Consider the following 57,671-nt stretch of genomic DNA (forward strand, 5'->3'; position numbering starts at 1 on the left):
GGAGCCGCGCTTCGGCCACTTCCCGAGAGAGCGGCTCAATCCAAACGGCGGCAGTGTCGCTCTTGGACATCCGTTCGGCGCGACGGGCGCCCGCATCCTCAGCCAGGCAGTGAAGGAGCTGGCGGCGCTGCCGTCCGGCAGTCGTGCGATTGTCAGCATCTGCGCCGACGGCGGGCAGGGGAGCGTGGCGTTGCTCGAGGCGGCGTGAGACTCTCGCGGGGTGAGCTGCGAGCGGCGAGCAACGAGCCAGAACAATGGAAACGCTCATTCATATCATCCAGGTCTACGGCCTGTGGGTCGTGTTCATCAGCGTGCTGCTCGACCAGGGCGGGCTGCCGACGCCATCGTATGCGCCGATGATCGTCACGGCCGCACTGGCTGCCGATGCGCAGCAACCGCTCTGGCCGATTCTATTGGTGGCGACGATTGCTGCATTGGTTGCCGACATCGCATGGTTCGCGGGAGGGCGGCGGTTCGGGGCGCAGCTACTGCGGTTGATGTGCCGCATTTCGCTGTCGCCGGATTCGTGCGTAGGCACAACGAGGCGCATCTATGAAAAGTGGGGAGCGCCGTCGCTGATTCTCGCCAAATACATTCCAGGTTTCGCCGCTGTTTCGACCACGCTCGCGGGTCAGGCGGGTACGAGCTGGCGGCGCTTCCTGATCTATGACGGTATTGGCGCTGCGTTATGGGCCAGCGGTGCCGTCGTGCTCGGCGCCATCTTCCATGAAGCTGTCGAAGCGCTGCTCCAGACGCTCGAGGATCTCGGTCACGTTGCATTGCTGATGCTGCTCGTCGCGATCGTGCTCTTCGTCGCATACAAATGGTGGCAGCGCCATCGGTTTCTCATGGAGATCCGCATGGCGCGGATTACGACAGGGGAATTGCGTTCGTTGTTGCAATCGATGCCGAGCACAGTCTTGCTCGATGCCCGCACCGAGGAGAGCCGCGAGAGCAGCGGCTGGATTCCGGGCAGCGTCCATGTCCGCGATCTCTCGGAGTTGCGCGCCGATCCCCAGGATGAGATCGTCGTCTATTGCGACTGTCCCAACGATGCTTCCGCGGCGACGGTCGCGAAGGCATTGCAGGCGCGAGGCTTCAAGCGCGTGCGCCCGCTTGCAGGTGGACTCGAAGCGTGGCGGGCGCAGGGATTTCCGGTGCAGCAGGTGCCGTTCGTCATTCCCGCGAAAGCGGGAATCCAGGCCGCATCGGAAGATGGATTCCCGCTTTCGCGGGAATGACAGAGTCCTGCTACTTCTCCACCGGCACCCACAACTCCACCCCGCCATTCCCCGACCGCGGATCGAACGCTTCGCCATAGAGCTCGAAGAACGGTGCATCTGCGACGGTGTGGTTCGACTGCGGCAGCCAGTCGTTCCAGACGGCATTCCACGTACCGCGGATCGCGGAGACGTGATCCTTGTGCAGGAACACGGCATACCGTCGCTCCGGAATTCGCAGATGCGAGAACTGCGGCGGCAACCCGGAGAACTCCTTCACCTCGACACCGCACAGGTAGTCCATGTTGCCGGCGTCGTCCGTGTTGTAGCAGACGCCGTACGCGATCTTCCCGATCCGGCCGGGAATGCTGTCGATGTACGCGCTGAACTTCTGCCACTGGCCTGGAATGCCGGCGCCGGATCGCTCGCAGTCGTAGTGTTCGGCGAGGCCGGCGATCAGGAGCGCCTTGCTGTCGATGAAACGCGGTGGGCTCGGTTTTGCGGTCGGAACGCTGCTCATGGGAATCTGCTCCTGCAGTGAAAGGTGATCGACACTGCGCAGTCGTCGCACCGATTCGGGGGTGACGCCGAAGTGATCGCGAAACGCGCGAGTGAACGCTTCGTGCGATCCGTAGCCGGCATCGAGTGCAACGGGAAGGATGTCGTCAGCACTCGCAATGAGGCGCCGCGCCGCTTCCGCCAGGCGTCGCGCCCGCACGTAACGCATGATCGATTGCCCCGTCGCTGCACCAAAGGCGCGCAACAGATGAAAGCGCGAGACGCCGGCACAGTCGGCGATGTCATCGAGGGCGATGTCCTGACCGTAGTGACTCTCGATGTACCAGAGGGCTTTGGCGACGGGATTCAATGATGCGTACCGGTCAACGGCCGAAATCGGCCGGTCAATGGATCGTACCCCTCTTATATAGACCTGCTGCCCAAGGCTATGTTTGATCGTGATTGCTGCCGGCTCCCAATGCGCAATTTTTCTTCGCGAATCTGTCAATAAACGACCTCGTCGTTCGTCTAGGAAATAGACGGACCTCGAGGATCGACTCGGTAATCACATGACTGCGGGCCTGACAACTCTGGACCAGAACGAGCGGATCGTCGCGGACGTCAACCGCGAACGTCCCCGGCTGCGCCAGTTCATCCGGCGCTATGTCATGAACGAGCGAGATGCGGAGGACATCCTGCAGGACGTTTTCTCCGAGCTCATCGAAGCCTATCGGATGATGACGCCGATCGAACAGGTCGGTGCGTGGCTGTACCGCGTTGCGAGGAATCGCATTACGGACCGGTTTCGCAAGCGCGGCCGTGAAGTGGACTTGCCGGTGCCCGACGCATTCGCAAAGGACGAAGAGCCGACACTCGAGCGACTGTTGCCGGATGCAGACGCAGGTCCCGAGGCTGCATTCGCGCGACAGATACTGATTGACGAGATATTCGTCGCCCTGGACGAGCTGCCCGAGGCACAGCGCGACGTGTTCATCGCACACGAGATCGAAGGCCGGAGCTTCAAGCAGATGGCGCTGGAGAGCGGCGTGCCGATCAACACGCTGCTCGCGCGAAAACACGCGGCAGTTTTACATCTGCGCAACAGATTGCGCGACATTTTCAACGAGTATGCGAACGGCGGAGCACAGTGACATGAACATGAGCAGCTGGTGGAAGAAAGGCATCGGCATCGTGGGGATCATCACCCTCGCAGGCGCCGTGATCGGTGGGGCGGTCATGCTGCTGTGGAACTGGCTCGCGCCGCCGGTGCTCGGCCTCGAAACCATTACCTTCTGGCAGGCGCTCGGCCTGTTCGTGCTCGGCCGCATCCTTTTCGGCGGCCTGCGCGGTTTCGGCCACCGCCATCACCATCGTCGTCATCGCCTTCATGACCGCTGGCGTCATATGACGCCGCAGGAGCGAGAGACGTTCAGCCGTGGGCTGCGCAACAACTGCCGCTGGGGCAGGCATGCGAGCCATCGCGGCAACCCGGATTCGTCCCAAACGAACAGCGCTTGAACCTTGCGCTGAAACTTTAGGCGCCGAACCCGGGTCCTATCGACAAACGATCGAAGACGCTGGAACCCGTCAATGAATACTCATCCTTCCCGTATCGTCTGTTTGAGTCCTGAGACTTCTGAAACACTCTGCCTCCTGGGCGAGGCACAGCGAATCGTCGGCTTCTCCGGTTCGCCCGCAAGACTTCCCGCGGAGATTCACGCGAAGCCGCGCGTCTCCGTGCAGACCACCACCTGCGTCGATCGCATCTGCGCGCTCGAGCCCGATCTCGTACTGGGATTTGGTGAGAGTCACGGCGATGTGCTCGGCGGTCTCGCGCAGCGCGGCGTATCGGTGCACCTGTTCAACCAAAGGTCGGTGCGCGGCATTCTCGACATGATCCGGATCGTCGGCAGTGTCGTCGGCCGCGATGCCGAAGCTGCGCATTTCGCCGCGACGCTCGAATGGCGGATCGAAGCAATCCGCGCACGCTCCGTTCACGAGCGTCGGCCGCGCATCTACTTCGAAGAGTGGGATGAGCCTTCGATCACCGCGACGAGCTGGGTTTCGGAGCTCATCACCATCGCGGGTGGCGACAATTGCTTCCCGGAGCTGGCCCATCAGCGACGACCGGAGGGGCGTGTCGTTCACGACAGCGACGAAGTCGTGCGCCGTGCGCCCGACATCATCGTGGCCGCGTGGAACGGCAAGGCCTTCGACCGTGAGAGCGTCCTGCATCGCGACGGCTGGGCCGATGTGCCCGCGGTCTGGAATGGCGAGATCCACGCGATCCCGTCGTCTCTCATTCTGCAACCCGGTCCGGCGGCGCTGACCGACGGCCTCGATGCACTGCACGCAATCGTCGAAGGCTGGCGCGAGCACCGCACCCGTATGTTCCAGACTGCCTTCGCGAGCGGTGACGCAGCGCAGGAGGCGGGGCGGGAACGGGTCGCCTGAGCCGGTAACTCCGTCATTCCCGCGCAGGCGGGAATCCATCTTTGAATCGTCCGGATGGATCCCCACGTGCGCGGGGATGACGGAGTAGGCGGCTTCCAGTGGTCGCCCGAGGTTTGCCATACTTGCGCCCATGCAGCGGCATCGGACCTCGAGAGGTTGGATCTGGCTGGCGCTGATCGCCTTCATGGTGACGCGCCTGGTCGATGCGCACCTGCATCTTTGTTTCGACGGCCAGGAGCCTCCCGCCGCGGTCCACATGACGGACGGCGCCGGTCACGACGATTCTCATCATGTCGATTCGCAGCATCAGGACCGCGATGTCCAGATGCTGGACACGGCGCTGGTCAAGAAAGTCGGCGAGTCCGCTGACATTCTCATTCCTGCTTTCCTTGCGGCAGTCTTCCTGCTGCTCCTGTTCGATGTGCGCGGCCGGCTCTGGCTGCGTTCGAACGATGCGCCCCCGATCCTGCGGGCGTTGCACTCGCTGAAACCGCCGCTGCGCGGCCCGCCTCTCTAAGCCTCCACACCTCGATTCGTTTTTTCGGTGTTGTCACGCACGTGCGTCTCTGCGCGCGCGTGCCGGAGGTCATGATGAAGATTTCATTCAGGCGCGCACCGCTCGTGTGCGTCATCGCCTGCTGGTCGGCGTCGAGCGCTGCTGCCGGGCCAGGTTCGATCACATTACGTGAGGCGCTCGATCTGGCCGCGGCACGCAATCCAGCGTTGGTTGCTTTCGAGTCGCAGACGTCAGCCGCCCGCGAAGAGGCCGCCCTTCAAGCGCTGGCTCCCAGCCCGGTCGTCGAGCTGCAGTTCGAGAATTTCGCCGGCACGGGTGATCTGTCGGGTGCGAAGGCGCTCGAGTCGACATTGCAGCTATCGAAGGTGGTGGAGCTCGGCGGTAAAGCTGATGCGCGGCGAATGCTCGGTGATTCGCAGCTCGAGAAGCTGGCGTCGGAGCAGGGTGCGCAGCGGGTCGACGCTGCGGCCGAGGTTGCGCGCCGATTCGTTGAGGTGCTTGCCGATCAGGAGCGACTGGCCGCCTTCGAACGCTCCGTTTCACTCGCTGAGGAAACGACACGAGCTGTGCGGACGCGGGTGCAGGCCGGGGCCGCATCCCCTGTGCAATCGAGTCGCGCGGAGATTGCGCTCGCGCGTGCGCGTATCGAAGCCGAACATGCCGAGCACGAACTGCGCAGTTCGCGAGTGGCGCTCTCGGTGCAATGGGGTGAGACCGATCCGCGGTTCACGGAGGTTCGCGGTTCTCTCTTCGGTCTCGATGAGCCAGAGCAGTTCGATCGCTACGCGCAGCGGATCGAGAACAATCCGGCGCTGAACACGTTTGCTTCGGGTCAACGCGTTCTCGAAGCAAGGACCCGCCTGGCGCAATCGCTGCGCCGTCCGAGCCTTACGTTCAACGTGGGTGTCCGCCGCCTCGAAGCTGTCGACGACGCTGCGCTCGTTGCCGGCGTAGCAATGCCGTTCGGCGGTTCGCGCCGAGCTGACGGTGAACTGCGCGCGGTGGCAGCGGAACGGACGACGCTGACATTGACTCAGCAAGCCCATCGCCTCGATGTGCATTCGACGCTGTTCAGCGTGTACCAGGAACTGACCCACGCGCGAGCCGAGGCGCTGGCTTTGCGGGAGCGCATTCGTCCGCAGGCCCAGCAGATGCTCGAGACCACTGAGGCCGGCTATCGCGCTGGCCGATTCTCATTTCTCGAACTGGCCGACGCACAGCGTCAGCTCCTGGACATCGATCTCGATGCGATCCAGGCGGCCGCCCAGTTCCATCTGCAACTCATCGAAGTCGAGCGGCTCACCGGGCAGTCGATGCTCACGCTCGCGAAAGGGAACACCCCATGAAGACATTCCTGACACTGGCCGCGGCGCTGCTGCTCGCAGCTTGCGGCGGATCGCATGAAGAACACGCGCACGAAGAGTCCGCTCACGATCACGCGGAAGAAGCGGAACGAGGTCAGCACGGAGGTCGCGTACTGCGCGACGGCGACTTTGCACTCGAGCTCGCGATCCACGAAGCCGGCGTGCCCCCCGAATACCGGGTGTGGCTGTACGAAGACGGTCAGCCAGCGCCCCCATCGGCGGCGGCGGTGACTGTCGTTCTCACGCGGCTGGACGGATCGGTCGATCGCTTTGCCTTTGCGCCGCAGGACGATTTCCTGCGGGGAAATGGCGTGGTCGAGGAGCCGCATTCGTTTGATGTGGAGGTGACCGCCGTTTCCTCCGGAGGTGGACAGCATGTCTGGAAGTTCAGCTCCTACGAAGGCCGAACGCAGATCGCAGCCGCGACCGCGGCCACGATGGGCGTCGTGACGGAAGAGGCAGGACCCGCTGTGCTGAAGGACGAAGTAGTTCTTTCCGGCACCGTGCATGCCGATCCGACGCGGATCTCGCGTGTCCGGGCGCGCTATCCCGGTGTCGTCCGGGAGATCGGCGTGCAGCCGTTCAGCACCGTGTCGCGAGGGGCCGTGCTGGCTCAGATCCAGAGCAACGAGAGCCTGCAGAACTATCCGTTGATCGCGCCCATCGCGGGAACGATCGTCGAACAGCAGGCTCAGATCGGTGAAGCAACAGGCGATGTGCCGCTGTTCACGATCGTCGACATCACGCGGGTGTGGGTGGAGCTCGACGTCTTTCAGCGCGAGCTGTCGCGTGTCGACGAGGGACAGCCCGTCGAGCTGTTCGATCTCGACGGCAACGCGCTCGGTCTCGGCCGGATCGCCAGGATCGCACCGCTCGCGACGCACGGGAGCCAGAGCGTTCGTGCCCGCGTCGTCATCGAGAACACAGCCGGGCAATTGCGTCCCGGTCAGTTCGTGACCGGGCGTGTCACCGTCTCGCAGGTGCCGGTGCCGCTGGCAGTGAAACGCGATGCTCTGCAGAAGTTCAGGGATCTCGAGGTCGTGTTCGCCAGCATCGGCGAGACCTACGAGGTGCGCATGCTCGAGCTGGGTCGGGCTGACGGCAGGTACGTGGAGGTGACCGGCGGCCTGAAACCGGGAACGCGGTACGTGATCGGGAACAGCTACCTGATCAAGGCTGACATCGAGAAGTCTGGCGCGAGTCACGATCACTAAGGACTCCCGCCATGCTCAACCGAATCGTCGAATTCTCACTCCGCCAGCGCTGGGCCATCCTCGCTGCCGTCCTGCTGGTCGCGCTTCTGGGCGCGGTCAATTTTCAGCGCCTGCCGATCGATGCTGTCCCGGACATCACGAACGTGCAGGTGCAGATCAACACCGAGGCACCCGGCTACTCGCCGCTGGAGTCCGAACAGCGCGTCACGTTTGCGGTCGAGACCGCGTTGGCGGGTCTTCCGGCACTCGAGTACACGCGATCGTTGTCGCGCTACGGGCTGTCGCAAGTCACAGCCGTCTTCCGCGACGGCACCGACATCTACTTCGCACGGCAACTCGTGACAGAGCGGCTGAATGAAGTGCGTGCGGGCCTGCCGGAAGGAATCGAACCGACGCTCGGTCCGATCGCGACGGGTCTGGGCGAGATCCTCATGTACACGGTGACGGCGGAACCGGGCAGCGGCTACACGCCGACCGATCTGCGCACCGTGCAGGACTGGATCATTCGTCCGCAGTTGCGACAGACGCCGGGCGTCGTCGAGGTCAATACGATCGGCGGTTACGAAAAGGCGTATGTGATTGCGCCCGATCCGCAGCGGCTGATGGCATACGACCTGACTTTCAGCGACATCGTGAGCGCCGTCGCCGGCAACAACGAAAATATCGGCGCCGGCTACATCGAACGCAGCGGCTCGCAGTATCTGATCCGCTCGCCCGGCCAGGTCACCGACATCGATGAGCTGCGCAACATCGTGCTCGCGCATCGACAGGGCGTGGCGATCCGGCTCTCGCAAGTTGCGCAGGTGCAGGTCGGTCACGAGCTGCGCGCCGGTGCCGCGACTCAGGACGGCGAGGAGATCGTGCTCGGCACGGTGTTCATGCTGGTCGGCGAGAACAGTCGGACGGTCGCCGATGCGGCGGCATCGCGGCTGAAGGAGATCGCGGCGTCCTTGCCGGAAGGTGTGCAGGCTACGCCGATCTACAACCGCTCATCGCTCGTCGACGCGACGATACGCACGGTGACGACGAACCTGGCGGAAGGCGCGTTGCTGGTGATCGCCGTGCTGTTCGCGCTGCTGGGCAATATTCGCGCTGCGCTCGTGACGGCGGCAGTCATCCCGATCGCCATGCTGGCGACGATCAGCGGCATGGTCGGCTCGCGGGTGTCCGGCAATCTGATGAGCCTGGGTGCGCTCGACTTCGGCCTCATCGTCGATGGCGCGGTGATCATCGTCGAGAACTGCCTCAGGCATCTCGGGCAGTCGCAGGCGACGCTTGGTCGACTGCTTTCGTTGCAGGAGCGGCTGGTCGTCGTGAAGGACGCAACGCGCGAGGTGATTCGCCCCAGCGTCTTCGGCGTGACGATCATCCTGGTCGTCTACCTGCCGATCTTTTCGCTGACCGGCATCGAGGGAAAGATGTTCCATCCGATGGCCTTCACGGTCGTCATCGCTCTGGTGGCGGCGCTGGTGCTGTCGCTGACCTTCGTGCCTGCCGCGGTCGCGCTCTTCGTGAAGGGTGAGGTGGCCCATGCGGAAAATCGCATCATGCGATCGATCCGTACGACTTATGAGCCGGTGCTGGCGAAAGCGGTGGAGCGGCGCGGCGTCACGGTCGCGGTTGCGGCCATACTCGTAGTCGTGGCGGGGTTCGCCGCAACGAGAATGGGACGAGAGTTCATCCCCAATCTCGACGAAGGCGACATTGCGTTGCATGCGCTGCGCATCCCGGGCACGAGTCTCACGCAGGCGGTTGAGATGCAGTCGGTGCTGGAGGCGAGGCTCACGAAGATACCAGAGGTGTCGCACATCTTCGGCAAGCTGGGGACAGCCGAGGTTGCCAACGATCCGATGCCGCCGTCGGTTTCCGATACGTTCGTGATCATGAAACCGCGCGCGGAGTGGCCCGATCCGGACAAGCCGAAGGCGCAGCTGGTGCGCGAACTCGAAGCGGCGGCCGCCGAAATTCCGGGCAGCAACTACGAGTTCACGCAGCCGATCCAGATGCGCTTCAACGAGCTGATCTCCGGCGTCCGGTCCGATCTGGCCGTGAAGGTGTATGGCGATGATCTCGACCGGCTCATGGAAATCGGCCAGCAGATCGAAGCCGTGGTCGCGGGAATCGAAGGGGCTGCCGACGCGAAGACGGAGCAGGCGACCGGATTGCCGTTGCTGTCGATCGATCCGGATCGTGAGCGGCTTGCGCGTTATGGCCTGTCCGTGACGGACGTGCAGGATGTCGTGCGTGCGGCCCTGGGAGGACATCGCGCTGGCGTGTTGTTCGAAGGCGATCGCCGTTTCGGCATCATCGTGCGTCTCGAAGACTCGGCGCGAGCTGATCCCGCTGTGCTCGCCAGGCTGCCGGTTCGGTTGCCTGTGACATCCGCTGATGCAGGCGACGGCGATCGCTTTGCCGACGCGGTGTCGTCGCCGGAGTTCGTGCCGCTCGGTGAGCTGGCAAAGATCGACGTGACGATCGGGCCGAACCAGATCAGTCGCGAGAACGGCAAGCGTCGCGTCGTCGTCACGGCGAACATCCGCGAGCGTGACCTCGGCTCGTTCGTCGATGCCGCGCGCACACGGATCGAAGCGTCCGTGAAGCTGCCGACGGGTTACTGGATCGACTATGGCGGTACGTTCGAGCAGATGGAATCCGCGACTCAGCGATTGTCGATTGTTGTGCCGCTCACGCTGCTCCTGGTCTTCGGCCTGCTCTACGCGGTGTTCGGCTCGGGACGAGAAACGCTGATCGTGTTTACAGGCGTTCCGCTCGCGCTGACCGGCGGTGTCTTTGCGCTGCTCGTGCGCGGAATGCCGCTATCGATATCCGCGGGGGTCGGCTTCATCGCATTGTCTGGGATTGCTGTGCTCAACGGCGTCGTGATGCTGTCGTTCATCCGCGATCTTCGGGAGCGCGGTTCAGAGCTCGACGAGGCGATTCGAGTCGGCGCGCTGACGCGCCTGAGGCCAGTGCTCATGACAGCATTGGTCGCGAGCCTCGGCTTCGTGCCGATGGCGCTGAATGTGGGAACGGGCTCCGAAGTGCAGCGACCGCTCGCGACGGTCGTCATCGGCGGCATCCTGTCCTCGACCCTGCTGACCCTTTTGGTATTGCCCGCACTGTACCGCCTGCTGTATAGCTCGGTGTCGCTGCGGGCGCGGTGGGCAACGCCCGTTCAACTTTAGCTGAAGAACCAACGGAGACGATGATGGAATCGAAACTGCGTTCGAATGTATCGCGCCGCACAGTCATCAAAGGCGCGCTTGTCGCGGGCATCGGTGCTGCGTTGAGTGACGTGGCATTCGCGGCCGACAGTCCTCTCATTACCAAAGCCATTCCGAAGAGTGGTGAGAAGCTGCCGGCCATCGGCCTCGGCACCAATGCCTACAGCGTGACGTCTCCGGAAGACTTGGCGGCGCGTCGAGAGGTGCTCGAGCACTTTCCGAAGCTCGGAGCGAAAGTCGTCGACACGGCGCGTGGCTACGGCGAGTCGGAAGTCGTCATCGGCAAACTGGTCGCGGAGCTTGGGAATCGTGATCAGCTCTTCATCGCGACGAAGACACCGATCCGCGGCGACCTCAGGCCCGGCGACGGCGAGCTGGAAGACGCGTTCGCGCGACTGCAGGTGAAGAAGCTCGATCTGCTGCAGATCCACAACTTCCATGGCATCGACGTGCTGTTCCCGAAGCTGCAGGAGTGGAAGCAGGCAGGCAAGGTGCGCTACATCGGTGTCACGACGTCCACCGACGATCAGTATCCGCAGATCATCAATGCGCTGAAGACGCTGCCGCTCGACTTCATCCAGGTCGACTATTCGATCGACAACCGGGGTGCGGGCGATGAGATCCTGCCGCTCGCGCAGGACAAGGGCGTTGCGGTGCTCGTGAACATGCCGCTCGGCGGTCGTCGCGACGGCAATCTGCTGCGGAAGCTGGCGGACAAGAAGCTCCCGGATTTCGCGGCGGAGTTCGAGGCCACGAGCTGGGCGCAATTGCTGCTCAAGTACGACATCTCCCATCCGGCGGTGACTGCAGTGATTCCGGGGACGACGAAGCTCACGCATCTTCGGGACAACCAGCTTGCGGGTCGGGGCCATCTGCCGACGGCGGCGCAGAGGAAGAAGCTCGAGGAGTACTGGGCAACGGTCTGAGACTCATGCCCGGTTGTGGGTCCGGCTTCAGCCGGACGTCATCGCCGGAGGCGATCCGCGCATCGCGATGCGGTTCGTCATGCCCGCGGACGCGGGAATCCATCTGATTGCCGGACTCGGATGGACTCCCGCGTTCGCGGGAGTGACGGAAGGGGATGCTTCGCATGACGTCCGACTGAAGTCGGACCCACAGCAAGACTGTCGTCGCGATCGCAGGTGATTGTTCGGCTGTCGCCACTGTCGTCGGTGATCGTTCTCGTGTCCGGTTGTGGGTCCGGCTTCAGCCGGACGTCATCGTCAGTGGCGATCCGCGCATCGCGATGCGCTTCGTCATTCCCGCGGACGCGGGAATCCATCTGATTGCCGGACTCGGATGGACTCCCGCGTTCGCGGGAGTGACGGAACGGATGCTTCGCATGACGTCCGACTGAAGTCGGACCCACAGCAAGACTGTCGTCGCGATCGCAGGTGATTGTTCGGCTGTCGCCACTGTCGTCGGTGATCGTTCTCGTGTCCGGTTGTGGGTCCGGCTTCAGCCGGACGTCATCGCCAGTGGCGATCCGCGCATCGCGATGCGCTTCGTCATGCCCGCGGACGCGGGAATCCATCTGATTGCCGGACTCGGATGGACTCCCGCGTTCGCGGGAGTGACGGAAGGGGATGCTTCGCATGACGTCCGACTGAAGTCGGACCCACAGCAAGAGCGTTTCGCAGCGGCGTTCTGCGCAAATTCTTCCTTGTGACCAAAATGGCACCGGCTTCGCGCGCAGACGTGGCGTAGGCGTCAGTTATGCCGCGGTCACAATCTCCGCCGCGCAGGTCTGCAGCTGCGCGTTTGTGGTCTTGCCGCAGTGACAATCCGATCACATTCACTTCCCGCGCGAGGCAGATAACGACACGGCATTTGTTGCCGTAGTCGCGCGTCCCTAGATTCCCTCGCCATCGCACGACGGATGCATGTTCGTCGTCTGGCAAATCAAGCTGCGGAGCGTCGCGATCGCGCTTACAGCAGCGGCTTCGAACGGGAATCATCATGCGCTCTTACTCGACTGCATTGGCCGCGCTGCTTGGCGCCGCGGCTCCTACCATCTACGCACAGGATGTGAACACCGCTGTGGCGGGTGCTGCCGGCGAAGGAGTGCTCGATACCGTCGTGGTACTTGGCACTGCGCGTCAGGACACGACGGCGCTGACCAGCACGGCGCCGGTCGACGTGATCACGCCGGAACAGCTTCGCGAGACCGGTGCGGTAACGATCAACCAGGCGCTCTCCAAACTGCATCCGTCGTTCAACTTCCCTCAGGGGCAGAACGCGGTGAAGGGGCAGGGCGTGCGTGCAGCATCGCTTCGCGGCGTTGGTCCCGCATACACATTGATCCTCGTGAACGGCAAGCGTCGCAACGTTTCCGCACAGCTCTCCGGCACGGATCCCTGGCCGGCGGCTCAGGTGGTTGATCTGAATGTGCTGCCCGTCAGCGCCGTGCAGCGTGTCGAAGTGCTGCGCGATGGCGCTGCGGCTCAGTACGGCTCCGATGCGATCGCCGGTGTCGTGAACATCGTGCTCAAGGACAACAGTAGCGGTGGTGACGTGACCGCAAACGTGGGTGAGTACACCGACGGCGGCGGATTCACGCGCTCGGTGAACGGCTGGACGGGCCTGTCGATCGGCGACAACGGGTTCGTGACGCTCAGTGCGGACTTCCTGAAGAACGACAACGTCGATCGCAGCGAGGAAGACTGGCGCCAGCTCTTCCCGAATGGCGATCCGCGCAACGAGACGTTCGACAAGAAGTACGGCCAGTGGGGCCAGCAGGCGCGCGAACATTTCAGCGCACTCGTCAATGCCGGCTATGAGTTCTCCGACAGCGTCAGCGCGTACGGCTGGGCGAACTACGCCCACAAGGAAGGCCTGAACTACGTGAACCCGGAGCGCATCGTGAAGGCGGTCACGAGCAACCCGACGGGCACCGATGGAACACGAATCTCCGAAACGGCTGTGCTCGGGGTCTATCCGGACATCTACCAGCCCTACATGACATACACGGCGGAGGACATCGCCGCCGTCGCTGGTCTGCGCTTCAGCAACGAATCGTTCGGCGAACTCGATACCGCCGTGTCGTTCGGCCAGAACGAAACAGGCCGCCACACGTACAGCACGATCAATCCGAGCCTGGGTCCGGACAGCCCGACCGATTTCTATCTCGGTTCGTGGCAGAGCCGCACGACTTCAGTGACCAGCGACTACCGCAAGGAGCTCCCGGTCGGCTGGGTCGAGTCGCTTGTCGCGTCCGCGGGTGCACTGTTTCGCCATGAGTATTGGGGCACCGAAGATCTCGGCGATCCGCGCGGCTACAACGGCGGACCGCTCGCCGGTCTCACCGTCGCCCAGCTTTATGGTCCAGGTGGAATCTATAACCAGTACGTTTCGCAATTCCCTGGCGTGAACTTCGCAGACACCTCGCGCATCCCAGCGACCGGCTCGTCGACGGCGGGCATTCGCGCCGAGGACGCCGGCTCCATCACGCGCAACGTGAAGGGTGGCTACGTCGGCTTCGATGCAGCTGTGACGGACAAGTTCGACGTGGGTCTGACGGCCAGATACGAGGACTATTCCGACTTCGGCGATACCAGCAACTATCGATTGACCGCGCGCTACGAGTTCATTCCCGCGCTGGCGCTGCGCGGCACGGTCAGCACTGGATTCCATGCACCGAGTCTCGCACAGCTCGGCAATCAGTCGAGCGGCTACACCAGCAACTGGAGCAACAGCGGCACAGGTGTGTTTGCCCCGGGTCGAACGCGCGTTTTCCGCACGGCCGATCCGACGGCTGCTGCGTTCGGTGCGAAGCCTCTCGAGCCCGAGGAGTCGACGACGTACTCAGTCGGCTTCGTCATTCGTCCCGACAGCAGCAGCTCCATCACCATCGATGCCTATCGGCTGCAGATCGACGATGTGATCCAGGTGACGGAGACCCTGCAAGGGCCTACCGTGACGGCGGCATTCAACGCAGCCGGTCTCAATGGCTATACGCAGGCTTCGTACTACTGGAACGCATGGGATGCGAAGACCGACGGCGTCGACCTTGTGGCACGCAAGCAGTTCGATTTCGCGAACAGCACGCTCGATCTGACGGCCGCCGCGAGCTGGCTCGACACCGAGGTCAGCGATGTCAACCGCGAAGTGACCATCGGCGGGGCACCACTCATCGCGATCCGAAACGCGAAGATCCGCGATGCGGAGACGGGAACACCCAGCAACAAGGTGATCCTGAACGGTCGCTACACGATCGGTGCGTGGGCAGCGGATGCGACGGTCACGCGCTACGACGAGTACCGCTACAACGTGGGAGATGTCGCGGGCGTGGCCGCCGCCAACGGCAACGTCGACCAGATCTTCTCTCCGGAGACGTATCTCGATCTCGGCGTCTCGTATCAGAGCCAGGGTGCCTGGCGTGTCGATGTGCTCGTCCAGAACGTGCTCAATGACTATCCGGACAAATATGTGAACGGCAATCGTGCGAGCGGCATCAACCCGTACTCGTTCATCGCGCCGAACGGTGCGTCGGGTCGCTTCGTGCAGGGAAGCTTCACCTACAGCTTCTGATGCGATCATGACGACACGACGACAATTCATCAGCAGTGCACTCGCCGCCTCGGCGGCGATCCCGGCGCTGCTGCGTTCTCCTCTAGCGAGCGGCGACGCGGATGTGGCGGCTCCGCGCGTACTGGTCGACTGGCACAGTCACTATGTCTCGCGGACGGAGCTGAACTTCCTCGCGGCGCGCAAGCAGCCACCGCAGCTGCTCAAGGCTGCCGACGGAACGACGAAGCTCCAGAACGTGACGACTGTGTCCGCCGCGGCCGGGGAGCCAAGTGAATTCGCGGTCTCCGATATCGGCACGCGAATCGCGAATCTGGATCGGTACGGCATCCGGCGGCAGCTGCTGACGCACACTGTCGCACTGGGATTCGATGCGAGCTTGACGGTGGAGGAACTGCGGCCGCTCTATCGTGCGTTCAACGATGAACTGGCCGGCGTCGTGCAGCAGCATCCGGATCGATTCCTTGCGGTGGCTGCTTTGCCGTCCGCTGATCCGAAGTGGGCAGCGGAAGAGCTCACGCGTGCGCATCGCGAACTGGGTTTCATCGGCGGTTCACTACCGCTGAACGCGTTCGCAACGCTCGAGGGCGCTCGGACACTTGCACCACTCTTCGCGACCGCTCAGAAGCATGGCAGTCATTTCTTCGTGCATCGCGGGCCGGCCAGTGATCGTGTGCCGGGACAGCCGCCGCTGATCGTGCCCCCGGACACCGGCTACGCGCGCTGGAATCTCATCAACAATAGTCACCTGGCAGCAGGCGGCATCACGCTCGGTCTGACTGACTTTCTCGATCCCTACCCGGATGTGAGCGTCGAAATCATCATGCTCGCGGGCTTCCTGCCGCAGCTGTTCGACACGATCATCCCGGCGGCCAGGGCCAACGGCGTCAAAGATCCGCTCGCACGATTGCGACGCGTCTACCTGGATACGGGTCCCTATTCGGTTCGAAACGCCGAGTGGGTCTCGATCGCCGTTCGCAAGCTCGGCGCCGACCGCATCCTCTTCGGTACCGACTACGGCGTGGGCGGGGGCCAGCGCGGCGATGTCGGCCCCGCGGTCGAAACTCTCGAACGGGTTCTGAGCGAAGCCGAACGTCGGTTGATCTTCATCGAGAACAGTCGCGCGTTGCTTGCAGCGAAGGGGCGAGGGTGATGAATCCGATTCATTCTTCTGAAGCGACAGGTATTGCCATGTCCGAACCGAGATCGTATTCGCGCGCGCTGTGGGCGTTGCTGACGGCTGCGACATTTCTTGCAGCACCCTCTACCCAGGCGCACCACGCCTTCGCCGCGGAGTTCGACGCCGATCAGCCGCTCGATCTCAAGGGCACGGTCACGAAGATCAAGTGGGTGAATCCGCACAGCTGGCTCTACTTCGATGTGCAGGGCACGGACGGCAAGACGACCAACTGGGGTGTCGAGTTCGGCGCGCCCAATCAGCTCGCTCGCATCGGGCTCACCAAGGCGGACGTGGTTCCAGGTACGCAAGTGCACATCAAGGGGTATCGGGCGAAGAACGGCGGGCCCTATGGCTATTCAGTCGTCGTGACGCTCGCTGATGGTCGTTCGTTCCAGACGGGCGGTGCGCAGGACGCGCCCGTCGCACGTTCGGCGCGAGTGGACTGATTCATGAGAGCGATTCAATTTCTGGCGGCACTCGCTGTGTCGCTGCCCATGGCGTTCGCACAAGCCGCGGGTCCGAAGATTCCGCGACTCGCGAACGGCAAGCCTGATTTCTCTGGCATCTGGCAAACGACGAGTGCTGCCGAGTACGACCTCGAGCCGCATTCCGGCCGCGCGGATGCGCCGCCGGGCGCCGGCGTCGTAGCGGGAAACGTCATCCCCTATCTGCCCGAGGCACTCGAGCAACGAAAGAAGAACTTCGCGGCACGAGGCGAGCTCGATCCACGCCTGAAGTGCTGGACGCTGGGAACGCCTCGCGGCATCTATTACCCGGAGCCGTTCCAGATTTTCCAGCGCGATCGCGATCTGACTGTCGTGTTCCAGTTCGGCCAGTCCGTTCGCACGATCCACACGAACGGCACGCTCCATCCGCAGGTGACGGACAACGAGTTCTGGCTCGGCGACTCGCGCGGGCACTGGGAAGGCGACACGCTAGTCGTCGATGTGCGGGATTTCACCGAGGAAACCTGGCTCGACCGCTCGGGCAATTTCCACAGCACGCAGCTGCATGTCGTGGAGCGCTGGAAATTCCTGGACGAGAACACGATCGACTACCAGGCGACGATCGAAGATCCGAAGGTGTTCAGCCGCCCCTGGACGCTGGGCGTGATCCTGCATCGTCATCGTGAAAAGAACTTCCAGCTCATCGAGAACTACTGCTTCACGCTCGGGTACGACAAGTACTACCCGGTGCCGAAGGGAGAGTAGTCATGACCACCATGCTCAGATCATTCGCGCTCCTGGCGCTCATCTCGACGCCTCTCGCTTACGCGCAGCAATCCGCACCCGCTGTGGGCGGCGCCGGTATTCAACGAGAGACGAAGATCGTCCCGATTGCATCCGGTCGCTGGACCGGACCCAGGCTACCCGACGGACAGCCCGACGTGCAGGGGCACTGGTCCAACACCATTGCCAATCACAACAACTGGACCGACCCCCAGGGCGGCATTCCAGGTGATCCCTCGCCGCGGGCTCGTCCGCTGGGACCACGCGACCAGCGTGCACCGAGTCGCGTCAGCGATCCGCCCGATGGCGAGCTGCCGTTCCAGCCGTGGGCTCGCACGCAGCAGCAGGAGTTCCTCGAGTATTTCCACAATCCGGTAAAGGAGCAGTACATCGAGCCGCTGGCGCGATGCGCACCCGCCGGTGTGCCGAAGTCGTTCACATGGCATGGCTACGAGATCCGGCAGTACCCGAATTACGTGCTGATCCTGTTCAACTCCGGCACGCGCATCATTCACCTCGATGGCAAGCCGCACCTGCCGGACGGCATCAAGCTCTGGAATGCAGATTCGCGCGGACGATGGGAGGGCAACACGCTCATCGTCGATGTGACCAACAACAACGCGAAGGCGAGACTCGCGCGCACCGGCGAGTTCTTCAGCGAGAACGCACGCATCGAAGAACGCTACGTCTTCGACAACAACGGTCAGCGCTACAACTACGTCGCGACGATCACGGATCCGGCGGTCTTCACGCGCCCGTGGACGACCACGATTCCCGCGCGGCGTTACAGCGAGAAGGACACGCCGGATGGCTGGCACTTTGAGACTGCGCTGGCGAACACGACAGATGGGAGGCCGCTTACCGAGCGTTACGAGCGGATCTGCGTGGAGAACAATGGGCCGTTTGGGAACGTAGCGGTGTTGAGCAAATAGGATCCTGGAATTCAAATGTCAGCACTACTTTCCATAGCCGAGCAGATCGAGTCTTCGGCGCTCGGCGTCGTGATCGCCGAATCCCGCTTCGCCTATCCGATCATCGAAGGCATTCACCTCATCGGTCTTTCGGTGTCGGTCGGACTCATCTTCCTGACGGATCTGCGGCTGATGGGGCTGATCCTCACGCGGGTTCCCGTCGAGAATATCCTGAAGCACCTGCGTCCCTACGTGCTTGGCGGGTTCGCGGCGATCTTCATCTCGGGCGGATTGCTGTTCTGGTCATCGGCCGCGCGAATGCTGGAGAGCCCGGCGTTCGCGTTCAAGCTGCTGTTCATCGCGCTTGCCGGCCTCAACGCTCTGTATTTCGAGTTGGTGATCGCGCGACGCGAACAGGGTCCTCAGGACCACACCAAGCTGCCGCGAGCGTTTGGGTATGCGGGCGCGGCGTCGTTCACGCTCTGGACGCTCACCATCGTTTGCGGCCGGCTCATTCCGTATCTCCCGACGTGGTCCTGAGGAAGCATCATGGCCGTGCATGACATTCTGACCGCGATCCAGGATAGTCCGATCGCGCATGCGATCAGCAAGACGGACCACATGGTGGGTGCCGGGCTGCAGATCGTTCATGTGATGGGGCTGGTGCTGTTTCTGGCGTCGCTCGTGCTGATCAGCCTGCGATTGCTCCGCTGGGCGCTGGCGGATCAGCCGATCGAGGATGTGATCCGGCAGACGGCGCGACTGATGTGGTGGGGACTGGGTTTCACCGCGTTCAGCGGCACGTTGATGTTCATCGCGACACCGAAGCTCTACTACTACAACTGGGCATTCGGCCTGAAGATGCTGATGCTCGTCATCGCACTGGCCGTGCAGTTCTTCCTGTTCCAGAAGGTTGCACGCAGTCCGACCGCGAGCCTCACTTTCGCCCGGGTCAGCGTCGCCGCGTCCGTGTTCTGCTGGACGACGGTTGCGTTGACCGGGCGGATGATCGGATTCGTGTGAGAGCCGGCTAGCTAGCACTAGCCAGACGGGCCCCGCGTACGCGGGAATGGCGCGTCTGCTGTACCATGCCCGGCATCCCTCTCAAGGTGGATGCCCATGAATCTAACAAGAACGCTGGCGGCCACTGCAATGGTGGCAATGCTGCTCTCGGGCTGCTCGAAGTCGCCACCCCCTGAGCCGACCGTCAAGGCACCGTCCCTCGTGCTCTTGAACGCGCGCATTTGGACGGGTGATTCGTCGCGGCCGTGGGCAGAGGCCCTTGCAATCGACGGGTCGACGATTTCCCTCGTAGGGTCGAACGACGAAGTCAAAGCGGTCGCGGGCACTGCGCCTGTAATTGATGCCGCCGGCCAGCTGGTCGTGCCGGGGTTCATCGATACGCATGTTCACTTTCTCGACGGCGGCTTCCGGCTGGCATCGGTGCAGCTTCGGGATGCGAAGACACGCGAAGAGTTCGTCGGGCGGATCAAGCAGTTCGCGGCCACCGTTCCCGAGGGTACCTGGATCACGGGCGGCGATTGGGACCACACACTGTGGGGCGGAGAGCTGCCCGGGAAAGACTGGATCGATGCCGTGACGCCGAAGCATCCAGTGTGGGTGAATCGCCTCGACGGCCACATGGCGCTCGCGAACACCGCGGCAATGACGGCAGCCGGAATCACGGCCAAGACCTCTGAAGTGCCCGGCGGCGAAATAGTTCGTACCAAGCGGGGCGAGCCCGCAGGCGTCTTCAAAGACAATGCCATGGGTCTCATCGACAAGGTCGTGCCAGCGCCGTCCGCTGAAATGCAGGACCGCGCACTACAAGCAGCGATGAAGTACGTGAACGAGCGCGGCGTGACGACCGTTCACAATATGGGATCGTGGTCGGATCTCGATACTTTCGCTCGCGGCGCAAAGGCGAATTCGCTGACGACGAGAATTTATGCCGCTGTCCCGCTTGCGGACTGGGAAAGGCTGCGCGACGCGGTCGCTGCGAAGACTCATGGCGGCACTGACGGGCGGGGCGACGACTGGTTGCATATCGGTTTGCTCAAGGGCTTCGTCGACGGATCGCTCGGGTCGCACACGGCAGCGTTCCACAAGCCTTTCAACGATGCTCCCAAAGACAGCGGGCTGCTCGTGAATACGCCCGAGAATCTCTACGCCTGGGTTTCCGGCGCGGACAAAGCCGGGCTGCACGTCACGGTGCACGCGATCGGTGACCGGGCAAATGGTCTTCTGCTGGATATATATGAGAGAGTCCAGAAGGAGAACGGTGCTCGCGATCGCCGCTTCCGCGTCGAGCATGCGCAGCATCTTGCGGAGCAGGATATTCCGCGCTTCGCGCAGCTCGGCGTGATTCCGAGCATGCAGCCATATCACGCGATCGACGACGGACGCTGGGCGGAGAAGTACATCGGCGAGCGCATCGCCACGACTTACGCGTTCCGCAGCCTGCTCGATGCACGTGCGCAACTCGCATTCGGCAGCGACTGGTTCGTAGCTCCGCCTGCGCCGCTCGAGGGCATCTATGCCGCAGTGACTCGTCGCACGATCGACGATCGCAATCCCGATGGTTGGGTTCCGCAGCAGAAGCTCACAGTCGAAGAAGCTTTGCGTGCCTACACGGCGACCGCGGCGTATGCGTCGTTCGATGAGTCGACCAAAGGCGTGATCGCGACCGGCAAGCTCGCGGACCTGGCGATGATCGATCGCGATATCTTCACGATCCCACCAGAGCAGATTCGCGATGCGAAAGTGAAGCTGACGGTGGCAGGCGGCAAGCAGGTTTACGCCGCTCAGTAAGGATCGTGCCGTGACAGCAGCCGTTGACGTCGGGCGTCGCAGCCCATTCTTTCTCTACATGGCGCTGGCGTTTCTGGCCATCGCCCTCGTGGGATTCTCGACGACCTTCTTTCTTCCGCTGGCGCGCGGAACGTTCGAGGCGCCGGCAGTTGTTCACGTGCACGGCGCTCTGCTCTTCGGCTGGCTCATTCTCCTCATCACTCAGGTCTCGCTGATCCGATCGCGCAATCCGCGAACGCACCGTCGCATGGGCTGGATCGGGGCGGCGCTGTGTGCCGCCATCGTCGTTTCTGGTGTCCTCGTCGGCCTCTTCGCGACGCGCCGCGATCTCGCCGCCGGGGGTGGCGACGTGGTCATCGGCGGCTTCGTGAACATTCTCATCGAGATGATCGTATTCGGCACGCTCGTCGGCGCCGCCATCGTGTTTCGCCGCGATCCCGAGAGCCACAAGCGATTGTTGATCCTCGCCACCATCTCTGCGCTTGCGCCCGCGTGGTTGAGATTCCGGCATTTCATGCCGTTCGTGCCGAATCCTTTCGTGACGTTTTCATTGGTCGCGGATTCCGTGCTGCTGATTGCCGTGGCGCACGACTGGATGGCATACCGACGAGTACATCCGATCTATCTCTGGGCGGGCGGGGCGATGGTCGGCGTTCATGCCGTCGAACTGCTCGCCATCGAGAGCCAACCTTGGGTACGCTTGGGACGCTGGCTGCTGGGTGAGCAAGCCGTTTAGGGGAGCAAGCCGAAAGGCCAGCGCTGCCAGATTGAGCGATTCAGCGTGCCAAGGAGGTTCGTATGAAGAACGCTACGACAGGTCTGGCGATTGCCGCTTGCGGCGTCGCCATTACTATCGCGGGTGTAAGCGGGTGGCTGGATCGAGGCTCCCTATACGGGGTCAGCATTGGATTGCTGATGTCCCTAGTCGGCGTCGCTGTCCTGCTTTCCGGCGTCCGCGCAAGCGAGCTGACTACGCCGGATCGATATGTCAGTGGAGTGGTTGGTTTGGGGGCCGTGCTGCACCTCTACGAAAACCTCGCGAAAGGATCAGGACCGTCGTTCGCATGGTTCGCATGGACAATGTTTCCGTACGCGCTGGCACTGGCGATCTCGTGCATAAAACCGACGAGACGTGCGGCAACGGCAGGCGCGGCGGCCGCGTTGCTCGTGGACCTGTGGGTCTATCACGGCGTATTCGTTGTGCCGCGAGGCTCGACAGAACCTCTCGCATTCCTCTTCGCGCCGTTGTGGAACAGCTTGATCGTCGTACCGGTGGGAACGTGGGCCGCCTGGTTGATTCAACGCAAAGCACCGGGTCCGATCGCAGCTCACTGACTCTGGATCGCTCACTGCGACGCGCAACATCGACGTGATCTCCGAGGTAATGGCCTCGACGGCGCAGGGGCCGATTCGAGCGGGAAACAGCGTCGACTGTTAACATTCCGGCCCTGCGTCATCCTCGCGAGGCTCGGAATGAACCCGGAACTGGAAACGTCTTCGGAAGCCCACAAGACCGGGCACAGGTGGGTCGATCTGTCGGTCGCCGGATGCGCGCTGCTCGTGTCGTTCTGTTCGCTCGGGCTCGCGGTTCATCATGGCAAGACCATGGAACGGCTGGTCACCGCGAACTCCATGCCCTTCCTGCAGATCACCAGCTCGAGCGGTGAGTACGCAAGCGACGGCAGCGTTCGCCAGGTCGTGAGCTTCGACCTGCGCAACTCTGGTGTCGGACCGGCTCGCGTCGAATGGCTCACTCGCAAGCTCGACGACAAACCGATCGAGGATTGGGACGCAATGATGAAAACGCTGCACGATGAAGCGATCTCATCGGGCAGTGTCGATGGCGCGATTGCGATCGGCCGCAAGTCGACATCCGATGTGCCCACCTTCCTCGGCGGCGGCGGTTCGCTGCAGTCGATGCGCTGGCAGCGCACGGACGAGAACGCGCCGTTCTGGGACTTCGTGAACAAGGTGCGTTCCGGAGACCGGCTGCGACTGCAGGCGTGCTACTGCTCGATCTTCGACGAGTGCTGGATCGCGGACTCGCAGGTCTTCAAGCCGAAACGCGTCGATCGTTGCTGACGGGAGTGCGATGAACTGGCTCGCGCATACATTCCTGTCCGAGCCGAATGTGCAGTTCCAGCTCGGCAATCTGCTGGCCGATCTCGTGCGCGGTCCCGAGCGCGAGCCGATGAGCGTGGACTTTCGTCGCGGCGCCGACTGCCACAAGATCATCGACGCTTTCACCGACTCGCATCCGCTGGTTCGCCGCAGTCGCGGCCAGGTGCCGCCGGAATATCGGCGGTTCAGCGGAGTACTGATCGATGTCTTCTACGACTACCTGCTCGCGAAGCACTGGAGCAGCTTCGCGTCGGAGTCGCTGCCCGAGTTCACGCAGCGCTTTTACGCGCAAGTGCAGGGGAAGGAGGAAGGCAACCTGCCGGAGCCGGCGAAGGCGACGTTGGGACGAATCGTACGTCACGATCTGCTGGGCTCGTACCGACAGATCGATGGGGTCGAGCATGCACTGCGGCGTATCTCTATCTATCTCGCCAGCCGCTGGAAGAAGCCGTTCGCCCTGGACCGCAGCGTGCCGGCCCTGCTGCGGGTCGAGTCAGCGCTCGATACCGACTTCCTCGAGTTTTTCCCGCAGCTGCAGAACCGCGTAGCGGATTGGTCGCGGAACCCGCACTAGCAGGCAGGTGACCGTCGACCTTTCCGGCGCTTCAGGGTTTCAGGGATCGGCAGCGCGCCCGCCGCCCGCTATCCTACGCCGATCATCCTGACAGCCTGGCGGAAGCAACATGCCCTCGAGAATGTTCAAGCTGTGTCCCCTGATGATCGTCAGTCTGGGTCTTGCCTCGACTGTAGGCACGGCGCAGCCGGTATCGAATTCCACGGTTCTCGTGCATGCGGGGCAGTTGCTGGATCGGCCAGGCCAGCCCGCGCGCGGCGCATCGACAGTGCTCATTCGCAACGGCAAAGTGGAGTCGGTTCGTGACGGCTTCGCGAACGCGGCGGAGTTTCCGGGCGCGACCGTGATTGATCTGCGCGACAAGTTCGTACTCCCTGGACTCATCGATTCGCACGTTCACCTCGACAGCGACAAGGCGGGACAGGAAGGCTTGCTCGAAGCGCTGACGAACAGCACTGCGTACTACGCGTACGAAGCGGCAGTGAATGCCCGCAAGACATTGGATGCGGGATTCACCACAGTGCGCAACCTCGGCAATGCAGACGGCGTCACGCTCGCGCTGCGCGATGCGATCGCCGCGGGCAAGATGCCCGGTCCGCGCATCATCGATTCCGGCAGCGGTATCTCCGCAACTTCAGGCCACGGCGACATGACGCTGGGTCTCAATCCAGAAATTGCGGAGCACGTGCACCAAGAGAATCTCTGCGATGGCGCGGATGCATGCCGTCGCGCGGTGCGCATGCAGATCCGACGCGGTGTCGATGTGATCAAGATCATGACGACTGGCGGCGTGAACAGCCGCATCGGCGCGGGCCTCGGCAAACAGATGTTCGACGACGAAGCGAAAGCGCTCGTCGAGACGGCCCATCTCTACGGCAAGAAAGTCGCCGTCCATGCCCACGGCGCTGATGGCATCAACATCGCGTTGCGCGCTGGCGCCGATTCGATCGAGCACGGCACGCTGCTGGACGAGGAAAGCATCAAGCTGTTCCTGAAGTCGGGTGCGTACTACGTGCCGACGCTCTCGACCGTGAACGGATATCTCGAGCGCATCGCGAAGGACGAGGATGCCTATCCTCCGGAAGTGCGCGAGAAGATCGACTGGCGCATCTCGATCACTGGCAAGGCACTCGAGAAGGCGTATCCGCGCGGCGTGAAGATCGCATTCGGTACGGATGCCGGTGTGTCGAAGCACGGCCGCAATGCCGATGAGTTCGAATTGCTCGTGAAGCACGGCATGCCCGCCGCGGAAGCGATCAAAGCAGCGACGGTGAACGCAGCGGATCTGCTGGGCTTGTCGAAAGAAGTCGGTTCTCTCGAACCGGGCAAGCGTGCCGATCTCATCGCGGTGGCGGGGGATCCGCTCAAGGATGTCACGATTCTGAAGAACGTCGGCTTTGTGATGAAGGACGGGCAGGTGTTCAAGGAGTGAGAGGGAGGAAGCCGGCTAGCCAGCTAGCAGGTAGCCAGAGTGGGAGGAAACGGCTCTTCCCATTGTGGGTCCGACTTCAGTCGGACGTAATCGCCGCGGGCGATGCTTCCCGTCATTCCCGCGAAAGCGGGAATCCATCCGGATTGCCGGACTGATGGACTCCCGCTTTCGCGGGAGTGACGGGAGGGGATGCTTCGCATGACGTCCGACTGAAGTCGGACCCACAGCAATCGCCGCAGGCGATGTCTGTCATTCCCGCGAAAGCGGGAATCCAACCGGAACAAGGCATGGATACCCGCCTTCGCGGGTATGACGAGGGGATCGCCTGCGGCGATTACGTCCCACTAAAGTGGGACCCACAAAAAGGGGGACCCACAAAAAGGGGAGCGCTTCCGTCCCTCTGGCTAGCTGGCCAGCAGGCTCGATAGCTAGTCTGGCTCTCTCCAGATTAGTGCTTCCGGCCACTGCCCATTCCCCAGGCAATCCCTTAGCTTTCCGCACTTCCTGATCCGCACGGCAAAGGAATGCCGGGAGTGCCGCGCATGAATACTGCCGAATTCGACACCAGGTTGCGTCATCAACCGAAGACGTCGCGGGCAGAGCCGCCTCCCGCTCCTTCAGCCAGCCCGGGAATTCCGATCACAGTCCTGTCGACTGACGTCGAATTGTGCGAAGCAATACGCGCTGCTGCTGGGGCGCAGCATGAAGTCTTCACAGCCGCCACGATGGAAGAGGCCTCGCAGCTCGGTGCGCAGGGGCAGTGCGGCATCCTGGTCACCGACCAGGCATTGAGCCAGCAAAGCCTCGTACGCATGAGCAAGCAGATGCGTGCGCATGATCCTGCAACGATCACGATCGCTGTCGGCAGCCGCGGTGACGACAACGCGCTGATCGGATTGCTCTCGTCGGCGGTCGTCGAGCGTTTCATGTTGAAACCGGTCACGCCCGCGCTGGCTCGCCTCGTTCTCAGGTCTGCGTCGAGCGAATACCAGTCGCTGCGGTCGCGACATCGGCGGCGGGCGTCTTCGGCAACAGCCTCGCCTGTTGCTGCGCCAGCGCCGGTGGAATCACCTTCGGTCAGCGATCCGGTAAGAGTCGCGGCGAACGTGATTCCGATGCCGCGCGTAGAGCAGCCGGCGTCGGAGCAATCTATTGCTGAGCAGCCCACACAGTACGCATTGCAGCCTGTTCTGTTCGAACCGCCGCTCGCACCTTCCGTCGTGCTGGCGGAGCCCGCAGTCACGCAGTCGCCACCGAAGTCGTACACGACATGGATTACTTCGGCGGTCGCGGCGATCGTCGTTGGTGTCGCGGTGTGGTGGACGATGCAGCAGCGCATGCCCGACATCGATCCCCGGCAAGTGATCGCGACGAACCTCGCGGAAGCAGCAAAGGCGTTCGCGGCAGGTCACTACGCCGAGCCTGCGGAATCCAGCGCGCTTCACCACTACGGTACGGTACTCGCGCTCGATCCGTCGAACGCGACAGCGCGCCAGGGCATCAGCCAGATCGCTGAGCAGATGATCGTTGGTGTCGAGACGGGCATTGCCGAAGGCAGACTCGCGGAAGCGGGTATCGCGCTCGAGCGTGTTCGCCGCATCGATCCCACGAACAAGCAGTTGTCGGTACTCGAAGAGCAGCTTCGCAAGGAGCAGGCGAATCAGCTGTCGATGCTGCAAGCACGCGCAACGCCGGCTCCAGAAGCGAAAGTCGCCCTGCCGCCGGTCGAGAAGGCAGCACGCGCGAGCGAACCGGCGAAGCGCAGTGTGAAGGCTGGTGACGCGAAAGCCGGTGCGACGGCAAGCGTTGCGCCGAATACGAAGGCACCCACGGCACGCACAATGGATCCCAGCGATCCTCTCGCACTCGGCCCGCCGGCACCCGCGTCGTCAGTCGCGAAGAGTGCCGAAGTTGCGGGCGCCGAGATTGCCGCTGCAGGGACGGCGCTGGCGGCCACAGCTGCCGCTGTCCAGGAGCCGGTTGCGAAGAGTGGCGAAGGCCCGGCGCCTGCTCCCGCGCCCCTCGCTGAACCGCGAGTGACGAAGATGGTTCAGCCGGAGTATCCGAGCGAAGCGCGCATGCGCGGTATCGAGGGATGGGTCGACCTCACGCTCTCAGTGACTCCGGCCGGTGACGTTGCCAGCGCAAAGATCGAAGACGGCAAGAACGGCCGCTGGTTCGATCGCGCCGCGCTCGCAGCGGTACGCAAGTGGCGTTATGAGTCGCGGCATCTCCCGGAGGGAACGCCAGCGCAGCCGGTGCGGGTGCGCTTGTACTTCAAGCTCGAGGAGTGATCGATCTCAGAGGTGCTTGAGTTTCCAGCGACCGCGCCGGAAGAGCACGAGACTCCAGAGTGCCAGCACCGAGAACGCGGTCGGCACCGCGATGAAGACACCCATCGGCCCGAAGCCCAGCACTTCGGCGAGTACCCACGCCAGGGGAATCTGGCCCAGCCAGAAGCAGAAGAAGTTCAACCGCGTCGGCGTCCAAGTGTCGCCGGCGCCGTTGAACGCAGCCTGGAAACACATGCCGGCTGCGTACAGCGGGAACGCGAGGCTCACGATCCACAGCGCACGCGTTCCGTGTTCTATCACTTCAGCATCCGTCGTGAACAATCGGACCAGCGGCCCTGAGAACGCCACGAACAGGACACCAACGAACGCCAGGAACATCACGTTGTAGCGCATGGAGATGGCGACAGCAGCTTCGGCACGCTCGGGCTTGCGTGCGCCGAGATTCTGCCCGACGAGCGTTGCGCCGGCATTCGCCAGACCCCATGCGGGCATGAGCGCGAAGATCACGATTCGCATCGCAATGGTGTAGCCGGCGAGAGCGGCACTGCCGAACGTCGCGAGAATCTTGAAGAGCCCGACCCAACTCGTCGTGCTGATGAGGAGCTGCGCGATACCGCTGCCGGCTGTCGTCAGAATTCCCTTGAGTACATCGAACTGCGGGCGCAGATGAGGAAGCCGGACGCGCACGCGACTTTGATGTCCCGCGAGATGCCATAGCTGATACAGCACGCCGACGCCGCGGCCGATGTTGGTTGCGACTGCGGCACCCGTCACGCCCAGTTCGGGGAACGGTCCCCAGCCGAAAATGAAGAAAGGCCCGAGCACGATGTTCAGCGCATTCGCGAGCCACAGCGTGCGCATCGCAAGCACCGCATCGCCGGCTCCGCGAAACACCGCGTTGATCAGGAAGATCAGGAAGACCGTCGCGTTGCAGCCAAGCATGATCCGCGCGAAGTCGGTGCCCATGGTGACGATGTTTTCGCTCGCGCCCATCAGTCGCAGGATGTCGGGCGCGAAGTAGCCGAGCACGATGCCGAGGCCCGAGGCGACGGCAACACCGAGGAGTACGATCTGCCCTGCGGCTTGCGCGGCACGTTCCGGATCTTTTTCGCCGATGCGACGCGCGACGATCGCCGTTGCCGCGATCGAGATGCCGATACCAACGGCATAGATCAGCGTCATGACGGACTCCGTGAGTCCAACGACCGCAACGGCATCGCGACCGAGCCGCGAAACCCAGAACACATCCACGATCGCGAACAGCGACTCCATGATCATTTCGAGGACCATGGGCACGGCCAGCAACAGCACCGCCCGGTTCAAGGACTCGGACGTGTAGTCGTACTGCTGGCCTTTCAGCGCCTGCGCGACGATGCGCCAGAAGCCGGGATGGGCGTCGGCAGATGTAGAGGGGGAGGGCGCTGACATGAAGCGCGCGAGTGTACAGGAGAACGCTTGCTGGCCGGCTGGCGATTGGCGGGTAGCCAGAGAGACGAGAGCGGCTTTGTTTGTGGGTCCGACTTCAGTCGGACGTCATCGCCGCAGGCGACGTCTCCGTCATTCCCGCGAAAGCGGGAATCCATCTGAGAAGCCAGCTAGCCGGCTAGCGGCTAGCCAGAAGCGGATGGAGCGATTCTCTTGCTGTGGGTCCGACTTCAGTCGGACGTCATCGCCGAAAGGCGACGCTCCCGTCATTCCCGCGAAAGCGGGAATCCATCTGAGAAGCCAGCTAGCCGGCTAGCGACTAGCGGGTAGCCAGAAGCGGATGGAGCGATTCTTTTGCTGTGGGTCCGACTTCAGTCGGACGTCATCGCCGAAAGGCGATGCTCCCGTCATTCCCGCGAAAGCGGGAATCCATGCCTTGTTCCGGATGGATTCCCGCCTGCGCGGGAATGACGAGGGGATCGCCTTTCGGCGATGACGTCCGGCTAAAGCCGGACCCACAGCATGACGACCTCTCTGGCTGGCCGTCTCGCTGGCCCTTCGGATGGATCCCCGCTTTCGACGTGCGTCTACTTCTTCACCAGCTCCACCCGCCGATTCTTCGCCCGCCCTTCTTCAGTCCGGTTGTCGGCCACCGGCCTTTCCTGTCCAAATCCGGCAGCGCTCAGTCGGCTCGCATCGACTCCAGACGCAACGATCGCGGCCGTTACGCTCTTCGCGCGCGCTTCCGAAAGCTTCTTGTTGGCAGCTGCGTCGCCGACGTTGTCCGTGTGGCCTTCGACGGCGAGCTTGAGGCCTGGGTTCGACTTCATCATGGCGGCGATCTCCTTCACCGTCGCGGTGCCGTCCTGCTTGAGGTCCGACTTGCCGGTATCGAAGTTGATGTAGAGCGCGATGAAGCCGTTCTTGTTCAGCTCCTGCAGCAACTCGTTCGCCGTCACCACCTGCGCCATAGCGGCGACTTCGGTGATGATGAGCTGGTAGCTCGTCGTGGGGGCGCCGAAGATATCGGGAGTCACTTTGATCCAGACGTCCTTGCCGCCGGTCGTGACCTTCATCGTGGTTTCGCCGCCGTCGTTCTCGCCGGGCAGTCGTTCGTAGACGACCGTGCCGCCGATCTGCTTGACCGCATTCTGATAGTTGCGGATCAGCTGCAGGGCGCTCGGTTGCTTCTCGACACTTTCGTAGAAGTAACGCAGCGTCGTCGTGTCGCCTTCGATCGTCTGCGTCTTCGGCGAAGCTTTCGGACCGACTTTGAATTCCGTCGCGTCGTAGTTCTTCGTGTACTCGGTGATGTACGAATCCGGATACCGCGTCAGCAGCGGATGATCCTTCGCGCCGCCGAGATCCTCTCCTGCCAGCGCGCTGGCGGTGACGAACAGGCCGAGCCACACGATGCGAATGATCCAGTCCATGAGAACCCCTTGCTTTCACGGGACCCGCGATCGCTTCTGCTTGTGCGCGGGAGCCGCATTTGTTGATCGGGCGGGGCAAGACTTACATGGCGGACGGGACGGTGCAATCGTCCTTTGAGGTCGCGAAGTTCAGGAAGGAATGAAATCGGGCCCGAGCCGGAGGGGGCCATGCCATGGTCCGGCCCGAGCCCTTCACTGGACTATTACATGTCAGCGTTGTGGTGACGGTCGACCGGTCGCAGGAAGCGATCGAACGTCCAGTCGGCCACTGCCCGACCCTGAGTGCGGCCGAGCGTATCCGAGAAGCGGAAGTGCACGCCCTGGTACACGCGGACTTCGACCATGTCGCGCGTCGCATCCGAGAACCGGTGATACGTGCGGGTCTTCTGCTGGGCATTCACGTTGAGGGTCGTGACGTCGAACGTCATGCGATCGGTGCCGAAGAACAGCTCCATCGTCCGGGTCATGGCGGCTGCGAGGTTGTTCGCACCCGATGCGTACTCCGGATAGTTCGGGGTGTTCAGGAACGGACGCCAGTTGAGGTCGGCTTCGGTCTTCGGATTGCCGTCGGACGCCGCCTCATGAATCGCCGTGACCGGACGCCAGGTCGGATACGTGAGCTTGTTGTCCCACGCCGTGATGAGCGCATCCGCGGTCGCCATGTTTGCGAGCGCCAGCAGGCGGGCACTGTCGCCGACGTTGGTGATGTAGCAATTGGCGACTCCACGCAGCACGCGGTTCCACTGAGTGAAGAAGTTGTCGTTGTAGAAGTGCGCGAGATCCGTCTGCGCCGCCGTACGGGTCGTGCTCGTCAGCGAACCGATCGCCTTGATCTCGTCGAAGTCACGACGATAGCGCTCGCTCGTCATCGCGGGAGGAGGAGCAGCGCGGAAGCGTGACGGGCCGGTCAGCGTGAACGGGTCCGTCTTGCCGAGCCACGGAGCGACCATCGGCGAGAACGGCGCAGGTGCGGCCGGCGTGTTGTACGAATCGGTCGGACGCCACATGCCAGGCGTGTTGCTGCCGACGAACGGAGCCGGCACCGGGTCCGGGGTGCCACGGCGCAGCGGAAGAATCCGCGCTGCGACTGTTTCGCCCACTGCGAGGCCCGGGTCCTGCGTGAGACCCTTCTCGGCGAGATAGTTGAAGTAGGTCGCATCGAGTGCAGCGACCTTCGCGGGATCGGGATAGATGCCTGCGAGCACGCCGTGCGCTGCCGCGGCAACAGCTGCCGACAGCGATCCGTTCGCGCCCTTCAGCTCGACGTGGTAGGGCTCGTAGCGCTTCTCGATCGCCTGCACGGCATCGTGCACGGCGACCTGAACCAGCGCGACATCGAGCATGCCCGTCGGGCCGGGGCGCGATGCCGTCACTGCATTCATCGTGATTTCGTTCCAGTCCGTCACGGCATCGGCAAACGCCGTTCCCGTGCAGGCGAGCAGTCCGCTCAGGAGCACGCTTGCGTGCATCTTCATCGTCTTCATGATCATTGCCTCGTTACAAAGTGGGTTGGATTACATGCGCGTCGTGTGACTTTCGTCGGCGATGGCGAACGGCATATCGCGGTACGCCGAGCCGCCTTTCTCTTCGTAGTAGCGCGTGAGCACTGGCGAATTCACCTGTGCGATGGCACGAGCCGTCGCGTTCTCGGCGCACTGACGGATGCGAGAGACGTTGATGATCTGCAGCAGGCCAGGCGTTGCGCACACTGAGCGCGCGGCGGAACGAATGCGCAGATACAGGCGCTCGGCGCCGGCTTCTTTCGTCAGGTCGAGGTCGGCGTAGTTCACTTCCGCGGCGCGAGTTTCAGCTTGCACGGCAGCGTTGGTTGAGGGGCTCAGCGCGCTGCTGAGGACGGTGACAAGAACGATCGGCAGGGTCTTCATTGCAATAACTCCGGTAGTGTCGATGGGTTGGGTAGCCGCACCTGTCGATGCGGTGATTTTTGTAGATCGAATCGTGCGAATCAGAGCGCTTCCATGAACGCGACGAGATCAGCGCGTTCCTGGGGCGTGAACTTGAATCCGAGCGCCGTCTCGTAGTGGATCACCACGTCGTGCAGCGTCGGTGCGATGCCGTTGTGGAAGTACGGCGGGCGAGCGGCGACGCCGCGCAGCGACGGCGTCTTGAACTTGTCGACGTCGGCCCAGCGTCCCGTGCGTACCGCACGGCCAGGGTCGGTCGTCTGGCGGACATCGTTCGTGACCTTGTTGCGCAGCGTGTAAAGCGGCATGCCGTTCATGCGGAACTCCGCACGCGATGCGCCTGCGTCGAACAGCGTGCCGTTCACGTTGCTGCCGTTATTCTGCGCGTTGTGACAGCCGCGGCAGGTCTTGCCGTTGGCGTCGGTGCGATTGAAGATTTCCTGTCCGCGCGCGATTTGTGCACGCTTGCGATCCGCGCTCACTGTGGTGCACGAGCCGGGCGTGAGACCGATCCATGCGTCATAGAGGTTGAAGCGGCCATTCGCAGCCGGCTGCAGCGAAAGATTCTCCGGGCCGCCCTGCGCACCGCAGCTTGCCAGCGAGCCGAGGCCGAAGATGGATTGCTGTGCGAAGCGCAGCGTCTCTTCGTACACGGCGATCGCATCGGCGACGCCAGGGGCCGGCGGCGGACCGCCGAGTGCGCCTGACAGCGCGCCGGTTGCCTGGGTGACGAGCCCGGTATGCACATCGCCGGAACCGTTCGTGTTCTGATCGTGCCAGCCGACATTCTTCGCGATGTGGAAGTTCGCCGTGGCGAGCGGGCGACGGAAGAATTCGAAGCGCGTCGCGCTGGCGCCGGCCTGCAGCGGATCGTCGAAGCCGACGATCTCGAACTCCGCATCGATGGGGAGGTTGCCGCCGCGGCGGAAGAGACCCTTGCGCAGCATGCTGTACGCAGCGAGCCGATCCTTCAGTGTGACGGGATTCGCCGTCGGGCTGTTCGCATCGAGCACGTTGAACAGCGGATCTTTGCCGCCGGTGAAGAGGAACGCGAGCTCGACATCGAGGGGGCGAACGCTCCAGCCCGCCTGCGGCAGGTGACACGATTCGCACGTGCGACCATTCGCACCCTGCAGCGCATGGAACGCGTTCTCCAGATCGACGGAGCCGTTCGTGCTGTACGTGGCTGCGGTGCCCGCCGAGTTCAGGAACGGAAAGTTGTTGGGGATTTCATCCGCCAACACGCCGCTCGAAGCAGCGCAGAACAGGGCGGTCGCGATGCTCGCACGCCGAACGAAGCCGAGGTTCATGATCTCTCCCGAAGACAAGAAAATTGGTGCTCGGGAGGGGAAACGGAAACGGCTTGGACAAGCCGCCAGGAAGGGGTATGCCCTGAAGGGCATAGAAGAGTCAGCCAGCCAGCCAGCAGGTAGCCAGGGAAGGACGGGGTCTTGGTGTGGGTCCGACTTCAGTCGGACGTCATCGCCGCAGGCGACGTCTCCGTCATTCCCGCGAAAGCGGGAATCCATCGGAGCAAGGCATGGATTCCCGCTTTCGCGGGAATGACGAGGGGATCGCCTGTGGCGATGACGTCCCACTGAAGTGGGACCCACAGGAGGAGCGGTTCCGGCTACCCGCTAGTGGTGGCTAGGCGGCTAGCAAGCTTCTCACTCGAATCCTTCCGCCCCCCGCGTAAGCGAGTGTTGCGGCCCCATCCCACCTCCAAACGCCACTGCCGCTCTCTCCGCAGTCGCTCTCGCGGTTTCGTGATCGCCGCTGGCTCGCTGCACTTGTGCCAACGTCATGAGCGCTGAACCAACGTGCGCGCTCTCGTCCGGCTTCGGCGCATTGTCGCGTGCAATCGAAACAGCATCGCGGGCAGTGGCAAGCGCGGCGTCGTTGCGGCCGAGTGCCAGTTCGACGCGTGCCTTCACGGTCAGCATCGATGCCAGCTGGCTGGCGACGCGGACTTTCGGATAGCCGATCTCCGCGAGAATGGCATCGACTTGCGCGAGGGAACCGCGAAAATCGCCCTGGGCTTCGAGCAACTCAGCGTGGATGAGCCGCATGGAGCGAAGCGGCGCGGCATTCTCGCCGGGATTCTGTTTCGCGAGCTTTTCCGCCGCTGCGAGATCGGCCAGGACACGCTCGTGACGACGCAACACCAGCGATGCCCTGGCCCGACTCAGGAGTGCGCCGATCTGCGAACGGACCTCGCTGTTGGCCGCGGCCGAGTCGACGGCACGATCCAGCCACGAGAAGCCCGCGTCCGATTCTTCGACGAGCACCTGGTAGAGACCGAGCTTGTGCGCATAGGCTGCAGTGAGCGTGTCGAGGCCCTGCTGCTCGACGATGCGCTCTACCAGCTTGCGCTGGACATCGAAGGCGGCGCGAACTTCGCCTGCGTCGAAGAGGTGCCCCGCCTGGTTGTGATGCGCGGTACTCATCGAGATGGTCGTGTCGCCTTCGAGGCGCTCGAGCGTTTCGATCAGCTTGCGGTTCCACTCACGCGCCTCCTTGCGACGTCCTTCCAGGCTCAGCATGACGTCGAGCATTGAAGAGAGCGTCTGGTACAGCAGGTCGTCGGTTTCGTTGCGCTGTTCCAGCATCAAGGCGATGCTGCTCGCTGCGTCGATCGCTCCCGGCAAATCGCCTTCGGCCCAGAGCAAGCGAGCCTGCGCGGCGCCGCACTCGGTCTGGCGTTGGTACGGCGGATTGGGAAGCTTGGCGAGTTGCGCGAGTCCATCCTGCATGCGCGCGCGTGCCTCATCGGGTCGGCCGGCAGCGAGCTCCGTTTCGACCGTATTGCATTGAACGAACGCGATGCGTTCCGGATCGTCGAGCTCGCGCGCGAGCTTCTCCGCTTTCACCAGAACTGCGTGTTCATTGTCGGTGTCGCCGAGATCCATGTAACGGCCGGAGATGTTGACCAGCATGCCGATGACGAAGCGAGGATCGTCGCGATAGCTCTTCTCGAGCACCTCGACGCCCTTTTCCATGAGCTGCCGGATCGTGACCGGCTGACCGTCGCCGCCGACTTCCGACATGATGTGATAGGCGAAGCGCGCCTGGAATTCTGCTCGCTGCGACTGGTACACGGCAGCATCGCGCTGCTTGCGCGCTTCCAGCATCTGCAATGTCGTGATGATCGTAGCGCCTGCGAGCACGATCGCCATCATTGCGCCCGCCAGGACGCCGCCGCGATGACGACGCGTGAACTTTCCAGCGCGATAGAAGAACGAGTCGGGGCGGGCCGACACCGGCTGACACGTTAGGAACCGTCGCAAGTCCTCGGCGAGCGCTTCGGCGGTCTGATAGCGGTCGGAAGGATCTCGCTTCAATGCCTTGGCCACGATGTTGTCGAGGTCGCCGCGCAGCGAGCGTTCGAGCGCAGGATGGGAAGCGCGTTGCGAAGGCCGCGGGATCTCACCGTCGAGCGTGGCACGTGCGACTTCGGTGAAGTCCTTGCCGCGAAGGTTCAACGGATGCTCGCCCGCCAGCAGCACGAAAAGGACGAGGCCGAGCGCGTAGACATCAGTCGCCGTCGTCACGGGCAGCTTCAGCAGTTGTTCCGGGGCGGCGTATTCCGGCGTGAGCGCAGCGTCGAATTCGCGCGTCAGCTCGGCATCTTCCGGCCCGAGGAGCGTCGCAATGCCGAAATCGAGCAGCTTCACGACGCCGTCGCGCGTCACCATGATGTTGGAAGGCTTGATGTCCCGATGAACGATCAGGTGCGAGTGCGCATGCGCGACCGCGGCGAGCACGTCGAGGAACAGCCTTACGCGCGCGTCGACGTCGAGATCGCGTTGCTGAACGTAGCGATCGATGCGATCGCCTTCGATGTATTCCAGGATCAGGTAGGGCTGGCCGCTCGGTGCCACGCCGGCGTCGATCAGCTGCGCGATGTTGATGTGATGCAGCTTGGCGAGCACCGAGCCTTCGCGGGCGAAGCGCAGTTCGGCAGGTTTGCCGAGCAGCGCGGCGTTGAGGAGTTTGACCGCTGCTCGTCCTTCGTAGCGACCGTCGTTCCGGTGCGCCAGCCATACGGTGCCCATGCCGCCGGCCCCGATGACGGAGTCGAGCGCATAGGCTCCAAGATGCTGGCCGACGAGTCCCTGTCGTGGCATCGCCGCCGAGCGTCCGTCATTCAGAAGCGGCTGTTCGCCGAGCCGGTCCCGGTCGGCGAGCAGGTTGCGGACCTCGGAGGCGATCGTCGGCTCGCGCCGGTCGAGATCCTCCAGCCATCCGGCGCGCTCGCTTTCCGGCAGATCGAGCGCCTCGTCGAGGTAGCGGCTGATTTCACGCCATCGTTGTTGTGGGTTGCGTGTCATTTATCGGAGAAACGTAAACCGCCCCGGAAAGCCGCCAGCCCCGGCAGAAATTTTCTGTTTGTGCCCCGGAAGCGGTCAGGAGGACAGGAGGTCCCGACCTTCCAGCGCCCGTTTGAGCAGGACCCGGGCCTTGTCCCAGTCGCGCTGGGCGGTCCGTTCGGAGACCCCGCGCATGGCGGCGATTTCGATGAGGGAGTAGCCGCAGAAGAACTTCAGGTCCACGAGTTGGGCGAGGTCAGCGTCCAGCTCCCCCAGCAGGTCGATCGCTCCGGCGAGTCGCTCCAGCTCCGCAGCCTCGGTGATCTGTTCCGGCAGTTCGGTCGGCAGGGAGGTGATCTCGAATTCGCCGCCGCGCTTGTGGGCCTGGCGATTGCGGGCGTAGTCGATGATCAGCGTGCGCATGGCCCGCGCTGCATAGGCGAGGAAGCGGTTCTGATCGGGAAAATCAGCGCTTTCGCGCTGACGGATGCGGAAATAGGTTTCGTGAAGGAGGGTCGTGGCGCTCAGGGTGAGCCCGCCGCCCCGACGAAGCTCGCGGTGCGCTATGCCGCGCAGTTCGTCATAGAGAGAAGCGAACAGGGCCCCATGGTCCGCACGTTCGAGACCCCCGAGCTGCGGCGTTGCCATCGTCAGGTCGGACACGCAGGACTCCCTGGCAACCGTCTAGGGTTGCCTTGTTTGTTCATCGCCCAGGCCAACCGCGCCATGCAGCGTCTTGCCAGTTTGTCGGCTTTGGGGGACTGACGCTAAGGATGCCGCAGAGGCGGGGAGGAAGCCATTGGCGGAAGGTACTGAGCTCCCCTGACTTTAGTTAGGGGGGCAGTCGGCTAGGCAGCTAGCCAGAATGGGGAGAGGTGGCTCTCTCGCTGTGGGTCCGGCTTCAGCCGGACGTAATCGCCGAAGGCGATGCTCGTGTGATCCCCGCGAAAGCGGGGATCCATCGGGAAGTAAGGCATGGATTCCCGCTTTCGCGGGAATGACGAAGGGCGCTTCGCGCTGACGTCCGGCTGAAGCCGGACCCACAGAGGGAGATGGATTCCCGCTTTCGCGGGAATGACGAAGAGCGCTTCGCGCTGACGTCCGGCTGAAGCCGGACCCACAGAGGGAGATGGATTCCCGCTTTCGCGGGAATGACTGAAGAGCGCTTTGCGCTGACGTCCGGCTGAAGCCGGACCCACAGGGGGGGATGGATTCCCGCTTTCGCGGGCATGACGGGGTGTGGCCCGGTCCGGCTCTGGCTAGCCGGCTAGCTGGCTCGTTTGGCTAGCCAGCTCCTTCTCAGTGCGCACTCGCCAGCTTCGTCGCCCCCGTGCCCGCTTCCATCCAGCGGCGCACCCGGATCGCGTCCGCGGTCCGCGTGTATTTCCCGAAGGAATTCATCAGCACCATGATCACGGGGCGGTCTTCGATGAACGTCTTCATGACGAGGCAGCGGCCGGCGGCCTGGGTGTAGCCGGTCTTCTGGACGACGATGTCCCACTCGGGCTTGCGCACGAGGTTGTTGGTGTTGCGGTACTGGAGGGGCTGGCGGCCGACCATCAGCGTTTCGTCCGGATCGGTCGAGTATTCGGCGATGAGCGGGTTCGCGGCGGTCGCGGCGACGAGCTTCACCAGGTCGGCGGGGCTCGCGATGTTGCCCTTCGACAGGCCGGTCGTATCGGTGAAATGGCTGCGCTTCATGCCGAGCGCCTTGGCTTTGGCATTCATCGCGTGCAGGACGGCGTCGAAGCCGCCTTCATAGGTCCGGCCGAGCGCGTGAGCTGCCTGATTCTCCGAGGACATCAGCGCGAGGTGGATCAGTTCACCGCGCGTGAGCTTGGCGCCGGCGGCGAGGCGCGAATGCGAGCCCTGGTCGATGGCCCGGTCGGCCTTGGTGATCGTGATGACTTCATCGAGCGCCTGTCCGGACTCGATGACGACGAGCGCGGTCATGAGCTTCGTGATGGAGGCGATCGGAACGGCGACGTCGGCATTCTTCGAGAGCAGGACCGACGAGTCGGTTTCGTCGATCACGAGCACGGCGCTCGAGCGGATTTCCGGACCGCGGGGCCCCGACCTGGCGGGAGCAGCGGCCGGCTTCTTCTTCGGTGGCGAAGCGGGCTTCTTCGCCGTTGCAGTGGCGGCCGGCTTCTTCGCAATGGAAGCAGGTTCGGCGACGGTGGCGAGGGAGGAAGTGGCGAGCGCGGCCAGGACCAGGCCCAGCAGCAGCTTCGCAACCGGCCGCTTTGCCGGCTGTCCCTCGACGAATGATCGCATGATGTTCCCGTGCAGGTTCCGCGCGTAAGTACTTGGCGGGAGTATGCCTGTATCGATCAACGAAGTGATCAGGTTTTCCCTAAAAGGGATGTTGCGCGTCCCCTTGATCGCGGTCGGAACGGACTCATGTCACGTTGCTCGCCGATGAACTGTGACGTGAGTCCACGTGCGTTGACCGCGATGGTCGCGGCCGAGCACACTCGATCGGCGCGAGATTCACCACGAAATCGTCAGGGAGAAACCCGTGTCCGGCTATCAGCTCGCCCAGCTCAACATCGCCACTCTGAAGGCACCGCTCGACTCGCCGCTGCTCAAGGATTTCGTCGACAACCTCGACCGCATCAACGAGCTGGCCGAAGGGTCGCCCGGGTTCGTCTGGCGCCTGAAGGGCGAGGGCAACGACGCGACTTCGCTGCGGCCGCTCGATGAGAACGTGATCGTCAACATGTCGGTGTGGAAGGACGTCGAGTCGCTCAATCACTATGTCTACCGCACCGTGCATGTCGAGATCCTGCGCCGTCGTCGCGAATGGTTCGAGCGCGGCGTCGAAGCGCATATGGTGCTCTGGTGGGTGAAGGCAGGGCACACGCCAACCGTTGCCGAAGCACTGAGTCGTCTCGACCATCTGCGCGAGCACGGGCCCAGCGATCACGCATTCAACTTCCGCACACCGTTTCTGCCGCCCGACGCACAGCCGGAGGAAACCCCGTTTCTCTCGGGTGATGAGTGTCCCGCGACATGATCGGCGCGGCGCGGTGGCTCTGGGGCTTTGCTGTTTTCGGGGCGACGTTGGCGCAAGCCGCGCCGCAGACGATGCGGCTCGACTACGTTCACTCCGGCAATGCGCTGGATGAGAGCTACGCACTCGACCGGATCGTGATCGAGCCGCTGCCGTGGCCCGGAAACGCGGCGCGACCGATCGATACGACGAACCGCGGTTCGAACCTGTTCGAGGTCGTCGATCCGAAGACGGGCGACGTTCTGTATTCGCGCGGCTTCAGCACGATCTTCGGCGAATGGCGCACCACTGAAGAGGCGCAGAAGCTCAATCGTGCGTTTCAGGAGTCCGTCCGCTTCCCCGCGCCGGATAAGCCGGTGCGCGTGCGGATCTTGAAGCGCGATGAGCGCAATGCGTTCTCGGTGGTGTGGAGTCTCGACGTCGATCCTTCGGCGCGGGACATCGAGCGCAAGACGGGCTCGACGCCGGCGCCTCTCCTCAAGGTTCGCGACAACGGGCCTCCCGAGCGCAAAGTCGACCTGCTGATCCTGGGCGACGGCTACACCGCTGCCGAAGCCGCGAAGTTCGAAGCCGACGCGCGCCGATTGACTGACCGGCTGTTCGCGACGTCTCCGTTTCGCGAGCGCGCAAAGGACTTCAACGTCTGGGGGTTGATGGTGCCCACGCCGCAAAGCGGCGTCTCGCGGCCTTCGACCGGTGCTTATCGCTGGTCCGCGCTCGGCACGCGCTACGACATCTTCGGCAGCGAGCGTTATGCGTTGACGCTCGACAACCGCGCGTTCCGTGAGATCGCGCAGTTCGCGCCGTACGAGTTCGTGGAGATCCTGTTCAACAACGAGACCTACGGCGGTGGCGGCATCTTCGGTTTGTTCAGCACCGCTGCGGCCGGCAGCGACTGGGCCGAGTATCTGTTCATCCACGAATTCGGCCATCACTTCGCCGCGCTCGCCGATGAGTACTACACCTCACCGGTCGCTTATCAGTCGGGCGAAGAACGTCCCGAGCCCTGGGAGCCGAATGTCACGGCCCTGCACGATGCGAAGCAACTCAAGTGGCGTGACAAGGTGAAGGCGGGAACGCCGTTGCCGACTCCCTGGCCCAAGGAGGAGTTCGAGAAATACCAGCGTGCCTATCAGAAGGAGCGCAGCGAGCTGCGTGCCGCCAATCGTCCCGAGTCGGAGATGAATGCGTTGTTCCGGCGTGAGCGCGCATTCACGGACGAGTTGCTGAGCAAGGCCGCGAACAGCACTGCAGTTGGCGCCTTCGAAGGCGCCAACTACCAGGCTTCGGGCTACTACCGTTCACAGATGCAATGCATCATGTTCAGTCGCACCGATCACTTCTGCGACGTATGTGCCGGTGCGATTGCGGAGATCATCGATCTGTATGCGAGGTAGCGGGGGCTGTGGGCTATGAGCTGTGAGCTGTGAGCTATGAGCTGTGAGCCAGAGAGATTGACAAGAGGGGGTTCCTGCCGTCATCTCGCTCATCGCTCATCGGCCTCACGCCACCTTGCGCAGCTTCACCGCCGGGAAGTCCACCGGCACGTTCAGCGCCACGTTCACGTAGTTCGTGAACAGATTCAGTGCCACGTGCGCGATGATCTCGACGATCTCTTCGTCATCGAATCCCGCGGTGCGTACCGCTGCGACATCCGCATCGGTTACCTGGCCACGTTCTTCGACGAGCTTCAGTGCGAATGTCAGTGCGGCTGCAGTGCGGGGGTCCTTGCTGCGGCCATCCTGAGCTTCGGAGATCTCATCGGCAGTTGCACCTGCTTTGCGGCCGAGCGCCGTGTGCGCGGCGAGGCAGTACTCGCAGGCATTGCGATTGGCGATTGCGACTGCCAGCTGTTCGCCGAGCTTCGCGGGCAGCTTGCCCTGGCCGAGCGCGCCGAACGAACCGAACATGCTCTTGAGAGCGGCGGGTGAGTTCGCGACCGCGCGGAACATCGCAGGCGTGGCGCCGAACGTGCGCTGGATCTGGTCGAGCACGACTTTGCGTTCGCCTTCGGCATTGGCCGGATTCACGAGGGATACACGGGACATGGGGTTCTCCTTTGGTTCTTCGTCCATGCCGGCGGAATCGCCGGCCACGGAAGCCAATATAGGGAGCCGGCCCGTACGCAAAGTCACCCGAAGTGCGGCAAAGTTGATCTATAGTCCGGTTCTCGTCCGGAGAACCCAATGAGCGCCCGATGAACGTGGATCGCCTCGATGCCCTGCTGCAGCGCTTTTCGGTGAGCGCGCGCATCTTCCATTCGGGTCCATTGTGCGGCGTCACGGATCACGTGCCCGAGGCGGATTTCGGGCAGTTGCACCTGATCCGTCGCGGCCCGGTCGACGTTCACCACAGCGCGAAACGACGCCAGCGCGTCGAAGAGCCGAGCCTGATTTTCTATCCGCGGCCGCTGCCCCATCGCTTCGTCACCGACAAGGTCGTCGGTGCTGACATGGCTTGTGCCAACGTCTCGTTCAACGCGGGTTCGACGAATCCGATCGCGCAGGCGTTGCCCGACGTCATAGTGATGCCGCTCGTCGACGTGGAGAATGCCGGTCCCGTGCTCGATGTGCTCTTCCGCGAAGCGTTCGCTCAGGCGTGCGGACGGCGGCACATCGTGAATCGATTGTTCGAGGTCGTGCTGATCCTGATCCTGCGCACTTTGCTCAATCGCGCGGAAGTCGATCACGGATTGCTCGCGGGACTCGCCCATCTGAAACTCGCGAAGGCGTTGACGGCCATTCACGCATCGCCCGGCAAGGCCTGGCCGCTCGAGGATCTAGCGGAGATCGCGGGCATGTCTCGCAGTCACTTCGCATCGACGTTTCACGAAGTCGTCGGCTCGACGCCGGGTGACTATCTCACGCGATATCGCATCTCACTGGCACAGGACATGTTGCGGCGGGGAGAGCCGGTGAAGATGATCGCGGTTCACGTGGGATATGGCAGCACGGCGGCGCTGTCGCGGGCCTTCAGCGCCGTGAGTGGCAAATCGCCACGCGAATGGAAGGCCGGGCTCGACGCCGCAAGCGTGTGAGCAGGCAGGGTTCACTGTAATTGGACGACGGATATGACCGAAGAGATCAGCATCACTACCGACAAATCGCGCTTCGACGTCGACGCGATCCACGCCTTCCTGGCCAGTACTTACTGGTCGCCGGGACTTCCTCGCGTCGTGCTGGAGAAGGCGATTGCGAACTCGCTGTGCTTCGGCCTGTTCAGCGGCTCGAAGCAGATCGGCTTTGCACGCGTCACCACGGACAAGGCGACGTTCGCGTATCTCGCGGACGTCTACGTGCTGGATGAGTATCGCGGCCAGGGACTGTCGAAGCGCCTCATGACGACGATCCTGGCGCATCCCGATCTGCAGGGCCTGCGACGCTTCATGCTCGCAACGCGCGATGCCCATGGTCTTTACCGCCAGTTCGGTTTCAAACCGCCCGCCAATCCGGACGCGCTGATGGAAATTCACCGGCCCGATGTCTATCGCAGCGCGGGGCAGGCGACATGATCGCGGGCGGTTGCGCATGTGGACGCGTTCGCTACGAATCGACGGGCGAAGCGGAGTTCAGCGTCATCTGTCACTGCCGGGATTGCCAGAGAGCGTCAGGTACAGCCGGCGTGCCGGTAATGGGCGTGCCGCGATCCGGGTTTCGGGTGACGGGCGATCCCGCGAAGTACGTCAGCCGGGGCGGCAGCGGCCAGGATGCAATCCGTCATTTCTGTCCCCACTGCGGCAGCCTGCTTTTCGGGGCACCCCAGGTGATCCCTGACACCATCACGATTTACGTCGGCAGTCTCGACGACCCTTCCGTCTTCAAGCCTGACCTCGCGATGTTCACGCGGGACCGGCCGCAATGGGGTCGGCTGTCGGGCGAGCTCGTGGAGGTCGAGACCGCCCCGGAATAGCATCGGTCATTCCCGCGCACGCGGGAACCCATTCCGGATGTATTCCCGCCTGCGCGGGAATGACGATGCCGGTTAGAATCCTCCACCCATTCCGCCCCCCGGACCCTCCCTTGAGCGCCGAACACATCGAAAAGACCTTCATTTCCGCGGAATCGCTGCTGCGGGACTCCATGGAGCTCGGGCTGCGGGTGGTGCGCAGCGGCTTCAATCCGTCGTTCCTCGTGGGGATCTGGCGTGGCGGTGCGCCGATCGGCATCAGCGTTCAGGAAGTGCTCGAGTACAACGGGATCGAGTGCGATCACATTTCGATCCGCACGTCCTCGTACACCGGCATCGACAAGCAGTCGAAAACCGTTCGCGTGCACGCCGTCGACTATCTCGTGTCGCAGCTGACGTTCGAAGATCGGCTGCTGCTGATCGATGACGTCTTCGACTCGGGCCGCAGTCTCGAGGCGATCATCGCGGAACTCACCAAGCGCTGTCGTCGCAACCTGCCCGAACAGATCCGCATCGCGACGGTGTACTACAAGCCGTCACGCAACCGCAGCGCGCTCACCCCGGACTTCTACGTTCGCGCCACTGATCAGTGGCTCGTGTTCCCGCACGAAGTGCAGGGGCTGACACGTGAAGAGATCCTGAAGCACAAGCCCGTGGATGAGACGTTCTTTACGGCGAGGTCGGACGGGAAGTAGGTGGGAGAGCCGCTGGCCGTTAGCCAGCTAGCCGGTTAGCCAGAGGCGGTGTCTCTGTCATGCCCGCGAAAGCGGGCATCCATGCCCTATCTCGGATGGATTCCCGCTTTCGCGGGAATGACGCGAACGGCTGGCAGGCTCCTCACTGTTGCAACCACTTCTCCAGCCACTGCGCCACTTCCTTGTAGAACTGCCGGCTGTTCTCCCCCGACAGAATCCAGTGATTCTCGTCCGGGAACACCACCAGCCTGCTTTCGATCTGCTGGCGCTGCAGCGCTGTCCAGTACTCGAGTGAGTTGTTCAGCGGGACGCGGAAGTCCCGTTCGCCGATCGTGACGAGCACCGGGGTGCGCCAGTTGGGCGCGTACCGGATCGGGTTGTGCTCGCTCCACACTTCGGGCTTCAGCCACGGCGGCGATCCCATGTTCGCTTCGCGCGAGTAGGCGACGTCGCTCGTTCCCCACTGGGCTTCGAGATTCACGAGGCCCGCGTGGCTGATGAGGCAGCGATAGCGGGTCGTCGTTCCCTGCAGCCAGTTGGCGAGGTGGCCGCCGTAGCTGGCGCCGGAGGCGCACTGACGCGAACCGTCGATGAAGCTGTAACGCGCGATCGCTTCGTCGGCGGCTTGATTGATCTCATCAGCGGGGCCTTTGAACGGATCGCCCTGGATGCCCTGCGCGAAGGCTTCGCCGAAGCCGGTCGAGCCCGTGTAGTTGGTCGTCAGGACGACATAGCCCGGGGATGCGAGCAGGTGATAGTTCCAGCGCAGGCTGAGGCTGTCGCGCGACATCGTGTGAGGTCCGCCGTGGATCACGACGAGCAGCGGGTACTTCTTCGACGGATCGAAATTCGCCGGACGCACGATCATGTTGTGGATCTTCTTGCCCGGTGACGCCTTGCTGTCGAACCAGAAGTGTTCGACCGGTGAGAGGTCGAGCGCAGCGGCCTTGTCGATCGCGAAGCGCGACAGCAGGCGATGCGTACCTTTCTGGAGATCGATGCGCGCGATCTCCGGCGGAGTCACCGCGCTCTCGAAGTTCGCGAGCAGCACGGGCTGACCCGAGCGGTCGGCGCCGGAAAGATTGTTGTACATGCCGGCCGGCAGATCGAACGCGAGCTTCGCTTCGCCCCCCTGGTGCGAGCCGCGATAGAGCTTGATGAGCCCGGCATCTTCAGCGAGCAGGTAGACGTCGCGATTGTTCGGAGCGATCGTGAAACTGATCGCTTCGCGCACGCCGGTGGGAATGATCGGTGTACGCGGCTTCGCGGACGGCCAGTCGAGAACGCCGATGCGCGTCGAATTGTAGACGCGTGCAGTTCGCGGTTCGAAAAATGCGTAGAGCGTCTTGCCGTCCGGGCTGAAGCGCGGCTCGGCCCAGCTGTCGCCGCCCTCAGGAGAGTCCTTGCCGGTGAGGCGACGTGGTTCGCCACCCGTGGCGGCGACCTGCCAGAGCTCCGAGTTCGTGAAATCGAACGCGCTGCGGTTCGCGTTGCGGGTTGCCGAGAAGACGATCGACTGTCCATCCGGTGTCCATACGACGTCGAGCTCGCTGCCGCCCTGAGTCGTGCGCGCAGCGAAGCCAGGCTCGTGCACGAGCTTGGAATCGGCCAGCAGGTCGCGGGGATCGTTCTGCCCGATCGTCTGCACGATCACGCGTACGTCACGTTCCGGCAGCCACTTGTCCCAGTTGCGGATCGGGAAGCTCGTATACGTGCGCACGTTGTACTTGCGCGATTTCTCTTCCTCGACGAGGCGCTTGCTGTCGGCGTCGTTCCTCGAGCCCGGAGGGACCTCGGTCGTGAACGCGATGCGTGTGCCATCCGGCGAGAATTTCGGCAGACGCGCGCCAGTGCTGATCGTGGTCGCGCGTTGCGCTTCACCGCCGCCCGCGATGTCGAGAATGTAGATCTGGTTGGCATCGTCGCCATCGCGCTTCGCCGCGAATGCGATGCGCTTGCCGTCCGCACTCCACGTTGCACCGGATTCCGCACTCCTGGAGTTCGTGAGGCGTCGTGGCGATGCACTGCCGTCGGTCGGGACGATCCAGAGATCCGCCGATTGATCATCCGGCTTGTAAGCGGGCTCCGTGACGACGAACACCGCGAGCTTGCCGTCGGGACTGACGACGGGCGCGCCGACACGCGGCAGGAGCCACAGGTCTTCGTGCGTGATGGTCCGCTTCTGTTGGGCGAAGGCGGGAGAGGTGAAGGCAGTGACGCAGGCGAATGCGATGAAGCAGAGTCTGATTGTCATGGCGTACCCTGGAGATGGAACCCAAGAGGTTTCACACGGAGTTCACGGAGTGCATGACATCCGGCTGAAGCCGGACCCACAAACTAGAGGGGAGATCGCGCTTCTTGTTCTCCGTGATCTCCGTGAACTCCGTGTGAAATTCCGGTCCTGAGTGTAGCCGAGCCGTCGTCAGCCGCGCAGCAGGTCGCAGAGACTCAGGGAAACCACGCAGGTTGCACGCTGCAGATCATTCAGGCGCAGGCACTCATCCGCCATGTGTCCGTTCGCTTCCTGCAGGGTGCGTGGGCCGGCGCCGTAAAGCACGGTGGGGATGCCGGCCTGCGAGTAATGGCGTGCGTCCGTATACAAGGGCACGCCCGTACGTTCGATCGGCGTCTGGAAGATGCGGCTGCCGTGGCTGCGCAGCGACTCGATCACCTTCGCCGCGCCAGGCAGTTCGATCAGCGGCGCCGCGAGCAGGATGCGCTTGATGTCGACAGTGATCCCGGGTCGATTGGATACGGCCTTCTCGATCAATGCGCGCAGTTCGGCCTCCGCGGTCGGCGGCGATTCTTCGGGAATGATCCGGCGATCGATGCGCAGCGTCACCCGGTCAGGCACGACGTTCGTGTTGATGCCGCCGGAGATCAGGCCGACGTTGATGGTCGCGCTGCCGATGCCGGGCACCGCCGACACGCGCGTCGCGAGTTCCTTCCGGTACGCATAGATCGCGTTCAGGACCTGGCTCGTCGCTTCGAGCGCATCGATGCCGGTGGAGGGAATCGCGGCATGGCCCGACTTCCCGTTGACGGTGACTTCGAGATGCAGGCAGCCGTTGTGCGCCGTCGTCACCGCGTAGGAAAAGCCGGCGCAGATGACGAGATCCGGACGGCTCAGCTTCTGTTCGAGCAGCCAGCGCGGGCCGATCTCGCCGCCGACTTCTTCGTCGTACGTGAGATGCAGTTCGACGGTGCCGTTCAGCTTGACGCCCTGCGCTTCAAGGTGGCGCAGCGCGAATATCGTCCACGTGTAGGTCGCGAAATCGGACTTGCTGACCGCAACGCCACGTCCCACCATGACCGGACCATGTTTCGGATCATCGACGATCTCGGCGCCGTAAGGATCGTGCGTCCAGCCGCGTCCGGGTGGAACGACATCGCCATGCGCGTTCAGCGCGATCGTCGGCCCGCCCTGGCCGAATTTTTCGCGCACGATCAGGCTGGTTGCCGAGATCATGCCGTTCTCGCGCACGACGTCATCGGGGACGACGTGGCTCTCGACCTTGAATCCGAGGCCTTCGAGCAATACCTGCGCTCGGCGGGCGGCGGCGGCGCAATCGCCTGGCGGGTTGTCGCTCGGCACCTTGACGATCTCGGCGAGGAAGTCGCGTTCTTTCGCGAAGTCCTTCGCGACGAACTGGGTGACGAGAGTTTCGATGTCGGGCGTCGTCATGAGTCGCTTCCGAAGTGGAGCAGGAAATTCTCGAATGCCTTTGCGGCCAGCGCCGCATCGGCCGTCGTCATCGTCTCGTCAGGATGATGGCTGATGCCGTCGTTACCGCAGCGGACGAACAGCATGCCCATCGGTGTAATCTCGGCCATCTTCATCGCATCGTGACCGGCGCCGCTGGGCAAGTGGCGCGGCGAGGCATCGCCCATGACGCGCGAAATGCTTTGTGCCCACCGCTGCTGCATCGATGAATCGCACGGTGCCGCCGCGGCGCGCATCATGAGCTGCGTGTCGATCTCGACGTTGCGACGCTCCGCGATCTTTTCGATCTCCGCCAGCACGTCGGCCAGTGCGGTGTCGCGAGTTGCATCTTCGGGCGCGCGCAGGTCGAGCGTCAGATCGCAACGTCCGGGAATGACGTTGATCGCGCCGTTCGGCACATTCAGCCGACCGACGGTCCCGACGACCCCAGGCGTGGCCTTGCATCGCCGCTCGACAGCAAGAATGAGCTCGGCCGCCGCCGCGGCAGCGTCGCGACGCAAGTGCATCGGCACTGTGCCTGCGTGACCCGCAAGGCCTCTGATGGTCACGCTGTACCTCACGCTGCCCGCGATACCTGTCACGACGCCGAGCGCTCGATCCTCGTCCAGGAGCACTGGGCCCTGTTCGATGTGAATCTCGACGTAGCCGAGCAACTGCCGCGGATCGCGCTTGATCGCCGCAATGCCTGCCGGGTCGAGCCCCGCGCTGGTCATGGCTTCCCGCATCGTCGTGCCTGAACCGTCCTTGTTCTCGAGCCACGCCGGGTCGAACGAACCGGCGAGCGCACTGCTGCCGAGGAAGGTCGACTTGAAGCGCACGCCTTCTTCGTCGGCGAATCCCACGATCTCGAGATCGAAAGGGAGCTGCTTGCCGCGCTGGCGCAGCTCGAGTGCGACCGCGATCGGCAGCACGACACCCAGGCGGCCATCGAACCGACCGCTGTTGATGACGGTGTCATAGTGGGAGCCGATGATCAGTGTCTTCGCGTTGCCCGCATTGGATCGCAGCCGCCCGACGACGTTACCGACGGCGTCGATATGAGTCTCGAGATTCGCGGCCAGCATCCAGTCCCGGATACGGTCCGCAGCGGCGATGTGCGGCGGTGTGAGATAGGAACAGGTCAGTGCGTCGGGATCTTCGGAGAGGTGCGCGAGTTCCTCGAGCATGCCCATGATCTCGGCGCCATACGGCGATGCGACGCGCTCCGCAAGCCGGAATCCGGCGATGCGGCCGATCTGCGCAAGCGCGGTCTCGCCTTCGACCGACGGATCGTTTCCGAGCCGCTGCTCCATGGCGCGGATGATCGACGCAGGGGTGTGACCGCGAACCGCGAGGATGAAGGGGAAAGCGAAGCGTTCGCGGTACTCGGCATTCAGTTCGTGCAGACGGGCGAACTCTTCTGGCGTGCAGGAGTCCAGGCCCGCGCCTCTCTGTTCGCGCGTCGACTCGACGGTGAGCTCTTTGCGGATCGCAGCCTTGCCAGCGAGTTCCGGGTGGGCGCGAATGAGCGCCAGTTGTTCATCGAGATCCGCTGTCGCAACGACCGTACGCATCGCTTGCAACAAGTGCGCGCGTGAAAGGAACGGGCGCGCGACTTCGACGCGAGTCGCGACCCACGGCGAATGTTCGAAGATGCCGTCGAGCGCGGCAACGAACTCCGCGGGTGAGGCCTGGTTGAGCTGATCAAGTGTGATCATGCGGGGTGGGTCGCTATCCAGTGTCGTGCGATATCGATGCGCCGACAGATCCAGACCTTGTCGTGCGACTGAGCGTAGTCGAGGAAGCGTTCGAGCGACGCCAGCCGCGCCGGTCTGCCTATGATGCGGCTGTGCAGTCCGATCGACAGCATCTTGGGACGGTCGAGCCCTTGCGGGTCGCCCTCGAGATACAGCGTGTCGAAAGCGTCTTTCAGATAGTCGAAGAACTGCGTACCCGAGTTGAACCCCTGGGCTGTCGCGAAGCGCATGTCGTTGGTGTCGAGCGTGTAGGGCACGACGAGATGCGCTCCAGTGCCGCGAGACGTTGCCACTCGCGTCCAGTACGGCAGGTCGTCGGCATACGAATCCGCGTCGTAGACGAAGCCGCCGTGCTCGACGATCAGTCGACGAGTGTTCGGGCTGTCGCGACCGGTGTACCAGCCAAGCGGGGCGGTGCCGGTGACTTCGCGCAGGATCGAGACGGCTTCCTCGATGTGACTGCTCTCGGTCGCTGCGTCGATCTGCTGATAGCTGATCCAGCGCAGGCCGTGACACGCAATCTCGTGACCGAGTTCCGCGAACGCAGCCGCCGCTTCCCTGTGTCGCTGCAATGCCATGGCGACTGCGAAGATCGTCAACGGCAGCTTTCGCTTCTCGAATGCGCGCAACACGCGCCAGAGTCCGGCGCGCGAGCCGTATTCGTAGAGCGATTCCATGCTCAGGTGCCGCATGGGGAACGCCTGTGCGCCGATGATCTCGGACAGGAATGTTTCGGACGCCGCATCGCCGTGAAGCACGGAGTTCTCCGCGCCCTCTTCGTGATTGAGCACGAACTGCAATGCGATGCGCGCGCCGCCCGGCCACCGTGCGTGTGGTGGCGAGCGGCCGTAGCCGATGAGATCTCGCGGATAGGGTTTCATTGCGACCTTGCGCTTCGCTTGATGAGGGCGGGCTGACCCAGCACATACGTTGCGGCTACACAGCGATCGTCGCCCAATGTCATGAACAGCAGCAAGCGCTCGACGAGATTCTTCGATTGCGCCATGCGGCGGGCCAGCAAGGGCGTTGCGTCCGGGTTCAACACGATGAAATCCGCCTCGGTCCCGGCGCCGAAGTGTCCGATACGATCTTCCAGGCGAAGGCAGCGGGCACCGCCCAGCGTCGCGAGATAGAACGCCCGGAGCGGCGACAGGTGCTGGCCCTGCATCTGCGCGACCTTGTAGGCCTCGCTCATCGTCCGAAGCATGCTGAAGCTGCTGCCGCCCCCCACGTCCGTTGCCAGTGAGAAACGCAATCCGGCGGCATCAGTCGCGGCGATATCGAAGAGACCGCTGCCGAGATAGAGGTTCGAAGTGGGGCAGAAGGCCGCGGTCGCGCCGGTCGTGGCCATGTGCCGTCTATCCTGCGCGTCGAGATGCAGGCAGTGGGCGTATGTCGCCCGATCGCGCAGAAGCCCGAAACGATCGTACACATCGGTGTAGCTGCGGCTGTCGGGAAAGAGCTTGCGCACCCACTCGATCTCGTCGCGATTCTCGGCGAGATGGCTGTGGATGAAAACGGTCGGGTACTCCTCGGCGATGCGCCCGGCGCTTGCCAGCTGCGATTCCGACGACGTCGGTGCAAAGCGAGGCGTAATCGCGTAGTGCAGCCGGTCGCGATCGTGCCAGGTCTCGATGAGCTGTCGCGTGTCGGTGTCGCCGCTGGCGGCTGTGTCCTGGAGATACTCCGGCGCGTGGCGATCCATCAGCACTTTGCCCGCGATCATTCTCAGGCCACGGCGCTGCGCGGCCTGGAAGAACTCGTCGATCGCGGCGCGATGCACCGTGCCCAGGACCTGCGCGGTCGTCGTACCGTTGGCGAGCAGTTCATCGAGGAAGAACTCGGCGACTTCCTGCGCGTGTACCGGATCGGCGAAGCGACCCTCGACGGGGAACGTGTAGTTCTCGAGCCAGTCGAGCAGGTTGCTGCCGCCCGAGCCGATCACGTCGGTCTGCGGGAAATGAATGTGCGTATCGATGAAGCCGGGAAGCAGCAGTCCCCGCCCGTGATCCATGATCGGCAGGTCTTTCGGTAACTGACTGAGCATCGCTGGCGCCGGCCCGACTGCTTCGACACGACCACCGGCGACGAGCAGCAGGCCGTCGTCCCAGTATTCATAGGCATCGGTGCCATGACGGCCCGGATCCTGCCGGAAATGCAGGACAGCGCCGCGATGCGCAAGACGGTTCACGTGGCTATCACTGGGGCGCGCCATGATCGATCCATGAAATGACGGTTGCACGCTCTTCCGCAGTCATGCCCGTGACGTTGCCGATGGGCATGATGTTCGTCGCAAGCTGCTGCCGCGTCTGTGGCAGCGAAGCGAGGATGTGTTCTCTCGTGTCGAGCAGCATTCCATTGGGGGCGACCGCGAAGCCCGGGAATGTTGGTGTCGCCGAGTGGCATGGCTGGCAGCGTGCACGGAAGATCGCCTCGATCTGCGCCATCTGGCCCGGTGCCGCTCCCGTTGAATTGCCTTGTGCCGGTGCCAGCGCGACCGCAACGACTGCGAGCGTCGCGATGCCGATCAGTGCAGGGATCGGCGATGTGCGGCCGCCGCGTTCGTGGGCCTTGTGTCGAGCAACGAACCAGGCGCGAATCGCCGCGCCCGCAATCGACAGCCCGATCAGGACCAGCCAGTTCCGAGTCGCGCCGTATGTCATCGCGTAGTGGTGGCTGATCATCGTGAACAGCACGGGCAGCGTGAAGTACGTGTTGTGAACGGAGCGCTGCTTGCCGCGCAGGCCGTGAATGGGATCGGGAGCGCGATTCCCGAGCTTCGCCTTCACGAGCTCGCGCTGGCCCGGAATGATCACGAAGAAGACGTTCGCCACCATGACGGTGCCGAGCGCGGCACCGAACTGGATGAATGCGCCACGGCCACTGAAAATATGGCACAGAGCCCAGGCTTCGAGCGCCAGCAGCACTGCGAGCACAGCGCCGAGAGCGCGATCGTTCCGTCCGAGCGGCGAGCGGCACAGCAGGTCGTAAATGACCCACGTGCCGGCAAGGAAGCCGAGACCGAGCGCGATCGCCATGGGCTTCGAGAGCTGGGCGACTGCCGGATCGATCAGATACAGTTCCGCGCGTCCGTAGTAGAGCAGGCACAACAGGAAGAAGCCGGACAGCCAGGTCGTGTAGGCCTCCCAGTAAAACCAATGCAGTGTTCCTGGAAGCTTCTCGGGAGCAACGCGATATTTCTGCGAGTGATAGAAGCCGCCGCCGTGCACGGCCCAGAGCTCGCCCGCGACGCCCGCATCCTGTGCTTCTTTGCGCTCCGGTGCGAGCAGGTGATTGTCGAGCCAGACGAAGTAGAACGATGCGCCGATCCAGGCGATGCCGGCGATCAGGTGCAGCCAGCGCCCCAGGAGACTCAGCCAGTCGAACAGGTACGCTTCCATGCGATCAACCGTCGGGGTGGAAACTGCGGCCGAGCGATGCCGGCTGGTTCAGCAGGATCGTCTTGGGATTGCGGCAGATGAGCACGAGCACGACGATCGTTGCGAGATACGGCAGCATCGACAGGAATTCACTCGGTACGTCGACGCCCAGGCCCTGGGCATGCAACTGCAACACAGTCACGCCACCGAATAGATACGCGCCGAGCAGCACGCGCAACGGCCGCCATGTCGCAAAGACGACGAGGGCGAGCACGATCCAGCCGCGGCCGGCGCTCATGCCTTCGACCCACATGGGCGTCAGCGCGGTCGAGAGGTATGCGCCCGCCAGGCCGCTCGTCGCGCCGCCAAACATGACGGCGAGATAGCGGATGCGAACAACGGGATAGCCGAGCGAGTGCGCGACGCCCGGCGCTTCGCCGATCGCGCGCAGCCGCAAGCCGGCGGCGGAGCGATAGAGGAACCAGCTCACCGCTGCGTAGAGGGCAATCGACAGGTAGACGAGCAGGTCGTAGCGGAAGAGTGCGGGACCCAGTACGGGAATGTCCGCCAGCAGGGGGATCGGGACTGCCGGCACGCGTTCGATCGGCAGACCCACGAAGGGCTGTCCGACGAACGCGCTCAGTCCGACGCCGAACAGCGCGAGCGCGAGACCGGTAGCGACCTGGTTCGTCTGCAGCGTCAGCGTGAGCAGTCCGAAGAGCAGTGCCATCGCGGCGCCCGCCGACATCGCCGCGACGTAGCCGAGAAACAAGCTGCCGCTCGTGACACCGACGCCGAATGCGGTCACTGCACCAACGAGCATCATGCCCTCGACTCCGAGGTTCAGGACACCGGCACGTTCGTTCACGAGCACGCCGAGCGCCGCAAGGATCAGCGGCGTTGCAGCGGCGACCGTGCTCGCAAAGATCAGGATGAGCGTGTCGATGTTCATGTCTGCACGTTCACCGGGTTGTCGACCTTGATGGCTTCGGCGGCGACAACGTCCGGACGTGCGCGACGAATGCGATAAGTGATGAGCAGATCGGCTGCAAGCAGATAGAAGAGCAGCACGCCCTGGAACAGTCCGGTGACGGAGGCGGGCAATTGCAGATCGATCTGTGCCGCTTCGCCGCCGAGATAGAGCAGCGACATGAGCAGGGAAGCGAGTACGACACCGATCGGATGCAGGCGGCCGACGAATGCGACGATGATGGCCGCGAATCCGTAGCCCGGCGAAATATCGGGCGAGAGCAGGCCGATCGGTCCGGCGACCTCACTCACCCCCGCCAGGCCTGCCATGCCGCCCCCGATCAGCAGCGCGAGCCAGATGTTGCGCTTCTCCCCATAACCAGCGTAGGCCGCGGCTGCCGGCGCAAGTCCCGCGACACGCATGCGATAGCCGGCGAACGTACGGCTCACGAAGAACCAGGCGACGCCCGCGAGTGCGAGAGCAATAAGGAACGCGATGTTCACGCGCACGGTTTCCGCGAGCAACGGCAAGAGCTCGTTCTCGTCGAACGATTGCGACTGCGGAAAATTGAAGCCGGCCGGATCGCGCCAGGGCCCATGTACGAAGTACGACAGCAGAAGCTGGGCGATGTAGACCAGCATCAGCGTCACGAGAATCTCGCTCGTGTGGAAGCGCGTGCGCAGGAATGCTGCGATAGCAGCCCAGGCCATGCCGCCGAGGATGCCCGCGAGCAGCATGAGCGGGATGGCGAACCCACCCAGCCCATCGACGAACAATGCAATCGCTCCGCCCGCCAGTGCACCGACGATGAGCTGGCCTTCGGCACCGATGTTCCAGACGTTCGCCCGGAATCCAATCGAAAGTCCCAGCGCGCAGAGCATCAGGGGCGTTGATTTGAGCAGCAGCTCGCCGAAGCCGTAAGTCGATGCGACCGGCTCGATGAAGAACGTCCTGAACGCGGAGAGCGGGCTCAGCCCCAATGCGCTGAACAGGATGAATCCCGTAACGAGCATCGCGACCGCGGCGATCAGCGGCGATGCGAACTTCATCGCGATCGAGGGTTCGGCGCGCCGTTCGAGACGCCACGGCCAGTTGTTCATGGCACTCACTGCGCGAATTCCCCCGCCATCCACGATCCAAGCTTCTCGACAGGCATCTGGGATGTCGGGTGCACCGACGACAGCTTGCCGCGAAAGAGGACGGCGAGCCGGTCGCAGATCGCGTACAGCTCATCGAGCTCCTCGGAGATCACGAGTACCGCAGCGCCCGAATCGCGCAGATCTATCAGTGCCTGGCGAATGCGCAGAGCGGCTCCCACGTCGACGCCCCACGTCGGCTGCGACACGACCATCACCTTCGGCTTCAGCCGGACTTCGCGGCCGACGATGAATTTCTGCAGATTGCCGCCGGAGAGACTGTTCGCCGGTGACAGCTCACTGCCGGCTTTCACGTCGAATGCGGTGATCGTCGAGCGAGCGAACTCGCGGGCAGCGTCAGACCGCACCAGTCCATTCCGTACAAGTCCTGCGCTGTGTGCGGTCAGAAGGGCGTTGTCGGCAAGGCTCATCTCCGGCACTGCGCCTCGGCCGAGTCGCTCCTCGGGAACAAAGCTCAGTCCGAGCCGACGGCGTTGGGCCGCGTCGAGCGTTCCCGATGCCGACCCGCAGATGCTGACCGAGGCTGCATTCCCGACCCGGCGCTCGCCCGAGATCGCTGCAAGCAGTTCGCTCTGGCCGTTCCCGGAGACGCCGGCAATGCCAACGATCTCGCCGGCGCGAACGTTGAGATCGATCGAGTGCAGGCTCGTGCCGAAGGGATCGGTGCTCGCGAGCGTGAGGCCTCGCAGTTCGAGACGGGTCTCGCCGGCTTCACGCGGCGTCAGATGACACTCCCGAAGATCGCCGCCGACCATCATGCGTGCCAGGCTCTCGTTGCTCTCTGCGCGAGGTGTCGCGGTTCCGCTCACGCGTCCGCCGCGCAGCACCGTTGCGGTGTCGCAGAGCTCGCGGACTTCGTCGAGCTTGTGGCTGATGTAGAGAATGCTGACGTTCTGCGAGGCGAGGCGACGCAGCGTATCGAACAACATTCGAACAGCTTGCGGCGTCAGGACGGATGTCGGCTCATCCATGATGAGCAGTTGCGGTGATTGCAGCAGGCAGCGAACGATTTCCACACGCTGGCGCTCACCCACCGACATGCTGTGCACGAGTCGCAGCGGATCGATCGGCAGGCCGTAGCTTTCGGAGACTTCGCGAATGCGACTGGCGAGCTGCGCCGGCGGTTCGCGGGAATCGAGCGCGAGAGAAATGTTTTCCGCGACGGTCAGGGTCTCGAACAGCGAGAAGTGCTGGAACACCATGCCGATTCCGAGCTGCCGCGCTTCGGCGGGACTGCGAATCGTCACGGGGCGGCCTTCCCATTCGATGCGACCGGCATCGGGCTGCGTTACGCCGTATACGATCTTCATCAGTGTGCTTTTGCCCGCGCCGTTTTCACCGAGCAGCGCGTGAATCTCGCCAGCGCCGACGCGCAGATCGACGTGATCGTTCGCGAGCACTGCCGGGTAGCGCTTGGTGATGCCGTGCAGGGCGAGTCGCGGATGCGGCTGCATCAGCTCACCTTCCCCGTGCACGAGTTGCAGTCACCGTCGCAGTGATCCGTGGCTGCAACGGCGACACCAGTCGCGGGTTCCGTGGCTCGATCGAATACCTGCAGAAGCTGCGCAGCCACGGAAACTGCGATCACACCAGGAATTTTGCTGTCGATGCGATCGACGCCGATCGGACTCGTGAGCGTCGCGATGCTTGCTTCCGTCAGGCCATCTCCCGCCAGTCGCGACCGGAATCGCGCGGCCTTGCTCTTCGAGCCAATGAGCCCGACCCACGCGGCGTCGCCGCGATCGAGAATCGCGCGGCAGAGGTCGTAGTCGAGCGAGTGGCTATGGGTCATCACTATGAAATGCGTGCGCGCAGGTGCGGAAGCGACAGTTGCCGCAGGGTCCTCTGCGCAGACGACATCCAGTCTGTCGCCCGATGTGAGCGGCAGCAGCGATTTTCGAGAATCGATCCAGCACAGGTGCACCGGCAGTTCCGCGAAGACGCGCGTCAATGCCTGTCCGACATGGCCTGCGCCGAACAGCCATATGTGGGGCAGGCGCTGCCCGAGCCGTTCGCTCAGGCGGATGGTGCCGTCCGCGCAATGCTCGAGCAGTGTCTTCGCTGTCATCGAAGGATCGGTTTCCATTGAAGACTTCAGGGGACGGACGATCCGCCGCGACACACCAGTGTCGTGAATTTCCGAAACCAGAGCCGCTGTGGTCGACTTCGATGCCCGCGCGGTCTCCGCAAGCAGCGGCGAATCCGTGCGAGTGTATTTCTCGATCCACAGTTCCACCACCCCGCCGCAGCACTGGGCGAGATCGGTGGCCAGCACGAACCGCTGGACGGTCGCGGCGCGTGGATCATTGCGCTGAAGGAGGTTCCGCGCCGCTTCAATCGCCTTCCATTCCAGATGCCCGCCGCCGATGGTGCCGAACTGACGGTTCGGTTCGACGAGCATGCAGGTACCTGCTTCGCGTGGCG

Annotated in this window: 50 protein-coding genes (2 of these 50 cut by a window edge); 30 read left to right on the forward strand and 20 right to left on the reverse strand. The window is 63.4% G+C overall.

The annotated features are described in order from the left end of the window. Positions 1-208, forward strand: partial view of an acetyl-CoA C-acyltransferase gene (locus tag HNQ60_RS21625; RefSeq protein ID WP_184334847.1) — the 3' end only. Its footprint begins 1,076 nt before the window's first position; 208 of the gene's 1,284 nt are visible here — the last part of the coding sequence; its start codon lies off the left edge, out of view; its stop codon occupies positions 206-208. A 46-nt stretch (positions 209-254) separates the two neighbouring features. After that, on the forward strand, positions 255-1,241 hold the full coding sequence (locus tag HNQ60_RS21630) for a rhodanese-like domain-containing protein (protein WP_184334848.1): 987 nt from the start codon (positions 255-257) through the stop codon (positions 1,239-1,241). A gap of 10 nt (positions 1,242-1,251) precedes the next feature. Here the strand turns inward: HNQ60_RS21630 and HNQ60_RS21635 are convergent, their stop codons facing one another. Further along, positions 1,252-2,088, reverse strand: a complete 837-nt coding sequence (locus tag HNQ60_RS21635) for an AraC family transcriptional regulator (RefSeq protein WP_184334849.1) — start codon at positions 2,086-2,088, stop codon at positions 1,252-1,254. Positions 2,089-2,287: 199 nt separating this feature from the next. Between HNQ60_RS21635 and HNQ60_RS21640 the strand changes: the two genes are divergently transcribed. The 22 genes from HNQ60_RS21640 (at position 2,288) to HNQ60_RS21745 (ending at position 27,570) form a co-directional block, all read left to right on the forward strand. Next, complete coding sequence (locus tag HNQ60_RS21640) at positions 2,288-2,869, forward strand: RNA polymerase sigma factor (protein WP_184334850.1); 582 nt, start codon at positions 2,288-2,290, stop codon at positions 2,867-2,869. Between the two features lies 1 nt (position 2,870). Beyond that, positions 2,871-3,236, forward strand: coding sequence for an Asp23/Gls24 family envelope stress response protein (locus tag HNQ60_RS21645; protein ID WP_221304373.1), 366 nt, complete (start codon positions 2,871-2,873; stop codon positions 3,234-3,236). A gap of 72 nt (positions 3,237-3,308) precedes the next feature. Next, positions 3,309-4,172, forward strand: a complete 864-nt coding sequence (locus HNQ60_RS21650; RefSeq protein WP_184334851.1) for an ABC transporter substrate-binding protein — start codon at positions 3,309-3,311, stop codon at positions 4,170-4,172. Positions 4,173-4,302: 130 nt separating this feature from the next. Beyond that, complete coding sequence (locus tag HNQ60_RS21655; RefSeq protein ID WP_184334852.1) at positions 4,303-4,689, forward strand: hypothetical protein; 387 nt, start codon at positions 4,303-4,305, stop codon at positions 4,687-4,689. Positions 4,690-4,763: 74 nt separating this feature from the next. Continuing rightward, positions 4,764-6,035, forward strand: coding sequence for a TolC family protein (locus HNQ60_RS21660; protein WP_184334853.1), 1,272 nt, complete (start codon positions 4,764-4,766; stop codon positions 6,033-6,035). Continuing rightward, positions 6,032-7,267, forward strand: coding sequence for an efflux RND transporter periplasmic adaptor subunit (locus HNQ60_RS21665; RefSeq protein ID WP_184334854.1), 1,236 nt, complete (start codon positions 6,032-6,034; stop codon positions 7,265-7,267). The genes HNQ60_RS21660 and HNQ60_RS21665 overlap by 4 nt, the downstream gene beginning before the upstream one ends. An 11-nt stretch (positions 7,268-7,278) precedes the next feature. After that, entirely contained in the window at positions 7,279-10,452 is a 3,174-nt protein-coding gene (locus HNQ60_RS21670) for an efflux RND transporter permease subunit (protein ID WP_184334855.1), read from the forward strand. A gap of 23 nt (positions 10,453-10,475) precedes the next feature. After that, entirely contained in the window at positions 10,476-11,417 is a 942-nt protein-coding gene (locus HNQ60_RS21675; RefSeq protein WP_184334856.1) for an aldo/keto reductase, read from the forward strand. A 1,033-nt stretch (positions 11,418-12,450) separates the two neighbouring features. Next, positions 12,451-15,021 (forward strand): TonB-dependent receptor plug domain-containing protein, encoded by a 2,571-nt coding sequence (locus HNQ60_RS21680; protein ID WP_184334857.1) that lies wholly within the window; start codon positions 12,451-12,453, stop codon positions 15,019-15,021. 7 nt (positions 15,022-15,028) lie between these two features. Further along, complete coding sequence (locus tag HNQ60_RS21685; protein ID WP_184334858.1) at positions 15,029-16,171, forward strand: amidohydrolase family protein; 1,143 nt, start codon at positions 15,029-15,031, stop codon at positions 16,169-16,171. Between the two features lie 38 nt (positions 16,172-16,209). Beyond that, complete coding sequence (locus HNQ60_RS21690; protein ID WP_221304374.1) at positions 16,210-16,644, forward strand: DUF6152 family protein; 435 nt, start codon at positions 16,210-16,212, stop codon at positions 16,642-16,644. 3 nt (positions 16,645-16,647) lie between these two features. Further along, positions 16,648-17,409 carry a hypothetical protein gene (locus HNQ60_RS21695; protein WP_221304375.1) on the forward strand — a complete coding sequence of 254 codons (762 nt, stop codon included), beginning with the start codon at positions 16,648-16,650 and terminating at the stop codon, positions 17,407-17,409. 2 nt (positions 17,410-17,411) lie between these two features. Beyond that, positions 17,412-18,359, forward strand: coding sequence for a hypothetical protein (locus tag HNQ60_RS21700; RefSeq protein WP_184334859.1), 948 nt, complete (start codon positions 17,412-17,414; stop codon positions 18,357-18,359). 15 nt (positions 18,360-18,374) lie between these two features. Then, a complete protein-coding gene (locus HNQ60_RS21705; protein WP_184334860.1) occupies positions 18,375-18,878 on the forward strand; it encodes a DUF6644 family protein in 504 nt (167 codons plus the stop codon). Positions 18,879-18,887: 9 nt separating this feature from the next. Then, complete coding sequence (locus HNQ60_RS21710; RefSeq protein WP_184334861.1) at positions 18,888-19,361, forward strand: DUF6644 family protein; 474 nt, start codon at positions 18,888-18,890, stop codon at positions 19,359-19,361. A gap of 96 nt (positions 19,362-19,457) precedes the next feature. Next, the gene (locus HNQ60_RS21715) at positions 19,458-21,149 is read left to right on the forward strand and encodes an amidohydrolase (RefSeq protein WP_221304376.1); all 1,692 of its coding nucleotides are present in this window, start codon (positions 19,458-19,460) and stop codon (positions 21,147-21,149) included. A 10-nt stretch (positions 21,150-21,159) separates the two neighbouring features. Then, positions 21,160-21,885 (forward strand): hypothetical protein, encoded by a 726-nt coding sequence (locus HNQ60_RS21720; RefSeq protein ID WP_184334862.1) that lies wholly within the window; start codon positions 21,160-21,162, stop codon positions 21,883-21,885. Positions 21,886-21,947: 62 nt separating this feature from the next. Then, positions 21,948-22,484, forward strand: coding sequence for a hypothetical protein (locus tag HNQ60_RS21725; RefSeq protein WP_184334863.1), 537 nt, complete (start codon positions 21,948-21,950; stop codon positions 22,482-22,484). Between the two features lie 138 nt (positions 22,485-22,622). Next, positions 22,623-23,231 carry a hypothetical protein gene (locus tag HNQ60_RS21730; RefSeq protein ID WP_184334864.1) on the forward strand — a complete coding sequence of 203 codons (609 nt, stop codon included), beginning with the start codon at positions 22,623-22,625 and terminating at the stop codon, positions 23,229-23,231. Between the two features lie 10 nt (positions 23,232-23,241). Continuing rightward, positions 23,242-23,844 (forward strand): acyl carrier protein phosphodiesterase, encoded by a 603-nt coding sequence (locus HNQ60_RS21735; RefSeq protein ID WP_184334865.1) that lies wholly within the window; start codon positions 23,242-23,244, stop codon positions 23,842-23,844. Between the two features lie 109 nt (positions 23,845-23,953). Beyond that, complete coding sequence (locus HNQ60_RS21740) at positions 23,954-25,276, forward strand: metal-dependent hydrolase family protein (protein ID WP_221304377.1); 1,323 nt, start codon at positions 23,954-23,956, stop codon at positions 25,274-25,276. A 542-nt stretch (positions 25,277-25,818) separates the two neighbouring features. Next, positions 25,819-27,570 (forward strand): TonB family protein, encoded by a 1,752-nt coding sequence (locus HNQ60_RS21745; RefSeq protein ID WP_184334866.1) that lies wholly within the window; start codon positions 25,819-25,821, stop codon positions 27,568-27,570. 6 nt (positions 27,571-27,576) lie between these two features. Here the strand turns inward: HNQ60_RS21745 and HNQ60_RS21750 are convergent, their stop codons facing one another. The 8 genes from HNQ60_RS21750 to pbpG form a co-directional block, all read right to left on the reverse strand. Next, on the reverse strand, positions 27,577-28,998 hold the full coding sequence (locus HNQ60_RS21750; RefSeq protein WP_184334867.1) for an MATE family efflux transporter: 1,422 nt from the start codon (positions 28,996-28,998) through the stop codon (positions 27,577-27,579). 584 nt (positions 28,999-29,582) lie between these two features. Continuing rightward, positions 29,583-30,428: an OmpA family protein gene (locus HNQ60_RS21755; protein ID WP_184334868.1), complete on the reverse strand. Its 846-nt coding sequence runs from the start codon at positions 30,426-30,428 to the stop codon at positions 29,583-29,585. 203 nt (positions 30,429-30,631) lie between these two features. Beyond that, entirely contained in the window at positions 30,632-31,912 is a 1,281-nt protein-coding gene (locus HNQ60_RS21760; RefSeq protein WP_184334869.1) for a vanadium-dependent haloperoxidase, read from the reverse strand. A gap of 30 nt (positions 31,913-31,942) precedes the next feature. Continuing rightward, positions 31,943-32,314, reverse strand: coding sequence for a UrcA family protein (locus HNQ60_RS21765; RefSeq protein WP_184334870.1), 372 nt, complete (start codon positions 32,312-32,314; stop codon positions 31,943-31,945). An 80-nt stretch (positions 32,315-32,394) separates the two neighbouring features. Then, positions 32,395-33,663, reverse strand: a complete 1,269-nt coding sequence (locus tag HNQ60_RS21770) for a hypothetical protein (RefSeq protein WP_184334871.1) — start codon at positions 33,661-33,663, stop codon at positions 32,395-32,397. A 357-nt stretch (positions 33,664-34,020) separates the two neighbouring features. Then, the gene (locus tag HNQ60_RS21775; RefSeq protein ID WP_184334872.1) at positions 34,021-36,684 is read right to left on the reverse strand and encodes a serine/threonine-protein kinase; all 2,664 of its coding nucleotides are present in this window, start codon (positions 36,682-36,684) and stop codon (positions 34,021-34,023) included. Between the two features lie 75 nt (positions 36,685-36,759). Further along, positions 36,760-37,326 (reverse strand): ECF-type sigma factor, encoded by a 567-nt coding sequence (locus HNQ60_RS21780; protein WP_184334873.1) that lies wholly within the window; start codon positions 37,324-37,326, stop codon positions 36,760-36,762. 636 nt (positions 37,327-37,962) lie between these two features. Further along, a complete protein-coding gene (pbpG, locus tag HNQ60_RS21785; RefSeq protein WP_184334874.1) occupies positions 37,963-38,940 on the reverse strand; it encodes a D-alanyl-D-alanine endopeptidase in 978 nt (325 codons plus the stop codon). A gap of 244 nt (positions 38,941-39,184) precedes the next feature. Here pbpG and HNQ60_RS21790 point away from each other — a divergent pair, with 244 nt between their 5' ends. Together HNQ60_RS21790 and HNQ60_RS21795 are read left to right on the forward strand one after the other, a co-directional pair. Beyond that, the gene (locus HNQ60_RS21790) at positions 39,185-39,682 is read left to right on the forward strand and encodes a DUF3291 domain-containing protein (RefSeq protein WP_184334875.1); all 498 of its coding nucleotides are present in this window, start codon (positions 39,185-39,187) and stop codon (positions 39,680-39,682) included. Next, entirely contained in the window at positions 39,679-41,076 is a 1,398-nt protein-coding gene (locus HNQ60_RS21795) for an IgA Peptidase M64 (protein WP_184335008.1), read from the forward strand. Before HNQ60_RS21790 ends, HNQ60_RS21795 begins: the two co-directional genes overlap by 4 nt. A 105-nt stretch (positions 41,077-41,181) precedes the next feature. Here HNQ60_RS21795 and HNQ60_RS21800 read toward each other — a convergent pair whose 3' ends face one another. Further along, entirely contained in the window at positions 41,182-41,727 is a 546-nt protein-coding gene (locus tag HNQ60_RS21800; RefSeq protein ID WP_184334876.1) for a carboxymuconolactone decarboxylase family protein, read from the reverse strand. A 149-nt stretch (positions 41,728-41,876) separates the two neighbouring features. Here HNQ60_RS21800 and HNQ60_RS21805 point away from each other — a divergent pair, with 149 nt between their 5' ends. The 4 genes from HNQ60_RS21805 (at position 41,877) to HNQ60_RS21820 (ending at position 44,280) form a co-directional block, all read left to right on the forward strand. Beyond that, positions 41,877-42,716, forward strand: coding sequence for an AraC family transcriptional regulator (locus HNQ60_RS21805; RefSeq protein WP_184334877.1), 840 nt, complete (start codon positions 41,877-41,879; stop codon positions 42,714-42,716). A 33-nt stretch (positions 42,717-42,749) separates the two neighbouring features. Continuing rightward, a complete protein-coding gene (locus HNQ60_RS21810; protein ID WP_184334878.1) occupies positions 42,750-43,190 on the forward strand; it encodes a GNAT family N-acetyltransferase in 441 nt (146 codons plus the stop codon). After that, entirely contained in the window at positions 43,187-43,588 is a 402-nt protein-coding gene (locus HNQ60_RS21815) for a GFA family protein (RefSeq protein WP_184334879.1), read from the forward strand. Before HNQ60_RS21810 ends, HNQ60_RS21815 begins: the two co-directional genes overlap by 4 nt. 125 nt (positions 43,589-43,713) lie before the next feature. Continuing rightward, positions 43,714-44,280 carry a phosphoribosyltransferase gene (locus tag HNQ60_RS21820; protein WP_407676463.1) on the forward strand — a complete coding sequence of 189 codons (567 nt, stop codon included), beginning with the start codon at positions 43,714-43,716 and terminating at the stop codon, positions 44,278-44,280. Between the two features lie 142 nt (positions 44,281-44,422). Here HNQ60_RS21820 and HNQ60_RS21825 read toward each other — a convergent pair whose 3' ends face one another. The 10 genes from HNQ60_RS21825 to xdhC form a co-directional block, all read right to left on the reverse strand. Continuing rightward, complete coding sequence (locus tag HNQ60_RS21825; protein ID WP_184334881.1) at positions 44,423-46,534, reverse strand: S9 family peptidase; 2,112 nt, start codon at positions 46,532-46,534, stop codon at positions 44,423-44,425. Positions 46,535-46,702: 168 nt separating this feature from the next. Next, positions 46,703-47,965, reverse strand: a complete 1,263-nt coding sequence (locus HNQ60_RS21830) for a M20/M25/M40 family metallo-hydrolase (RefSeq protein ID WP_184334882.1) — start codon at positions 47,963-47,965, stop codon at positions 46,703-46,705. Further along, complete coding sequence (locus HNQ60_RS21835) at positions 47,962-49,701, reverse strand: allantoate amidohydrolase (RefSeq protein ID WP_184334883.1); 1,740 nt, start codon at positions 49,699-49,701, stop codon at positions 47,962-47,964. Before HNQ60_RS21835 ends, HNQ60_RS21830 begins: the two co-directional genes overlap by 4 nt. Beyond that, positions 49,698-50,621 carry an allantoinase PuuE gene (gene puuE, locus HNQ60_RS21840; protein ID WP_184334884.1) on the reverse strand — a complete coding sequence of 308 codons (924 nt, stop codon included), beginning with the start codon at positions 50,619-50,621 and terminating at the stop codon, positions 49,698-49,700. Before puuE ends, HNQ60_RS21835 begins: the two co-directional genes overlap by 4 nt. Then, positions 50,618-51,955, reverse strand: a complete 1,338-nt coding sequence (gene guaD / locus HNQ60_RS21845; RefSeq protein ID WP_184334885.1) for a guanine deaminase — start codon at positions 51,953-51,955, stop codon at positions 50,618-50,620. Before guaD ends, puuE begins: the two co-directional genes overlap by 4 nt. Beyond that, positions 51,939-53,141 carry a urate hydroxylase PuuD gene (locus tag HNQ60_RS21850; RefSeq protein ID WP_184334886.1) on the reverse strand — a complete coding sequence of 401 codons (1,203 nt, stop codon included), beginning with the start codon at positions 53,139-53,141 and terminating at the stop codon, positions 51,939-51,941. Before HNQ60_RS21850 ends, guaD begins: the two co-directional genes overlap by 17 nt. A gap of 4 nt (positions 53,142-53,145) precedes the next feature. Beyond that, complete coding sequence (locus HNQ60_RS21855; protein ID WP_184334887.1) at positions 53,146-54,072, reverse strand: ABC transporter permease; 927 nt, start codon at positions 54,070-54,072, stop codon at positions 53,146-53,148. Next, positions 54,069-55,190 (reverse strand): ABC transporter permease, encoded by a 1,122-nt coding sequence (locus HNQ60_RS21860; RefSeq protein ID WP_221304380.1) that lies wholly within the window; start codon positions 55,188-55,190, stop codon positions 54,069-54,071. The genes HNQ60_RS21855 and HNQ60_RS21860 overlap by 4 nt, the downstream gene beginning before the upstream one ends. Positions 55,191-55,195: 5 nt before the next feature. Then, positions 55,196-56,701 carry an ABC transporter ATP-binding protein gene (locus HNQ60_RS21865; RefSeq protein WP_184334888.1) on the reverse strand — a complete coding sequence of 502 codons (1,506 nt, stop codon included), beginning with the start codon at positions 56,699-56,701 and terminating at the stop codon, positions 55,196-55,198. Beyond that, positions 56,701-57,671: the 3' portion of a xanthine dehydrogenase accessory protein XdhC gene (gene xdhC / locus HNQ60_RS21870; RefSeq protein ID WP_184334889.1), read on the reverse strand. 151 nt of this gene lie beyond the right edge of the window; the window shows 971 of its 1,122 coding nt (coding positions 152-1,122); the start codon falls outside the window, past its right edge — the gene reads right to left on this strand; it ends in the stop codon at positions 56,701-56,703. The genes HNQ60_RS21865 and xdhC overlap by 1 nt, the downstream gene beginning before the upstream one ends.

It is taken from the genome of Povalibacter uvarum (assembly GCF_014202975.1).
Classification (GTDB): domain Bacteria; phylum Pseudomonadota; class Gammaproteobacteria; order Steroidobacterales; family Steroidobacteraceae; genus Steroidobacter; species Steroidobacter uvarum.

Excerpts from the sequence above, each read along its gene's own strand:
- HNQ60_RS21760 (WP_184334869.1), bottom strand. The coding sequence starts at position 31,912 with ATGAAGACGATGAAGATGCACGCAAGCGTGCTCCTGAGCGGACTGCTC.
- HNQ60_RS21715 (WP_221304376.1), top strand. The coding sequence starts at position 19,458 with ATGAATCTAACAAGAACGCTGGCGGCCACTGCAATGGTGGCAATGCTG.
- HNQ60_RS21690 (WP_221304374.1), top strand. The coding sequence starts at position 16,210 with ATGTCCGAACCGAGATCGTATTCGCGCGCGCTGTGGGCGTTGCTGACG.
- HNQ60_RS21800 (WP_184334876.1), bottom strand. The coding sequence starts at position 41,727 with ATGTCCCGTGTATCCCTCGTGAATCCGGCCAATGCCGAAGGCGAACGC.
- HNQ60_RS21810 (WP_184334878.1), top strand. The coding sequence starts at position 42,750 with ATGACCGAAGAGATCAGCATCACTACCGACAAATCGCGCTTCGACGTC.
- HNQ60_RS21775 (WP_184334872.1), bottom strand. The coding sequence starts at position 36,684 with ATGACACGCAACCCACAACAACGATGGCGTGAAATCAGCCGCTACCTC.
- HNQ60_RS21630 (WP_184334848.1), top strand. The coding sequence starts at position 255 with ATGGAAACGCTCATTCATATCATCCAGGTCTACGGCCTGTGGGTCGTG.
- HNQ60_RS21850 (WP_184334886.1), bottom strand. The coding sequence starts at position 53,141 with ATGGAAGCGTACCTGTTCGACTGGCTGAGTCTCCTGGGGCGCTGGCTG.
- HNQ60_RS21835 (WP_184334883.1), bottom strand. The coding sequence starts at position 49,701 with ATGATCACACTTGATCAGCTCAACCAGGCCTCACCCGCGGAGTTCGTT.
- guaD (WP_184334885.1), bottom strand. The coding sequence starts at position 51,955 with ATGGCGCGCCCCAGTGATAGCCACGTGAACCGTCTTGCGCATCGCGGC.
- HNQ60_RS21755 (WP_184334868.1), bottom strand. The coding sequence starts at position 30,428 with ATGGACTGGATCATTCGCATCGTGTGGCTCGGCCTGTTCGTCACCGCC.
- HNQ60_RS21855 (WP_184334887.1), bottom strand. The coding sequence starts at position 54,072 with ATGAACATCGACACGCTCATCCTGATCTTTGCGAGCACGGTCGCCGCT.
- HNQ60_RS21830 (WP_184334882.1), bottom strand. The coding sequence starts at position 47,965 with ATGACGACGCCCGACATCGAAACTCTCGTCACCCAGTTCGTCGCGAAG.
- HNQ60_RS21650 (WP_184334851.1), top strand. The coding sequence starts at position 3,309 with ATGAATACTCATCCTTCCCGTATCGTCTGTTTGAGTCCTGAGACTTCT.
- HNQ60_RS21685 (WP_184334858.1), top strand. The coding sequence starts at position 15,029 with ATGACGACACGACGACAATTCATCAGCAGTGCACTCGCCGCCTCGGCG.
- HNQ60_RS21795 (WP_184335008.1), top strand. The coding sequence starts at position 39,679 with ATGATCGGCGCGGCGCGGTGGCTCTGGGGCTTTGCTGTTTTCGGGGCG.
- HNQ60_RS21700 (WP_184334859.1), top strand. The coding sequence starts at position 17,412 with ATGACCACCATGCTCAGATCATTCGCGCTCCTGGCGCTCATCTCGACG.
- HNQ60_RS21725 (WP_184334863.1), top strand. The coding sequence starts at position 21,948 with ATGAAGAACGCTACGACAGGTCTGGCGATTGCCGCTTGCGGCGTCGCC.
- HNQ60_RS21745 (WP_184334866.1), top strand. The coding sequence starts at position 25,819 with ATGAATACTGCCGAATTCGACACCAGGTTGCGTCATCAACCGAAGACG.
- HNQ60_RS21665 (WP_184334854.1), top strand. The coding sequence starts at position 6,032 with ATGAAGACATTCCTGACACTGGCCGCGGCGCTGCTGCTCGCAGCTTGC.
- puuE (WP_184334884.1), bottom strand. The coding sequence starts at position 50,621 with ATGAAACCCTATCCGCGAGATCTCATCGGCTACGGCCGCTCGCCACCA.
- HNQ60_RS21825 (WP_184334881.1), bottom strand. The coding sequence starts at position 46,534 with ATGACAATCAGACTCTGCTTCATCGCATTCGCCTGCGTCACTGCCTTC.
- HNQ60_RS21815 (WP_184334879.1), top strand. The coding sequence starts at position 43,187 with ATGATCGCGGGCGGTTGCGCATGTGGACGCGTTCGCTACGAATCGACG.
- HNQ60_RS21750 (WP_184334867.1), bottom strand. The coding sequence starts at position 28,998 with ATGTCAGCGCCCTCCCCCTCTACATCTGCCGACGCCCATCCCGGCTTC.
- pbpG (WP_184334874.1), bottom strand. The coding sequence starts at position 38,940 with ATGCGATCATTCGTCGAGGGACAGCCGGCAAAGCGGCCGGTTGCGAAG.
- HNQ60_RS21805 (WP_184334877.1), top strand. The coding sequence starts at position 41,877 with ATGAACGTGGATCGCCTCGATGCCCTGCTGCAGCGCTTTTCGGTGAGC.
- HNQ60_RS21655 (WP_184334852.1), top strand. The coding sequence starts at position 4,303 with ATGCAGCGGCATCGGACCTCGAGAGGTTGGATCTGGCTGGCGCTGATC.
- HNQ60_RS21695 (WP_221304375.1), top strand. The coding sequence starts at position 16,648 with ATGAGAGCGATTCAATTTCTGGCGGCACTCGCTGTGTCGCTGCCCATG.
- HNQ60_RS21730 (WP_184334864.1), top strand. The coding sequence starts at position 22,623 with ATGAACCCGGAACTGGAAACGTCTTCGGAAGCCCACAAGACCGGGCAC.
- HNQ60_RS21770 (WP_184334871.1), bottom strand. The coding sequence starts at position 33,663 with ATGAACCTCGGCTTCGTTCGGCGTGCGAGCATCGCGACCGCCCTGTTC.
- HNQ60_RS21660 (WP_184334853.1), top strand. The coding sequence starts at position 4,764 with ATGAAGATTTCATTCAGGCGCGCACCGCTCGTGTGCGTCATCGCCTGC.
- HNQ60_RS21705 (WP_184334860.1), top strand. The coding sequence starts at position 18,375 with ATGTCAGCACTACTTTCCATAGCCGAGCAGATCGAGTCTTCGGCGCTC.
- HNQ60_RS21675 (WP_184334856.1), top strand. The coding sequence starts at position 10,476 with ATGGAATCGAAACTGCGTTCGAATGTATCGCGCCGCACAGTCATCAAA.
- HNQ60_RS21710 (WP_184334861.1), top strand. The coding sequence starts at position 18,888 with ATGGCCGTGCATGACATTCTGACCGCGATCCAGGATAGTCCGATCGCG.
- HNQ60_RS21670 (WP_184334855.1), top strand. The coding sequence starts at position 7,279 with ATGCTCAACCGAATCGTCGAATTCTCACTCCGCCAGCGCTGGGCCATC.
- HNQ60_RS21735 (WP_184334865.1), top strand. The coding sequence starts at position 23,242 with ATGAACTGGCTCGCGCATACATTCCTGTCCGAGCCGAATGTGCAGTTC.
- HNQ60_RS21680 (WP_184334857.1), top strand. The coding sequence starts at position 12,451 with ATGCGCTCTTACTCGACTGCATTGGCCGCGCTGCTTGGCGCCGCGGCT.
- HNQ60_RS21645 (WP_221304373.1), top strand. The coding sequence starts at position 2,871 with ATGAACATGAGCAGCTGGTGGAAGAAAGGCATCGGCATCGTGGGGATC.
- HNQ60_RS21865 (WP_184334888.1), bottom strand. The coding sequence starts at position 56,701 with ATGCAGCCGCATCCGCGACTCGCCCTGCACGGCATCACCAAGCGCTAC.
- HNQ60_RS21640 (WP_184334850.1), top strand. The coding sequence starts at position 2,288 with ATGACTGCGGGCCTGACAACTCTGGACCAGAACGAGCGGATCGTCGCG.
- HNQ60_RS21740 (WP_221304377.1), top strand. The coding sequence starts at position 23,954 with ATGCCCTCGAGAATGTTCAAGCTGTGTCCCCTGATGATCGTCAGTCTG.
- HNQ60_RS21765 (WP_184334870.1), bottom strand. The coding sequence starts at position 32,314 with ATGAAGACCCTGCCGATCGTTCTTGTCACCGTCCTCAGCAGCGCGCTG.
- HNQ60_RS21860 (WP_221304380.1), bottom strand. The coding sequence starts at position 55,190 with ATGAACAACTGGCCGTGGCGTCTCGAACGGCGCGCCGAACCCTCGATC.